Annotated in this window: 57 protein-coding genes, 2 pseudogenes and 2 riboswitches (2 of these 61 cut by a window edge); of the genes and pseudogenes, 6 read left to right on the forward strand and 53 right to left on the reverse strand. The window is 40.9% G+C overall.

Annotation, left to right across the window (positions count from 1 at the left end; all coding sequences use genetic code 11):
- On the reverse strand, positions 1-276 hold the 5' portion of the coding sequence (locus NON16_RS06190; RefSeq protein WP_257347790.1) for a segregation/condensation protein A. 483 nt of this gene lie to the left of the window's left edge; 276 of the gene's 759 nt are visible here — the first part of the coding sequence; the start codon lies at positions 274-276; its stop codon lies off the left edge, out of view.
- 193 nt (positions 277-469) lie between these two features.
- Here NON16_RS06190 and NON16_RS06195 point away from each other — a divergent pair, with 193 nt between their 5' ends.
- Positions 470-1000, forward strand: a complete 531-nt coding sequence (locus NON16_RS06195) for a DUF309 domain-containing protein (protein ID WP_257347791.1) — start codon at positions 470-472, stop codon at positions 998-1000.
- A 240-nt stretch (positions 1001-1240) separates the two neighbouring features.
- Here the strand turns inward: NON16_RS06195 and NON16_RS06200 are convergent, their stop codons facing one another.
- From NON16_RS06200 to NON16_RS06330, 27 genes are all read right to left on the reverse strand, one after another.
- Complete coding sequence (locus NON16_RS06200) at positions 1241-1612, reverse strand: GNAT family N-acetyltransferase (protein ID WP_257347793.1); 372 nt, start codon at positions 1610-1612, stop codon at positions 1241-1243.
- 179 nt (positions 1613-1791) lie between these two features.
- Positions 1792-2262: a 6,7-dimethyl-8-ribityllumazine synthase gene (gene ribH / locus NON16_RS06205; RefSeq protein WP_257348060.1), complete on the reverse strand. Its 471-nt coding sequence runs from the start codon at positions 2260-2262 to the stop codon at positions 1792-1794.
- Positions 2263-2326: 64 nt separating this feature from the next.
- Positions 2327-3520 (reverse strand): bifunctional 3,4-dihydroxy-2-butanone-4-phosphate synthase/GTP cyclohydrolase II, encoded by a 1194-nt coding sequence (locus NON16_RS06210; protein ID WP_257347801.1) that lies wholly within the window; start codon positions 3518-3520, stop codon positions 2327-2329.
- A gap of 21 nt (positions 3521-3541) precedes the next feature.
- Positions 3542-4189: a riboflavin synthase gene (ribE, locus tag NON16_RS06215; protein WP_257347804.1), complete on the reverse strand. Its 648-nt coding sequence runs from the start codon at positions 4187-4189 to the stop codon at positions 3542-3544.
- Entirely contained in the window at positions 4171-5280 is a 1110-nt protein-coding gene (gene ribD, locus NON16_RS06220; protein ID WP_257347806.1) for a bifunctional diaminohydroxyphosphoribosylaminopyrimidine deaminase/5-amino-6-(5-phosphoribosylamino)uracil reductase RibD, read from the reverse strand. The genes ribE and ribD overlap by 19 nt, the downstream gene beginning before the upstream one ends.
- 214 nt (positions 5281-5494) lie before the next feature.
- A riboswitch (FMN riboswitch) is annotated at positions 5495-5645 on the reverse strand.
- Between the two features lie 123 nt (positions 5646-5768).
- The gene (locus NON16_RS06225) at positions 5769-6203 is read right to left on the reverse strand and encodes a peptidylprolyl isomerase (protein WP_257347808.1); all 435 of its coding nucleotides are present in this window, start codon (positions 6201-6203) and stop codon (positions 5769-5771) included.
- Positions 6204-6287: 84 nt separating this feature from the next.
- Positions 6288-7613, reverse strand: coding sequence for a diaminopimelate decarboxylase (gene lysA / locus NON16_RS06230; protein ID WP_257347810.1), 1326 nt, complete (start codon positions 7611-7613; stop codon positions 6288-6290).
- A 123-nt stretch (positions 7614-7736) separates the two neighbouring features.
- Positions 7737-7906: riboswitch (Lysine riboswitch) on the reverse strand.
- Between the two features lie 77 nt (positions 7907-7983).
- Positions 7984-9462 carry a spore germination protein gene (locus tag NON16_RS06235; RefSeq protein WP_257347811.1) on the reverse strand — a complete coding sequence of 493 codons (1479 nt, stop codon included), beginning with the start codon at positions 9460-9462 and terminating at the stop codon, positions 7984-7986.
- A complete protein-coding gene (gene spoVAEA, locus NON16_RS06240) occupies positions 9431-10024 on the reverse strand; it encodes a stage V sporulation protein SpoVABEA (RefSeq protein WP_257347813.1) in 594 nt (197 codons plus the stop codon). Before spoVAEA ends, NON16_RS06235 begins: the two co-directional genes overlap by 32 nt.
- Before the next feature lie 5 nt (positions 10025-10029).
- Complete coding sequence (spoVAE, locus tag NON16_RS06245) at positions 10030-10380, reverse strand: stage V sporulation protein AE (protein WP_257347814.1); 351 nt, start codon at positions 10378-10380, stop codon at positions 10030-10032.
- Positions 10380-11402, reverse strand: coding sequence for a stage V sporulation protein AD (gene spoVAD / locus NON16_RS06250; RefSeq protein WP_257347815.1), 1023 nt, complete (start codon positions 11400-11402; stop codon positions 10380-10382). Before spoVAD ends, spoVAE begins: the two co-directional genes overlap by 1 nt.
- 20 nt (positions 11403-11422) lie before the next feature.
- Complete coding sequence (gene spoVAC, locus NON16_RS06255; RefSeq protein WP_257347816.1) at positions 11423-11887, reverse strand: stage V sporulation protein AC; 465 nt, start codon at positions 11885-11887, stop codon at positions 11423-11425.
- A gap of 17 nt (positions 11888-11904) precedes the next feature.
- A complete protein-coding gene (locus NON16_RS06260) occupies positions 11905-12327 on the reverse strand; it encodes a stage V sporulation protein AB (RefSeq protein WP_257347818.1) in 423 nt (140 codons plus the stop codon).
- Positions 12317-12967 carry a stage V sporulation protein AA gene (locus NON16_RS06265; protein ID WP_372508753.1) on the reverse strand — a complete coding sequence of 217 codons (651 nt, stop codon included), beginning with the start codon at positions 12965-12967 and terminating at the stop codon, positions 12317-12319. Before NON16_RS06265 ends, NON16_RS06260 begins: the two co-directional genes overlap by 11 nt.
- 194 nt (positions 12968-13161) lie before the next feature.
- The gene (gene sigF / locus NON16_RS06270; RefSeq protein ID WP_257347821.1) at positions 13162-13920 is read right to left on the reverse strand and encodes an RNA polymerase sporulation sigma factor SigF; all 759 of its coding nucleotides are present in this window, start codon (positions 13918-13920) and stop codon (positions 13162-13164) included.
- Positions 13921-13933: 13 nt separating this feature from the next.
- Complete coding sequence (spoIIAB, locus tag NON16_RS06275; protein ID WP_257347822.1) at positions 13934-14374, reverse strand: anti-sigma F factor; 441 nt, start codon at positions 14372-14374, stop codon at positions 13934-13936.
- The gene (gene spoIIAA / locus NON16_RS06280) at positions 14374-14724 is read right to left on the reverse strand and encodes an anti-sigma F factor antagonist (RefSeq protein ID WP_257347823.1); all 351 of its coding nucleotides are present in this window, start codon (positions 14722-14724) and stop codon (positions 14374-14376) included. Before spoIIAA ends, spoIIAB begins: the two co-directional genes overlap by 1 nt.
- Positions 14725-14841: 117 nt before the next feature.
- Positions 14842-16011 carry a D-alanyl-D-alanine carboxypeptidase family protein gene (locus NON16_RS06285; protein ID WP_257347827.1) on the reverse strand — a complete coding sequence of 390 codons (1170 nt, stop codon included), beginning with the start codon at positions 16009-16011 and terminating at the stop codon, positions 14842-14844.
- A gap of 211 nt (positions 16012-16222) precedes the next feature.
- Positions 16223-17524, reverse strand: coding sequence for a pyrimidine-nucleoside phosphorylase (locus NON16_RS06290; protein WP_257347829.1), 1302 nt, complete (start codon positions 17522-17524; stop codon positions 16223-16225).
- A gap of 69 nt (positions 17525-17593) precedes the next feature.
- Positions 17594-18406, reverse strand: a complete 813-nt coding sequence (locus NON16_RS06295; protein WP_257347830.1) for a purine-nucleoside phosphorylase — start codon at positions 18404-18406, stop codon at positions 17594-17596.
- A gap of 626 nt (positions 18407-19032) precedes the next feature.
- Complete coding sequence (gene deoB / locus NON16_RS06300; protein WP_257347831.1) at positions 19033-20214, reverse strand: phosphopentomutase; 1182 nt, start codon at positions 20212-20214, stop codon at positions 19033-19035.
- A 203-nt stretch (positions 20215-20417) separates the two neighbouring features.
- Positions 20418-21308, reverse strand: coding sequence for a site-specific tyrosine recombinase XerD (gene xerD, locus NON16_RS06305; RefSeq protein ID WP_257347832.1), 891 nt, complete (start codon positions 21306-21308; stop codon positions 20418-20420).
- Positions 21309-21322: 14 nt separating this feature from the next.
- The gene (locus NON16_RS06310; RefSeq protein ID WP_257347834.1) at positions 21323-21553 is read right to left on the reverse strand and encodes a YqzK family protein; all 231 of its coding nucleotides are present in this window, start codon (positions 21551-21553) and stop codon (positions 21323-21325) included.
- Between the two features lie 96 nt (positions 21554-21649).
- Positions 21650-22132, reverse strand: a complete 483-nt coding sequence (gene fur, locus NON16_RS06315; protein ID WP_257348061.1) for a ferric iron uptake transcriptional regulator — start codon at positions 22130-22132, stop codon at positions 21650-21652.
- A gap of 111 nt (positions 22133-22243) precedes the next feature.
- Complete coding sequence (gene spoIIM, locus NON16_RS06320) at positions 22244-22894, reverse strand: stage II sporulation protein M (RefSeq protein ID WP_257347842.1); 651 nt, start codon at positions 22892-22894, stop codon at positions 22244-22246.
- A 109-nt stretch (positions 22895-23003) separates the two neighbouring features.
- Positions 23004-24179: an endonuclease Q family protein gene (locus NON16_RS06325; protein ID WP_257347846.1), complete on the reverse strand. Its 1176-nt coding sequence runs from the start codon at positions 24177-24179 to the stop codon at positions 23004-23006.
- A 4-nt stretch (positions 24180-24183) separates the two neighbouring features.
- Entirely contained in the window at positions 24184-24726 is a 543-nt protein-coding gene (locus NON16_RS06330) for an NUDIX domain-containing protein (RefSeq protein WP_257347849.1), read from the reverse strand.
- A gap of 115 nt (positions 24727-24841) precedes the next feature.
- On the opposite strand from NON16_RS06330, the gene mciZ reads away from it, so the two are divergent.
- Both mciZ and NON16_RS06340 read left to right on the forward strand, forming a co-directional pair.
- On the forward strand, positions 24842-24973 hold the full coding sequence (gene mciZ, locus NON16_RS06335) for a Z-ring formation inhibitor MciZ (protein ID WP_257347851.1): 132 nt from the start codon (positions 24842-24844) through the stop codon (positions 24971-24973).
- A 351-nt stretch (positions 24974-25324) separates the two neighbouring features.
- Positions 25325-26230 (forward strand): aldo/keto reductase, encoded by a 906-nt coding sequence (locus tag NON16_RS06340; RefSeq protein ID WP_257348062.1) that lies wholly within the window; start codon positions 25325-25327, stop codon positions 26228-26230.
- 109 nt (positions 26231-26339) lie between these two features.
- On the opposite strand, the pseudogene NON16_RS25585 reads toward NON16_RS06340, so the two are convergent.
- The 5 genes and pseudogenes from NON16_RS25585 to NON16_RS06365 form a co-directional block, all read right to left on the reverse strand.
- Positions 26340-27517 (reverse strand): annotated as a pseudogene (locus NON16_RS25585) (thiolase family protein).
- A gap of 29 nt (positions 27518-27546) precedes the next feature.
- Positions 27547-28863 (reverse strand): short-chain fatty acid transporter, encoded by a 1317-nt coding sequence (locus NON16_RS06350; RefSeq protein ID WP_257348063.1) that lies wholly within the window; start codon positions 28861-28863, stop codon positions 27547-27549.
- 28 nt (positions 28864-28891) lie between these two features.
- Entirely contained in the window at positions 28892-29557 is a 666-nt protein-coding gene (locus NON16_RS06355) for a CoA transferase subunit B (RefSeq protein WP_257347855.1), read from the reverse strand.
- Between the two features lie 21 nt (positions 29558-29578).
- Positions 29579-30268 carry a CoA transferase subunit A gene (locus tag NON16_RS06360; protein ID WP_257347857.1) on the reverse strand — a complete coding sequence of 230 codons (690 nt, stop codon included), beginning with the start codon at positions 30266-30268 and terminating at the stop codon, positions 29579-29581.
- A gap of 18 nt (positions 30269-30286) precedes the next feature.
- Positions 30287-31468, reverse strand: a complete 1182-nt coding sequence (locus NON16_RS06365; protein WP_257347861.1) for an acetyl-CoA C-acetyltransferase — start codon at positions 31466-31468, stop codon at positions 30287-30289.
- A 197-nt stretch (positions 31469-31665) separates the two neighbouring features.
- Here NON16_RS06365 and NON16_RS06370 point away from each other — a divergent pair, with 197 nt between their 5' ends.
- Positions 31666-32550, forward strand: coding sequence for a hydroxymethylglutaryl-CoA lyase (locus tag NON16_RS06370; protein WP_257347864.1), 885 nt, complete (start codon positions 31666-31668; stop codon positions 32548-32550).
- A 206-nt stretch (positions 32551-32756) separates the two neighbouring features.
- Here the strand turns inward: NON16_RS06370 and NON16_RS06375 are convergent, their stop codons facing one another.
- The 8 genes from NON16_RS06375 to NON16_RS06405 form a co-directional block, all read right to left on the reverse strand.
- The gene (locus tag NON16_RS06375) at positions 32757-34331 is read right to left on the reverse strand and encodes a hypothetical protein (protein WP_257347867.1); all 1575 of its coding nucleotides are present in this window, start codon (positions 34329-34331) and stop codon (positions 32757-32759) included.
- 284 nt (positions 34332-34615) lie between these two features.
- Complete coding sequence (locus NON16_RS06380) at positions 34616-35698, reverse strand: NAD(P)/FAD-dependent oxidoreductase (RefSeq protein WP_257347868.1); 1083 nt, start codon at positions 35696-35698, stop codon at positions 34616-34618.
- Positions 35699-35725: 27 nt separating this feature from the next.
- Positions 35726-36388, reverse strand: a complete 663-nt coding sequence (locus NON16_RS06385; protein ID WP_257347869.1) for a TVP38/TMEM64 family protein — start codon at positions 36386-36388, stop codon at positions 35726-35728.
- A 344-nt stretch (positions 36389-36732) separates the two neighbouring features.
- Positions 36733-36846: a putative holin-like toxin gene (locus tag NON16_RS25590; RefSeq protein ID WP_372508754.1), complete on the reverse strand. Its 114-nt coding sequence runs from the start codon at positions 36844-36846 to the stop codon at positions 36733-36735.
- 400 nt (positions 36847-37246) lie between these two features.
- On the reverse strand, positions 37247-37813 hold the full coding sequence (locus tag NON16_RS06390; RefSeq protein ID WP_257347872.1) for an RNA polymerase sigma factor: 567 nt from the start codon (positions 37811-37813) through the stop codon (positions 37247-37249).
- 16 nt (positions 37814-37829) lie between these two features.
- The gene (locus NON16_RS06395; protein WP_257347874.1) at positions 37830-39869 is read right to left on the reverse strand and encodes an ABC transporter permease; all 2040 of its coding nucleotides are present in this window, start codon (positions 39867-39869) and stop codon (positions 37830-37832) included.
- The gene (locus NON16_RS06400; protein ID WP_257347876.1) at positions 39844-40743 is read right to left on the reverse strand and encodes an ABC transporter ATP-binding protein; all 900 of its coding nucleotides are present in this window, start codon (positions 40741-40743) and stop codon (positions 39844-39846) included. Before NON16_RS06400 ends, NON16_RS06395 begins: the two co-directional genes overlap by 26 nt.
- A 14-nt stretch (positions 40744-40757) precedes the next feature.
- Positions 40758-41123: a GntR family transcriptional regulator gene (locus NON16_RS06405; protein WP_257347877.1), complete on the reverse strand. Its 366-nt coding sequence runs from the start codon at positions 41121-41123 to the stop codon at positions 40758-40760.
- 347 nt (positions 41124-41470) lie between these two features.
- Here NON16_RS06405 and NON16_RS06410 point away from each other — a divergent pair.
- A pseudogene (locus NON16_RS06410) lies at positions 41471-41743 on the forward strand (DUF6241 domain-containing protein); the annotation flags it as partial.
- A gap of 411 nt (positions 41744-42154) precedes the next feature.
- Here NON16_RS06410 and NON16_RS06415 read toward each other — a convergent pair.
- The 10 genes from NON16_RS06415 to murQ all read right to left on the reverse strand — a co-directional run bounded on the left by NON16_RS06415 (position 42155) and on the right by murQ (position 53991).
- Positions 42155-42487: a YolD-like family protein gene (locus NON16_RS06415; protein ID WP_257347878.1), complete on the reverse strand. Its 333-nt coding sequence runs from the start codon at positions 42485-42487 to the stop codon at positions 42155-42157.
- Between the two features lie 16 nt (positions 42488-42503).
- Positions 42504-43766 carry a Y-family DNA polymerase gene (locus tag NON16_RS06420; protein WP_257347880.1) on the reverse strand — a complete coding sequence of 421 codons (1263 nt, stop codon included), beginning with the start codon at positions 43764-43766 and terminating at the stop codon, positions 42504-42506.
- Positions 43767-44071: 305 nt separating this feature from the next.
- Positions 44072-45817 carry a beta-N-acetylhexosaminidase gene (gene nagZ, locus NON16_RS06425; RefSeq protein WP_257347881.1) on the reverse strand — a complete coding sequence of 582 codons (1746 nt, stop codon included), beginning with the start codon at positions 45815-45817 and terminating at the stop codon, positions 44072-44074.
- 36 nt (positions 45818-45853) lie between these two features.
- Positions 45854-47029: an anhydro-N-acetylmuramic acid kinase gene (locus tag NON16_RS06430; protein WP_257347882.1), complete on the reverse strand. Its 1176-nt coding sequence runs from the start codon at positions 47027-47029 to the stop codon at positions 45854-45856.
- Between the two features lie 12 nt (positions 47030-47041).
- Positions 47042-47908, reverse strand: a complete 867-nt coding sequence (locus tag NON16_RS06435; RefSeq protein ID WP_257347883.1) for a MurR/RpiR family transcriptional regulator — start codon at positions 47906-47908, stop codon at positions 47042-47044.
- A gap of 33 nt (positions 47909-47941) precedes the next feature.
- Complete coding sequence (gene nagZ / locus NON16_RS06440; protein WP_257347889.1) at positions 47942-49525, reverse strand: beta-N-acetylhexosaminidase; 1584 nt, start codon at positions 49523-49525, stop codon at positions 47942-47944.
- Entirely contained in the window at positions 49522-50496 is a 975-nt protein-coding gene (locus tag NON16_RS06445; protein WP_257347890.1) for a carbohydrate ABC transporter permease, read from the reverse strand. The genes nagZ (NON16_RS06440) and NON16_RS06445 overlap by 4 nt, the downstream gene beginning before the upstream one ends.
- 13 nt (positions 50497-50509) lie before the next feature.
- Positions 50510-51451 carry a carbohydrate ABC transporter permease gene (locus NON16_RS06450; protein ID WP_257347892.1) on the reverse strand — a complete coding sequence of 314 codons (942 nt, stop codon included), beginning with the start codon at positions 51449-51451 and terminating at the stop codon, positions 50510-50512.
- Positions 51452-51709: 258 nt separating this feature from the next.
- Positions 51710-53032 (reverse strand): sugar ABC transporter substrate-binding protein, encoded by a 1323-nt coding sequence (locus NON16_RS06455; RefSeq protein ID WP_257348065.1) that lies wholly within the window; start codon positions 53030-53032, stop codon positions 51710-51712.
- Between the two features lie 44 nt (positions 53033-53076).
- Positions 53077-53991 carry an N-acetylmuramic acid 6-phosphate etherase gene (murQ, locus tag NON16_RS06460; protein ID WP_257347903.1) on the reverse strand — a complete coding sequence of 305 codons (915 nt, stop codon included), beginning with the start codon at positions 53989-53991 and terminating at the stop codon, positions 53077-53079.
- 225 nt (positions 53992-54216) lie between these two features.
- On the opposite strand from murQ, the gene NON16_RS06465 reads away from it, so the two are divergent.
- Positions 54217-55764 (forward strand): SpoIID/LytB domain-containing protein, encoded by a 1548-nt coding sequence (locus tag NON16_RS06465; protein WP_257347905.1) that lies wholly within the window; start codon positions 54217-54219, stop codon positions 55762-55764.
- Positions 55765-55832: 68 nt separating this feature from the next.
- Here the strand turns inward: NON16_RS06465 and NON16_RS06470 are convergent, their stop codons facing one another.
- Entirely contained in the window at positions 55833-56786 is a 954-nt protein-coding gene (locus NON16_RS06470) for a GNAT family N-acetyltransferase (protein WP_257347907.1), read from the reverse strand.
- Positions 56787-56988: 202 nt separating this feature from the next.
- Positions 56989-57671, reverse strand: the 3' portion of a protein-coding gene (locus NON16_RS06475; RefSeq protein WP_257347908.1) for an N-acetylglucosamine kinase. Its footprint extends 277 nt past the window's final position; only the last 683 of its 960 coding nucleotides appear in the window; its start codon lies beyond the right edge, outside the window — the gene reads right to left on this strand; it ends in the stop codon at positions 56989-56991.

Consider the following 57671-nt stretch of genomic DNA (forward strand, 5'->3'; position numbering starts at 1 on the left):
TTCTACTTCCATCTCAAGTTGCTGATCATAATCCTCCTCTTCCCGTTTCGGCAATAACGTCTTGCTTTTAATTACGAGTAGTGTTGCCGCCATGACTAAGTATTCGCTTGCAATATCTAGCTGAAGTTCCTGCATGGTATGTATGTAATCCATATATTGTTCAGTAATCGCTTTAACAGGAATATCATAAATATCAATCTCATATCGATTGATTAAATGCAATAGCAGGTCGAGTGGTCCCTCGAACGCATCGAGTCTAACGTTGTATTCGCTCATAAATTTTCACCATTCTCATAATCTACTACCTGTAGATAAAATCATCCTTTTTAAACAACTTCTCTTAATCAAATAAAACGAGGAAAATATGTCGATATTATAGCATATCACTAATAGGATCACAATTTCATCCTTTTCATTGTAAGTCATTCCTATGATAAACTATATATAGAAATGAAGTGGAGGAATCGTCATGTACCCAAAGCCATATATTGATTTTTTAGTACATTTTCATGGATTACGAGACTACTTCGAATGTCATGAAATACTCGAAGAACATTGGAAATCTGAACCGAGAGGCAGTCGGAAAGATTACTGGGTCGGTTTAATCCAGGTTGCCGTTGCACTATACCATCAGCGCCGATGCAACTTTTCAGGTGCATTGAGAATGATGGAAAGTGCTTTATCCATCATTGAACGAGAACAAGATGCAATCGATCATTTAGGGCTTGATTCTAGTAAGCTCAGAGCTCTATTAAGAGAAAGAACGAATGACCTCAGACAGAACAACCCTTACAAAAGTATTAATCTTCCAATCAATGATAACCATTTACTTTTACTGTGTGAACAAGAATGTAAACATGTAGGTTGTGTATATGGAATGCCTAGCGATTTAGGAAATGAATACTTAATTCATAAGCATACGAAGCGTGATCGATCTGATGTGATCGAAGAACGTATCGAACAAAAGCTACTCCGAGAAAAGGGAAGAACCGATTCTTAGAAATTCTTTAACGAAAAACCACAATAAGAAAAGCGCAAGCGCCCTGCTTAGCCACGAAGGTCACTGGAAGACCGACGAGGAGGCTGTTGCCGCCGCAGGAGGCCTGAAGTGATCCAAGTGGTTGGGCGCTGAAGCTGGACATTACATCCATGCCGCAAACTTTTATACTTTCTTAACATGAAAAAAAGGCTGACCCCAACATCAATGTTTATTGACGTTAAGGTCAGCCCCTCTTCTCACTTATTCTTGTTCACTATCCGTTTCAACCTGATCACATCGTTCAAAAAAAGAACGAGTCTCATCGTTTGCTTTTAGCATGTATTCTTCCTTTAAAATCCGCTTCAATGCCTCGACCATTATACGGCCGATCCCTTGATGTCGGTGAGAAGGATTAACACTTACATGCTGAAGCTCTGCAACACCATCGGACATTTTCAGACCTATAATTCCGATAATATCTTCCTCTTCTTTCCACAAAAACAATTGCTGGTCATCTTCAGTCTCATATTGCTTGATCGTTTGTTGCAACTTCTTCAAATCTTTTTCGTTTGGCATAAACGACAAAAGGCCCATTGCAATTTTTTCATAACTTCGCTTGTAACGAATTAACATAGATTCTCCCTCATTATCTAAATAACTTTCCGACTAGCGATAATAATAACAGGAAAGCAACAATTATACAGATGATGATCAAAACTTTTTCTTGTTTACGATTGTTTGGATTCGGCATTTAATTCAACCTTCTTTAGTAGTATAGCGGATTTAAATAGAAGTTGCGAATCCTACCGTACTTACTTTTGAAAAGAACGGCAAAGATTGCCCATCTCAATAGCAGAGACTGCAGCTTCCCAGCCCTTATTTCCCGCCTTCGTCCCGGCTCGTTCTACAGCCTGTTCGATCGAGTCAGTTGTAAGTACTCCAAAGATAACCGGCACCCCAGAATCGATCGCAAGACTTGAAACACCTTTTGAAACTTCCTTACACACATAGTCAAAGTGAGGAGTGGAACCACGGATTACAGTTCCGAGCGTAATGACTGCGTCGTATTTAGTTGAATCAACCATTTTTTTTGCGATTAGTGGGATTTCAAAAGCACCCGGAACCCAAGCGAGATCAACGTCCTCTTCATTCACACCATGGCGTTTTAATGCATCCTGAGCACCTGAAAGAAGTTTGCTCGTGATGAATTCATTAAATCTCCCGACAACAATTCCTACTTTTAAACCACTACCTACTAAATGTCCTTCATAAATTGTACCCATCATTCATTATCCTCCTGATTATATAAATTCGCAGTTTATCATTCGTTGACTTTTTTAACACCATCTAAAAATGGAGCATATGTCCGAGTTTAGCATGCTTAGTCCGCAAATAATGTTCATTTTCTTTACGGTGAGGCATTTGGATTGGGATGCGCTCAACTACTTCAAGGCCATAACCACTTAATCCTTTAATTTTTCTAGGATTATTCGTGAGTAGCTTCATTTTTGTTATCCCGAGATCTCTTAATATTTGTGCGCCGATCCCGTAATCACGCAGGTCTGGAGCAAAACCCAGCTTTTCGTTTGCTTCAACGGTATCGAGTCCTTCTTCTTGTAGCTTGTATGCTTTCATCTTGTTAATAAGACCAATACCTCGGCCTTCTTGACGCATATATAGCAGGACTCCATTACCTTCTTCCTCAATCTGTGCCAATGCAGCATGAAGTTGTGGTCCACAATCACAACGATACGAACCGAATACGTCACCCGTTAAGCATTCAGAATGGACTCGCACAAGTGTTGGTTCATCTGGTAAAATTTCGCCTTTTACAAGGGCTACATGTTCTTTTTGATCGAGAATATTTGAGTAAGCAACTGCTTTAAAGCCCCCAGTTTCAGTAGGGAGCTCTATTTCAATTTCCTTTTTGACGAGCTTGTCCTTCCGATTCCGGTATTGTATTAGATCCTTTATCGTAATCATCTTCAAGTCGAATTCTTCGGCAATTTTGCGTAGTTCAGGAACTCTTGCCATCGTTCCATCTTCATTCATAATTTCACAAATGACACCTGCTGGATCAGCCCCTGAAAGCCTTGCAAGATCGACGGCTGCTTCTGTATGACCTGCCCTACGTAATACACCACCCTTTTTTGCGATTAGTGGGAATACATGCCCAGGACGTTTAAAATCCGTTGCGATTGCTGTCGGGTCAAGAAGAGCCCTAATTGTAGCCGCTCGTTCCTGAGCAGAAATTCCCGTTGTTGATGTCTTATGGTCAATACTAACAGTAAAAGCAGTACCGTGTGGGTCTGTGTTATGCTGCACCATCGGTTGTAGTTCTAGCTTTGCTGCTAATTCTTCTGTAATCGGTGTACAGACCAGTCCCCGGCCGTGCGTGACCATTAAATTTACTGTATCGGAAGTTATGCGATCCGCTAATGCAATAAAATCACCTTCATTTTCACGATCCTCGTCATCACAAACAATGACTACATTCCCTTGTATCAACTCATAAATTGCATCTTCTATACGATCAAACATACCATTCACCACCTTCAGTTATTAAAATCCATTTTCTTCAAGAAACGTTTTCGAAAGACTCTGTTGTACGGGCTGGTGTTCACGATTGACAAGCAACTGCTCGAGATATTTCGCGAGCATATCACACTCAATATTGACTTGATCCCCCTCCATTTTCCCACCAATGACCGATTCTTGGACAGTGTGTGGGATAAGTGAAATAGTGAAGCCATCTTTATCAACTTCAAAAATGGTTAGACTTGTCCCATCGACTGCAATTGAACCTTTCACCAGTAAAAAACGTCGAAGCTCATCAGAAACTTTGATTTTATAATAAATTGCATTATGTTTCGGTGCTCGTTTAACGATCTGACCTACACCGTCAATATGACCTGATACAAAATGTCCGCCGAACCTTCCTCCCGCAGCCATCGCTCTTTCCAAATTGACAGGTTGATTGGTAGTCAAATGGTTTAGATTTGTTGAGGATAATGTTTCCGGCATCACATCAACGGTAAACGAGGTCGATGTGAAAGAGGTCACTGTAAGACATATCCCGTTTACTGAAATGCTATCGCCTAATTTTACATCCTCTAGCACTTTATTTGCATTGATTTTAACTTCATAGGAAGTACTTGAATGCCGAACTGAGTGGATTGTTCCTACCTCTTCTATGATCCCGGTAAACATGAAAAATCCCCCTTTGGAACTAAAATGATTTTCATATCCTTGCCGATCGTTTCATACGATTGAACCTCTAGTTGCAAGGCATCATCGATGAATTCTACACCTTGGCCACCAATAACTGATCGAGCATCTTCTCCACCGATTAACATAGGTGCAATGTATGACACCACTTGTTGTATGCATCTTTCTGCCATAAAACTTGCATGTACAGTTCCTCCCCCTTCGACAAACACGGAGGTGACCTTTTCATTCCCTAGAAGTTGCAAAACCGTTTTAACGTTAATTTTCTCTTCGTTTAGTTGAATAATACGGGCACCAGTGTTTTCAACTGCCCGAATGGCCGTTTCAGTGGCTAGTGTACTCGTTACAATCCACGTTCGGGCTTCCTCATCGGTCAAAAGCTTACTATTAAGAGGAATTCTTAAATGAGAATCAAGGACAATTCTTATTGGATTGTTCCCACCGATAGGCAGTCGGGTCGTTAATGATGGATCATCTGAAATGACTGTATTTACACCCACTAATATCGCATCGTGCTTATGGCGATAGTGATGCGCATCTTGCCGTGCCTCTTCGGAGGTAATCCACTTACTATGACCTGTTTTCGTAGCAATTTTACCATCAAGGCTGGAGGCAAACTTTAAAGTTACATAAGGGAGTCCGGACCTCATATAATGATTAAAAAATGGATTTAGTTCGAGTGCTTCTGTCTCCAATAAACCTACGTGGACATTGATACCAGCCTTTTGTAACTTTTCCATTCCTCTTCCAGCCACCAATGGATTCGGATCTAATGTAGCAATAAATACCGTTTCAATCCCTCGTTCAATGACAAGATCCGCACATGGGGGTGTTTTTCCATGGTGACTACAAGGCTCAAGTGTTACATAAACCGTAGCCCCTGATGCCTTTTCACCTGCCATCTGAAGTGCGTGAACCTCCGCGTGACCTTCTCCAGCTTTCAAATGAGCACCTAACCCTACAATTCGGCCGTTTTGAACGACAACTGCACCAACTGATGGGTTTGGGGACGTTTGCCCTTTTGTGTTCTTTGCCATCTCGATCGCGAGCCTCATATAATTTTCATGATCCATATTGACCCCCAGAATCTAAGACTTATTATACAAACAAAAAACCCGAAGATGCTTTAAAAGCACTTTCGGGGTATGTATGCATAGGGAACTAAACTAAACTCAACTGATTGATCTGAACAGATACTCAGAAATCGCCATTGAATTGATACGTATGGCAAAGACGCCGTGTATCACTGGTTAAAGTGTATACACAGATACTAAGCGTTATACGCGTTCTCTCCTTCTCCCATCCAGACTATACTGTCGGCTTCGGAATTACACCGAATCCACCGTTACGAATTTCGCGTATCGTACCGGGTCACGGACTGAAAAGCTTTCGCTTTATCACCGCCGGTTGGGAATTTCACCCGACCCCGAAGGACTTGTTATTGAATTGTTTGATTCTTTATCATGTTACTCTTTCTCAGGCTTTGACGCAAGGATAACGCGATTAACTGGTTTTTATCCTTGCCCAAAAAGGACTACGCGCAACTGCGTAGCCCTTTAACCTATTCTTCCCAGACTTTAACTTCTTTCATAACATCACCGTTTTGTGTTCGTAACGCAGAAGCCAAACCATCAGTTACTTGACCAAACACGGTATGTACACCGTCTAAGTGCGGTTGGTTTTCATGAACAATAAAGAATTGACTGCCACCCGTGTTCTTTCCAGCGTGTGCCATTGATAGAGCACCTGGAACGTGTTTATGTGGGTTTCCTTCTGTTTCGCAATCAATCGTGTACCCTGGACCACCTACCCCTGTTCCCTCTGGGCACCCTCCTTGAGATACAAACCCTGGAATTACACGGTGGAATGTTAAGCCATTATAGAAACCTTCATTGGCTAATTTCTCGAAATTCGCAACAGTATTTGGTGCTTCCTCAGGATAAAACTCAATCAATACTTTTTCGCCATTTTCAAACTCGATACTTCCTTTTTTCATGTGAACGCCTCCTCTTAACAAGTAGTTTCATTCTATTTCTTTTTTTTTGAATTGTAAAGTTGGAATGACTAGGATTCGTCGTTCCTAAACATTTGTCACCAATGCTTTCCGCAATGGCAGGTCCAACCGAGTAAGATCTTCATACCGCTCACGTTCTACAACAAGTTGAGCATCCCCATTTTCTACAAATACGACGGCAGGTCTTGGTAATCGATTGTAATTATTGGCCATTGAATAGCCATAAGCACCTGTACAAAACATCGCAAGGAGATCACCTTGTTGAGTCTTTGGAAGTTCAAGGTCCCAGATTAGCATATCACCAGATTCGCAACACTTACCTGCAATGGAGACTGTTTGATTCTTCTCTGCTTGAACACGATTTGCTAGAACTGCATTATATTTTGCCTGGTAAAGTGCTGGTCGTAAATTATCGTTCATCCCACCGTCAACGGACAGGTAATTTCTCACTCCTGGAATACGTTTCTCAGCTCCTATTGTATAGAGAGTAGTTCCCGCTTCGCCTACAATTGATCGTCCAGGTTCCACCCAGATTTCTGGCATTTTGAATCCATTGCTTGCTGTTTGTGCTTTCACTTCTGAAATGAGAGTTCCAATCATTTTTTCAATTGATAACGGTCGATCTTCTTCAGTATACGATATTCCAAAGCCCCCACCGAGATTGATAACTTGTGCCTCAAATCCGAACTCATCGATCCAATGATTGAATAAATCGAATACTTTCTTTACGGCCATTACAAACCCATCTGTTTCAAAGATTTGTGAACCGATATGACAGTGCACACCAAGTAATTTAAGATAAGGGGAAGACAATGCTTCGGATAACGCTTGATCCGCTTGACCGCTTACAAGGTCGAAGCCAAATTTAGAATCCTCCTGACCTGTCAGAATATATTCGTGTGTATGTGCATCTACACCCGGGGATATCCTCAATAAGATTGGAATTGTTTTATTCAATTGTCGACATAGTTCACTTAAACAGTCCAACTCATAAAAGTTGTCGACGACTATACAACCGATTTCCTCTCTTACTGCCATCCGGAGTTCTTCTAGACTTTTATTATTGCCGTGAAAATGAATCTTCTCAGTTGGAAAGTTTGCTTTCAAAGCCGTGTAAAGTTCTCCACCTGACACAACATCTAGCAACAACCCTTCTTCATCAGCCAACTGCAGCATCGCCATACAAGAAAAGGCTTTGCTTGCATAGGCAATCTTTGCTTCTACATGTTGTTCAATAAATGCTTGTTTGAAAGATCTTGCTTGCATCCTGATTTTACTGACATCGTAGACATAAAGTGGTGAGCCAAACTCCTTAACCAAATTGGTCGTATCGACTCCTCCAATTGCCAAATGTCCTTTCGCATTAACCGTTCCTGTACCTAAAAACGTCATAATTAATAGCTCCTCTCTCATCTCTAAAATGTTGGAGAGAACAAACAACCGATACTCCAATCAAAAAACCAGCCAACATATCTAAATAGGTACATTGACTGGTTTCAAACCGAGTACCTCATCAGTTGGAATAGCTCTCCACTACACATGTAGTGACAGTCCGTTGTTTGTTTAACAACGACCCAGCAAACGGATTCGGCTACCGTTCACTTCGGCAAATTGACCTTTCAGAGTTCGTCTTCGCATCCCTGCTCTTAACTCATACTCATTCGTTTTGCGCCTCTACCCCATTTTTTAAAATGAGGCATTTATAAAAATTAAATTAAATGTTAGCATAAATCATTTTTGAATGTCAATACTTTTTTAACCATTATCCCGCGTTGGATTGTTTTTTATTGTCTTTCGGTCTTACAATGCTTGGTCTAACTTTGCTTAATGGCACAGATACACGAATCAATACTTGGTACAACGCTTTTGGATTAAACGGGATAAAAGGCCATAAATAGGGTGTATTTAAATTCTTGATACTAGATAAAAACAGGAATACAAGTGTAACTCCTACCATAAATCCAGGTACACCGAACAAGGCTACAGCAGTTAGTAAAAACAAGCGAACCATTTTATTGGCAACACTTAATTCATAACTTGGTGTGGAAAAAGAACCGATTGCAGCTAGTGCTACATAAAGAATGACTTCGGAAACAAACAATCCAACGTCAATTGCTATTTGCCCTATCAATACTGCGGCAATAAGACCCATTGCGGTAGATAATGCAGAAGGAGTATGGATTGCAGCCATTCTTAACACATCTATCCCGAGTTCAGCAAACACAATTTGAAGAAAGATTGGGATATTTGAATCTTTATTCGGACCGATAAAGTCAATATTCTGTGGAAGTAGCTCTCCGTTTAAAACAAATAGCAACCAAAGCGGCAAAAGAAAGACGGATGCTAACATCCCACCAAATCGGATCCACCTTAGGAAAGCACCAATGCTTGGTGTTTGTCGATATTCCTCTGCATGTTGAACATGGTGAAAAAACGTCGTTGGAGTAATAATTACACTTGGTGAGGTATCTACATAAATAAGCACATGTCCTTCAAGTATGTGTACGGCAGCTACATCGGGACGCTCCGTATATCGCACAAGAGGAAATGGGTTCCAACCTTGCTTCACTAAAAACTCTTCAATTGTCTTATCAGCCATTGGAATTCCATCGATTCGAATTTCACTTAGTTCCTTACGTATGGTTTCGATTAAATCCGGATCTGCAACATCCTGCAAGTAGGCAATACATACATCTGTCTTTGACCGGTCCCCCACTTGCACAATTTCGTGTCGGAGCCGTTCATCTCGAACCCGTCTTCTCGTTAACGCAGTATTTTCTACAATATTTTCAGTATAACCATCCCGCGCCCCACGGACGACCTTTTCAACATCAGGTTCCTCTGGTGAGCGCCCGGGATAGCTCCTCACATCAACTACAAAAGCTTCATCACTTCCATCAATTAATACTCCAATTAATCCCGATAAGACTCTGTCCATGATCTCATCTAAATTTTTTACCGTTGAAACTTGTTGATGGGCGAGATGGTTCTTTATGACTTCCTTAGCATTGTTACTGGAGCCGTACTCATAATCCATATCCATCAATTCTCGGAGTAGTTGAATAATAAAACCACTGTCGCAAAGTCCCGTACAATAGTACACTTGAATTTCTTTGTTTACGATCTTTAACTTTCGTACGCCAACATCGAAGCTTTTTCCGATTCCCATCCTATCCTTTAAAATAGCTTCGTTTTTGGCGATTTTTTTATCAATCGGTGTTTTCTCTACTTTTGGATTCATATAAACCACTCCTTTCCAGGATAAGTTCTACAGCCTGTTTTGTAATTGGCGCACCTTTCTCCACAGTATCCCGACCAGCCATCTTTCCAATATCACCTACCCCAATAATGATGGGGATGTTCAGTTCATCTAAACTATAAACCGTATCCCCATCGATCCGACCAATTTCCATATCAGGGAGACCACCTTTATCCACACCATATTCCGACAGTTCTCCAAACCGATCGATACTGACATCTACTCGAGTCCATTCCGCGAGATGTGTTTTCGACGCAACAGCTATTGCTCCCAATACTTCAACTTCTGGATGGCCAGATACAATTCTCATCGCCTGTTCTCCAGCACCTTCGCCGCAATAACCGCAGTCATCGAACATTACGAGCACTGGATCGTATGGAGTGGAGAGTATCATTGAAGTCAAATCATCTCCTGTTAGTCTGGAAGGATTCCCCCATGACATGGAAATACATCTCGCTCCAATTTCTTTAGCAACGTACTCAACCGCCTTCAGAGCATATAAATCTCCATCTGTAATGATAATGACACGTTTCTTTTTTTTCACTTGGATCATCCTTTTGGTTTAAAAAGAACCGCTACGATAAAACCGAACAAAATTGCCGAGGATATACCAGCTGATGTTAATTGGAAAATCCCCATTGCAATTCCGATGAAGCCGTGCTGCTCGGCCTCCGCCATCGCACCATGCAATAGGGAGTGACCAAAGCTTGTAATTGGAACCGTTGCCCCTGCACCAGCGAACTGAATGAGTTGGTCGTATAAGCCAAATCCATCTAGGAGTGCACCTGCCACTACAAAGCTAGAAGTGACGTGAGCTGGTGTGAGTTTACAGAAGTCCATCAATAACTGACCGACGACACATATCAAACCACCAACAATGAATGCGAGTAAATACTCCATTACTCATGACCCCCTTTACTTGAAGCCTCAAGTACGACACCATGCGCAATCGTCGGAATCGTTTCCTTTTGTTGAATCATCATTGGATTCATCAGTGCCCCTGTCGCCACAACGAGTATTTTCTTTAATTTCCCATTCCGCAATTCTTCTAATAAATGACCATAGGTGACGACTGCCGAACACGCACAGCCACTTCCTCCTGCAAAAACAGGCTGATCTGGTCTATAGACAAGTAAACCGCAATCCTGATGGTTTGAAGAAATATCAAACTTTTTTTCTTGGAGTAATTGCTTCAAAATCGGTGTGCCAACGCTAGATAGGTCCCCCGTTATAATTAGGTCATAATCCGTTGGAGTCCGTCCTGTATCGTTGAAATGGGTTGCAATCGTGTCTGCAGCAGCAGGGGCCATTGCTGAGCCCATATCAAATGGATCTGAGATACCAAGATCCATTACCCTTCCGATCGTTGCACTTGTTATTTTGATTGGTGAGGGCTCTGTTCCAACTAGGGAAGCCCCTGCACCTGTCACAGTATAAGTAGCTGTATCAGGCTTTTGGCCGCCATATTCTGTAGGATAACGGAACTGTCTCTCTGCAGTCGCATTATGGCTGCTAACAGCTGTTAAAACATGATTAGCGAATCCACCATCAATTAGGGCTGCACCTAATGCGAGCGTTTCCATTGATGTAGAGCATGCACCGAACATACCCAAGAACGGTATTTTGTTCTGGCGAGCGGTATAATTGGCGATAACCGTTTGATTGATTAAGTCTCCGGACAGAAACAGATCGACATCTTCGGGTTGTTTTTCAGCTTTTTGCAGGCATATGTTGATCGATTGTTCAAGTAAATGTCGTTCTGCCAATTCCCAATTATCTTGACCACAGTGCAATTCCTTAAATGTTAAATCATACGTTTCACCCAATGGACCAGCCGCTTCCTCTGGACCAACAGCTGTGCCCGTCGAGGCGATATACAACTCTTTTGAAAATGTCCACGTTTGTTTTCCTGTCAGTTTCATGATGTTCTTGCCCTCCTACTTCAAAACCACATTTGAAATAAATACCGTAACATCCCTACAATATAAGCCGAAACAGCTCCAAAAACGATGACAGCTCCTGCAAGCTTAAATAAGTTTGTTGCGACTCCAAGTACTAATCCCTCGCTCTTATGCTCGAGTGCGGCACTGGTTACCGCATTCGCAAACCCTGTGACTGGGACGATTGAACCTGCTCCAGCAAATTGCCCTATCTTATCGTAAACCCCAAAACCAGTTAATAGTGCTGCGATTAAAATAAGTGTAGCAACAGTTGGGTTCCCGACGGTCTGCTCGTTAAAATTAAAAAAGGTAAGGTAGAAATTAGAAATACCTTGTCCTATAGCACATATCAACCCACCCACCAAAAAAGCTTTTGCAACATTTAGCAAATAAGGTGGTTTTGGCTGTAGTGGTTTTATTTTCTCCTTATACTCTTGTTGTTCTGGTGTTAACTTCTGTTTACTCACGGCTGATCACTCCTTACTCATAAGTGTACAAAATAGGTCCAGTGAAAAAGAGATCCTATTAATTTTCCAAACAAGATGGCCATTAATAGAATAAGCAGTTGCTCCTTAAAACCAACCCGTTTCATCAAAATCGGAAGAACATTTAATACTTCTGTTAAAGCGGCTGCCAGCATACCAACAAATGTTCCGCACGCGATTCCAATCGGAATTAATAAGAGCGGGGAACTGTGAATCGTCATATCCCTAAGACCGTACCAACTTGCAAATACTACTCCGGAGATAATCCCAATTTCATAACCCCGTAAATAGTTGTACGTCTTAGAGATTTGCATCAACCTCGGAATAATGCCAAAAACCGTTAATATTGCAACAAAGCCCGCCCCTACAGCCAGTCCGCCACCAATACCAATGAAGAAAATAATCAAAATTTTAATCGTCATTGGTTTTCTTCTCGTTTTCTTTGTTTTCATTCATAATGACGTATAGATCCAAATCTTGTTGATAATTAAACATCTCAACCTCTAAGGGGCTTGGTTCCTCATTAAATCTTTTCTTAAATATGTGATTAAAGAAAAGAACCATACCAAGACCTAGACCGAACGAATATGGAATCTGCAACAATAATGGATAGTCGTTTTGTTTACCGGTTATAAGGTAATAAATTTTTTGATGAACGGATTGCATACTAACATCTTCATGAAAATTCATGATTGCCAACGCTGAACCAATAAATAACAACATCCAAACAAGCACAAAATAAACACCAGTGATCTTTGTCTTCGGGTAGTTTACTTCAATAATCGTTTGTACCGGACCAACTGTTTGCACCTCTAAGCCGGGGTTGAAATTCCGGATTCGTTGTAATACTTTCATTAAGTCAATAACAACGATGGTTTTATCATGGACGGTGATCTTATGGATCGTAAGTTGACCGATAGTTGAGGTAGTGTCATCCGGACCTACAAGCTGAGCAATATCTTTAACCCTGACTGTTTGATCAGGAGATACGACCAGCCTATGTCGCATCCGCAAATAGAGAATTTCGACATCCAAATGAAACACCTCCTTATGCCAAATCATTACGAATAGTATGTTTCTCCCAATGATGTATCATTCTGTTCAAGCAGCCAATCCATTAATTACCTAATCCTTAATAGCACTAAAGAAAACTTGGATAGCGCCAAGCCTTAGCGCGGCGATCATCTTAGTTGCGCTTATACTATAGAAAGTATTTTTATACTTTCTTAACGTGTAAAAAACCAGATAAACGGTGGTTAACCGTCCATCTGGTTTTTCATTTCTTGCAATATTTTCTTTTCAAGTCTTGACACTTGAACTTGGGATATTCCGAGTCGCGATGCGACTTCTGACTGTGTTTGATCTTTGTAATACCTTAAGTAGACAATTAATCGTTCCCGTTCATCTAAGGTTTGAATCGCTTCCTTAAGGGCAATTTGATCAAACCATTTGGATTCTCCTTGGTCTGCTATTTGATCCAACAATGTAATTGGATCGCCGTCGTTTTCGTAAACCGTTTCATGAATGGAGGATGGTGCTCTCACAGCTTCTTGCGCCATAACCACTTCTTCTGGACTTATTTCAAGCCGATTGGCAATTTCAGTCACGGTTGGATTTCGACCGAACTCCTTCGACAATTCGTCCTTAGCTTTACGCACTTTATTTCCAAGTTCTTTTAAAGAACGGCTAACCTTTACCGTTCCATCATCTCGAATGAAACGTTGGATTTCGCCAATGATCATTGGCACTGCGTAAGTTGAAAACTTTACATCATAGCTTAAATCGAACTTATCCACAGATTTCAGTAATCCAATACTTCCAATTTGAAAAAGATCATCTGGTTCATAGCCCCTATTCAGAAAACGCTGAACCACAGACCATACTAATCGCATATTCTTTTCAACAATCGTATCTCTCGCTGCTTGGTCGCCATCTTGACTTTGTTTAATCAACTGTTTCAATTCACGGTCATTTAGATACGTATTTTTTTGGTTTTGTTTTACGTCCAAATCCATGGGCATGACTCCCTTAATTGCATAGCGCTTTATGATTCGTCAAATACTTCGTTAAGCGTATCGTGGTGCCAAAGGATTTTTCTGTTTCAATTTCAACACGGTCCATAAAGTTCTCCATAATGGTAAAGCCCATTCCGGAACGTTCTAACTCGGGCTTAGTTGTAAACAACGGCTGTCGTGCTTCATCCAAATCGTCTATTCCAATTCCATTGTCTCGGATGAGCAGCTCTACAAAACCGTCTTCCAAGCAACATTCGATATACACCATTCCATTTGGATTATTGTCGTATCCGTGAATGATCGAATTTGTCACAGCCTCAGATACAACGGTTTTGATTTCTGTTAGTTCGTCTACGGTTGGATCCAACTGAGCAATAAACGCAGCTACGGTAACCCGAGCAAACGATTCATTATCACTTCTTGCGGAAAACTCTAATTTCATTTCATTTTTCATTACGCCACCCCCAGCGTTTGCAATGCATCTTGTTCACTGTTTTCGAGACGGATGATCTTAAACATCCCTGACATTTCAAACAGTCTTTTTACAGAAGGGGAGATCGAGCATACAACCATTTCTCCTCCCTGACCTTTGATCAACTTATATCGTCCTAGGATCACTCCTAATCCTGAACTATCCATAAAAGACAGAGACTCTAAATTCAAAATAATATCATGGATTTGATGCTTCTCAATTGTTTGATCGACTTCTGTTCGCAGATGCTCCGCGGTATGGTGGTCTAAATCACCTGATAATCGAATACATAAAACACGATCTTTCACTTCTAGTTTTACGTTGAGACTCACTTACCTCTCCTCCTTCATCTCGGTAGTGAGTCATTTCGCTATCGGAATGCGTGATTCCTTCTGGATGACAAAACTAGTGTTGAATCGATACATAATCTAATAATTTGTCAGCAAAAATTATGGGGTATGAGAAAATTGTCCGATTGTGCGCTTAAACAATCCCCACCATGATGCTGCAGGTACCTTTTCAGATGCGATTAGAGGTGAATTGATAACGGTTTTCCCATTCTTTTTTACAACAAGAGTACCAAGTTTATCCCCTTTTTTAATAGGTGTGTTCATATCTTTTTTTACATTGATTTTTGTTGTTATCTTTGATTTTTCTTCCCCTTTTTTCATTAATACGGAAATTGGTTCGGATGTTGCGAGATGCACAGTCTTCGTCACCCCTTTTTGAACTGGAACCTCTTCAATAATCTGATGGCGCTCGTACAATTCGTTTGTTTTATAGTTGGCAAATGCATAATCAAGCATTTGAGAAACCTGTGAATTTCGTTCCTTTGTTGATGGCGCTCCCATCACTACTGCAATGACACGCATATCATTTTTTTCTGCTGTAGCTGTTAAGCAATATTTTGCCTCATGGGTGTATCCTGTCTTTAAACCATCTACACCAGGATAAAACTTTACAAGCTTATTTGTATTGACAAGCCAAAACTTATCATCTGTATTTTCTCGTAAATAATCTTCATATTTTCCGGTGTAATTTGTAATTTGTTCATACTTTAATAACTCTTTTGCCATAAGTGCCATATCACGTGCAGTACTATAATGATTTTCAGCAGGCAGTCCAGTGGCGTTCGCAAAATGTGTGTTTTTCAGTCCAAGCTCTTTCGCTTTCTCGTTCATCATTTTTACAAATGCTTCGTTCGTTCCTGCTATATGTTCTGCTAATGCTACGGATGCGTCGTTCCCTGATGCCATGGCGATACCTTTCAGCATATCTTCAACAGTCATCACTTCCCCAGCTTCTAAAAAGATCTGTGATCCTCCCATCGATGCTGCGTATTCACTCGTCCGAACTTTGTCTTTCAATGTTATTTTCTCTTTATTCAAGGCTTCCATAATCAGAGTCATTGTCATGATTTTGGTCATGCTAGCCGGAGGAAGCTTTTCATCAGCATTTTTATCAAACAATACCGATCCTGTATCGCGCTCCATCAAGATTGCGGAAGAAGAGTCACTTGCTAATGTTTCGATATGGTCGTTGCCCTTTGCAAATGTAGAAGGCGAAATAACTGAACATACAATTGCAACAATCATTACACAAGTTAAAAGGCGTTTCATACACAAAATCCCTCCATTCTTATTATTCATATATTTACCAATAGTGGTCAGATTATACTACTTCGCAAGAAAACTTCTGTACGAAGGATTATGTCAGAACAACCATGTATTCTCACATCAGATTACAAATCTTCAGTGATTATTCAAATAAAAGGGCTGGTTCAACATCTACTACAAAGATGTTGAACCAGCCCTTTACTGTAATTGTTATCTATTTAATTACTTTGTAAATCAATGTGTTTGGTTGTACTTTATCGTTAGAAATTGTATAGGCTTCTTTAACCTTTTTAATTGAATCAGTCGGGTTTTCTATGTCACTGTTCAATACAACGAGCGTTTCTCCAGCTTGAACCTGATCGCCAATTTTCTTTTTCAAGGAAATTCCTACACCGTAATTGATTTGATCATCCTTCGTGGCTCTTCCAGCCCCAAGATACATCGCTGCGATCCCAATAGATTCCGCGTCAATTTCTGAAATGTAGCCATCCGTTTCTGCTTTTACCTCGAAATGGTGTTTTGAATCAGGGAGTTTCGTTAAATCATCAATCATATCCACGTTGCCACCTTGAGCTTTCACTAAATTTCTGAAGCTTTCAAATGCTTTTCCATTCTCAAGGTTTTCTTCTAGCTGTTTGTAAGCATCTTCATAGGAATTAAAGGCGCCTGCTAAGGTCGTCATATGGGCTGCCAACTCCAGTGATAGCTTTCTTAAATCATTTACGTTCTTTCCTTTTAAAATTTCAACAGCTTCTTTAATCTCATTCGCATTTCCAACCTCAAACCCAAGTGGTTGATTCATATCACTGATGATAGCAACCGTGTTTTTTCCTAAGTTTTTACCGATATTAACCATTTCCGTAGCCAAGGCTTCTGAATCTTCTAGGGATTTCATAAATGCACCTGAACCCGTTTTCACATCCAACACAATACTATCTGCTCCTGAAGCTAGTTTTTTACTCATAACTGATGCCGCAATTAAGGGCATTGCATCTACAGTTGCCGTAACATCCCGAAGTGCATATAGCTTTTTATCAGCCGGTGCTAAGTTTCCTGTTTGACCGGCCACAGCAATTTTAAACGTATTCACGTTCTCAATAAATTGTTCCTTAGTCATTTCAATGTTGAATCCTTCAATAGATTCCAGTTTATCAAGGGTTCCCCCTGTATGTCCGAGGCCTCTTCCTGACATTTTGGCAAGTGGGACACCTGCTGAAGCGACTAATGGTCCAACAATGAATGTAACCTTATCACCGACTCCTCCTGTAGAATGTTTATCCACCTTGTGTCCTTCAATCGCTGATAAGTCAATGGTTTCACCAGAATTCACCATTGCCTGCGTTAATGTAGCCGTTTCACTTGGTGTCAGCCCTTGAAAGTAAATCGCCATCATTAATGCGGATAATTGATAGTCGGGTATTTCATCTTTCGTATATCCATTTATGAAAAAATTGATTTCCTCGTCGGTTAACTCTTTCCCATTTCTTTTCTTCTGAATAATGTCAACCATTCTCATTATGATATCAGTCCTTTGATTTAACGTTTATTCTCTTTGTTTATTAAAATGCATGTTCAAAACAACCTCTTAAAAGTTCTTTATTATGCTCGTTACAAGACCCATAAAGTCGGTCTTTACCTTTTCCGTCGTCTCGATTACTTCATCATGTGTAAGAGGTTGATCGAGGATACCCGCAGCCATATTAGAGATACAGGATATCCCTAGAACCTCCATACCTGAGTGACGAGCTACGATTACTTCAGGAACCGTTGACATTCCAACGGCATCCCCTCCTAATATCCGTAACATTCGGATTTCTGCAGGGGTTTCATAGGAAGGACCTGAATTTCCGACGTACACACCTTCGCGAATGGACATCTGAAAATCATTTGCAACTGTTTTCGCAACATCTTGTAAACGGGTTGAATAGGATTCAGACATATCCGGAAAACGGACACCTAAATCGTGGTCATTTGGTCCAATCAGTGGATTATCTCCAAAGTTGTTAATATGATCCGTAATAAGCATAAGATCGCCTGCATTGAATTTTTGATTAATACCACCTGCGGCATTTGTAACAATCAATGTCTCGACACCAATCTCCTTCATCACCCTTACTGGGAATGTCACGACCTGCAATGAATAGCCCTCATAGTAATGAAAGCGTCCTTTCATAGCAACTACTGATTTCCCTTCAAGTGTACCTATAACTAGTTCTCCAGCATGTCCTTCAACTGTTGAAACGGGAAAGGATGGAATTTCGTCATAAGGAATAATGACAGGGTTTTCAATCTTATCTGCCAAAACGCCAAGTCCTGACCCAAGAATTAATCCAATTGAAGGTTTATTATCTATTCTCTTATTAATATATTGTGCTGCATCATGAATGGATGTTGTCATTTAAAAATCCTCCTACAAATATGTGTGTTCAAAAAGTAGACGAATCAGAAAACCTAAAAGAAATTCGACTAAATACGTTACGTCCTGTAACAACGTCGAACTGACTCACATCGTGTGAGCCCAAGGCACAACAGTTTTGAGGACCGGAGCGACGAGCAGTACCTGCATAAAAGGCTACGAGTTGTACCGAGGAAGCTTACTCCAAAGGTGAACTAGTAGACGCAGGTACATATAGAACTTCGACTAAGTACTTCACGTCAATATAGGATCATCAACTAAGTGCGTTACATCCTGTAACAACGTTGATATGACTCACATCGTGTGAGCCTAACGTCGAAGTCAGCATAAGGAAAGCTTCTATGATTACGCATCGCAGACACAAAAATAATTATTTTTGTGTTGAGGTCCCTGTGCAAGTCCGGAAAAACCGAGTAACGCTCACTTGCTAAAAGCGTCACGTCCATGTGACAACGCAAGTACTAACACGTCCTGTGCGTCGGAAATTCGCCGTTTATCAACGAGCGGTACTTGCACGAAGACTACGAGTTGCACCGAGAAAGCCTTCCTCGTTAGCATAATCTAGTAGACGCAGGTGCATGGGCTCTTGGTTACTTTTTGAACATCCTCTATAAATACTTCAGGAAACTGGTCCCGTTTTCTGGTAACTTTATATTGAAATTATCTGCCAGTGTTGCTCCGATGTTTGCAAAGGATTTACCCAATGGAAGTTCTTTCCCTTCCGAAATCCCTTTATGATACGCAATCAACGGTACATATTCTCTTGTATGGTCGGTTCCATGGTGGATTGGATCATTACCATGGTCAGCAGTAATTAATACGAGGTCTCCCTCCTGCATCTTCTCGAGCATTTCGGGCAACCGTTTATCGTATTCTTCTAGGGCCTCTCCGTAACCAATCGGGTCTCTGCGATGACCAAATTTCGCATCAAAGTCAACTAAGTTTAAAAAGCTGATCCCTGTAAATGAACGGTCAAGTGTTTCAATCATACGGTCCATTCCATCCATATTTGAAGTCGTTCGAATGGAATCCGTAACACCTTCCCCATCGTATATATCAGAAATCTTACCAATCGCAATCACATCATAATTGGAATCTTTAAGCTCGTTCATCACCGTTCGTCCAAATGGCTTAAGTGCATAATCGTGACGATTTGATGTCCGTTCAAATTGTCCTGGTTTTCCTATAAAAGGCCTTGCAATTACTCTGCCAACCATATATTTCTCATCTAAGGTGAGTTCACGGGCAATTTTACAAATATCATATAATTCCTTAATCGGCACAATCTCTTCGTGGGCAGCAATTTGAAGAACAGAATCTGCCGATGTATATACGATCAAAGCACCTGTCTTCATATGTTCTTCTCCAAGTTCATCAAGAATGGCCGTTCCCGAAGCAGGTTTGTTTCCAATTATCTTTCGCCCGGTTTTTTCCTCTAGTTCTTGAATTAATTCCTCAGGGAACCCATCTGGAAATGTACGAAAGGGCTTTTCAATATGAAGGCCCATAATTTCCCAATGCCCGGTCATTGTATCCTTACCATTGGAGGCTTCTTGCATTTTTCCATAATGTGCTTTTGGATTCGTTACAGGTGCAATCCCTTCTATTTCTCGGATGTTACTCAGACCAAGTTCACCCATATTAGGCATAGAAAGACCATTCATTTTTTCAGCAATATGCCCAAGCGTGTCTGCACCTTTATCATTAAATTTAGCTGCATCTGGCGCTTCGCCGATCCCGACTGAATCCATTACAATTATAAAAACTCGGTTGAACCTTGGTTCTGTCATTTCTATCTCCTCCCAATACTCACATAATTTTACCATTTCCAGAGTATATGATTATCAAACAACATTTAAGAAAGGTCAGAAGTCTGACATCTCATTTAAAATAGGAAAAAAGGTACTGCTCATTTGTAAAAGTTCACAAAGTAATACAATCTTTTTAGAGTGTACCATTTTTCCATAAACTTCGCACGAATTATTGTAACCGTTTACGCACGAGGGTGATAGGTTGAGTATACATCTTTTAATCTAGTTTTTGTCACATGGGTATAAATCTGAGTCGTTGAAATATCCACATGGCCTAGTAGCTCTTGAACTGCTCGTAAATCAGCTCCATTTTCGAGCAAATGAGTCGCAAAAGAATGCCGTAGCGTGTGTGGAGTTAGTTCTTTATTAATATGAGCTGCACTTGCAAGTTTCTTGAGAATCTTCCAAAACCCTTGTCTCGTAAGCTGGTTTCCGTGATGATTTAGAAATAATGCCTGTGAGGCCTTTTTTTTAAGCAACCTGCCTCTTCCTTGGTCAAGATAATCTGATAATGCATTACTAGCCATCTTTCCAACCGGAATAATTCGCTCTTTATCACCCTTGCCGACACAGCGTACAAATCCCATCGTTAAATGGACATCCTCCAAGTTTAGCTGAATTAGCTCAGACACCCGAATTCCAGTTGCATACAGTAACTCTATCATTGCGCGATCTCTTAATCCAAATGGAGTATTTTTCTCTGGTGCTTCCATTAGGCTCTCTACCTCTGTTGAAGATAATACCTTTGGAAGCTTCCGTTCCGTCTTCGGTGTTTCTATATGTACCGCCGGGTCCTGGTTGGTTCGTTTCTCCCTTAACAAAAACTGATGAAATGAACGTATGGAAGCAATATTTCGTGCAATCGTAGTTGATGCTTTCCCCTCGTCCTTCAAAAAGTAAAGGTATTGGATAATATCATTTCGTCGAACATCATCTAGATCTTTTTGATTTCGTTCCTTAATCATGTGTGTTGTATATTGTTTAAGGTCTCGTTCATAAGATTGTAATGTGTTTGATGATAACCCTCGCTCAACCGTTAGATAATGTAAAAAATCTTGAACTTCATCTTTCATGAAATGGACGCTCCTTATTCTCCCGTCTCGTAAAATAACAATAGCCGCTGTACAAAATTCATCTCATCTTCTTCCTGGAACGTTTCAAATACTTTTACAGCGCGCCCTTCTGGTTCATCATAACGGTGGTAGTCCTGATATTCTGCGTTTAACCATGATAAGCCATAATAAAATAATAACGTGCATCCTATAAAAGCGATGAACACTTTTAATGTATTCCATATTAATTGAATGAAAGCTTTCATGGGATAACCTCCAGTTTGTCCTTTTTACAAGGTATGCCTGTTTCGTCGGAGATTATACTTCAAATAAAAGATCTCTCCTTTTTTATCAGGAAAGATCTATTTATGTGCTACTTCTTCTTGTTCTTTATTGGCTGCCTTATCGTGACATCGGTGGCAAATCCCATGAAATGTAAGACGGTGATCTTTTATCTTAAAGTTCCAATCTTTCTCAACGACCTTTTCTACATCTCCAAGTAGATCTTCCTGAATTTCATCCACTGCTCCACATTCAATACAAACTAGATGATGGTGGAAGTGTGCGGCCCCTTCTTTGCGGAGATCGTAGCGAGAAACACCGTCACCAAAGTTAATTTTGTCTACGATTTTCAGTTCTGTTAATAATTCCAAAGTTCGATACACTGTTGCCAAGCCAATTTCGGGTGCTTTATCTTTAACGAGGAGATAAACATCCTCAGCACTTAAATGATCTTCTTCACGTTCAAGTAATACGCGAACGGTCGCTTCACGCTGGGGAGTTAATTTATAGCTTTGTGAATGAAGCTGTTTCTTAATGCGGTCAATACGGCTTTCTAACAAGATGACCCCTCCCACGCTTTATGTATATTCTCATTATAATCACGTGGAAAAACGGTGTCAAATTATAATTATTTTAAAGTTAACTTTATAGTCATTATTATATAAAAATTAATTTCAGTTAAATAAACCGAGTGTAACCTTTATAAGTACTGGAGAAATAAAGGCTTCAATAAACGATGCACCTGCAACGATAACCATGATCACTATTACGGTTAATGTATACCTAACAAGCAAGGGCATTAAAGGAATGGTGATTCGATTGGAGAATTGCCCTTTAATTAATGTAAGGGAAATCGCGACTGCCAACGTTGTTACAAATACAAATGATGGAATAAGAATCAGATTCTGCGGTAGAACAGATACGAATGATAATAGGAACCCTTCCCAACCCATTTGGTTAACTAAGAATCCAACCGTGAACCCGACAACCATCCCCTTCAAAAAGAGCAAGACGAGGATAACCGGCAAGCCAATAATTGAAAGCCCTAAGATCCAAATCAAACCGATGTATTTTAAGTAATGGAAAAAGCTCTGGGTGAACATAGCTGGAGCACCAGCAACTTCTCCATCTGAAACCTGTCCGAAAAATCGGCCTAAATAATGAAATAGGTCCTCTTTTTGCATTAGACTTAAACTGTTTACTACAATTGCACCAAAAATGATCCCCATCATCATTAACACAATCGTAAATGTATATAAGGTTGAATGCTCCTGTAAATGCTGGGAAAATGTTCGTTTCATTGAATACGTCATCCGATGCTCCATCTCTTGTCCTCCCTCTTGAATCTCTTAATTCCAGTTTATGAGGATTTTCATAGAGTATGACAAGATTGACATTTAGAAGCGAAGAAAAAGCTAGAGCACTAATTGGTTTCTACTTATTGATCGTCCCGTATTTCCCACCACCTCCTGGTTGAACGGAGAGTTGTCCATTTCTTGATGAAAGAATGTGTCTTGCAATTTTTTCCGGAACGATGGTGACCAGATCTTTAAGCGACGTTCTATGAATTACTTGCATATCTGTTCCAAATGCAGTGCGTAACTTTTTTAACGTACCTGGACCTATGCCAGGGATAAATTCAAGGGGTACTTGGTGAATATACTCTGGACGATTCGGCGTTTTTGATTGCGGGTCTACATTGCCGATTTCCTGGATCCGGTCAAACACCCCTTTGATGATCTTCCCTTTACCGCATACCGAGCACCTTTTGCCAACATTCTCAAGTGTTCCGGGTTCACCACATTTTGCACAGCATGTGCTGTAATACTTTCCAAGAAGAGGGTTTAATCCGAAATTACTTTTAACCCTTCGCCCGCTTCTCCCGGCTAAAGCTAATTTGAGTTCAAGAAACGTAGGTTGTTCGAGTTCAAGGACCTGGTATTCACGAGCAATCTTTTCTAAAGAGTGTGCATCTGAATTAGTAAGGAAAGAATATGGATGAAGCTCCGAAATTTGGTCGGCCATCTTACTATCTGAGCTCAATCCAAGTTCAATTGCATCGATTAATTCTGGGTTGAATACTTCTATTAAGCTCGTCTTGACTCCTTTACCATACATACTTTTAAAAGGAGTGAACGCATGAGCAATGACAAAGATCCCACTAAGTTCCTTCGTTTTTTCCTGTAGTTCAAGTGCTGTACCATAAAAGCGTTGAGAAGAAAGGTTAACATTCGTCATACGAGAAGATAGCCAGTTACTAAACTGCTTTAAATGGTATAAATCAGGAAAGTAGACCAAAACGTGGATAGGTCCGTTACATGAACCATCATATATTTCGATTTCTGAACCTGGTAAGAGACAGCCATTCTTATAAATCAAGCCACCATCCTCATGTTCATAAAGTTCATTTCCCTTAATCATATGTTCAAGCTCATCAATTACAGCAGGTACATGACAGTCAATGATTCCGACAATCTGTAACCCTTTTACTAAAAAAGCAGTATCAAGAACGTTTGGGAGGGTCAAATTTGGTGAAGCTGAAATTTTCACAGGCTTACCTTGATAGGTACTACCAAGGTGGATATGAAGGTCTGCAAAGAGTTGATTCATAATTTTACTCTCCCATGTATTTCAATTGTAAATATTGGACCGCAAATGCAGTTTTCGCATCATAAATTTCGTTCGTCATCATAAGTTCGATCGCCTCATCTAACGTAACTTCCATTAACTCTACAAATTCATCCTCATCTAGCTGGACGTTTCCTTTTTCTAATGAATCAGTGAAATATAAATGTACAAGTTCATCGGCAAATCCTGGGGACGTATAGAAGGACTTCACGTGCGTCAAGCGATCACTTCGATACCCTGTTTCTTCCTCTAATTCTCTTCGCGCACATGACTCAGGTGCCTCTCCCTTTTCCAGTTTCCCCGCCGGAATTTCCACGATTGTACGGTTCAAAGGCTTACGATATTGTCGCACAAGCACCATTTTATTTTCCGGGGTCATAGCTATGACTGCAACCGCACCAGGATGTTTAACGACTTCACGTTGACTTTTATTTCCATCTGGGAGTTCTACATCTTCAAGCATGAGATCGATGATTTTTCCATTATATAAAATTTTTGAACCAATTGTTTTTTCCTCTAAGTTCTTCATAAAACAAATCTCCTTTTGAACATCCTTAGTACTATTTCTACTAATAATTACATAAAGTCTACCATACAAGCTTAACCTAATTCTAACTGTTCTAAAGATGAAGGAGGTCAATTTCATGAAAATCTATCTTCAACCAAATCGCATTACCCTAGTCGGGAAAGCCTGGCAAATTAAATATATGCTTAAAAAGTATCAAGACGAATACCGAACTGTTCAAGATTGGATCGACGGACAGCAAAAACGATAAAGAAAACTCGGCGATTATGGAGCCTTTAGGCGGGGTCAGAGCCGTAGTTGCCCTTATACTATAGGTGCGTGTTCAAAAGGAGGACAAAAAGAGCCGAGAAGTTCGAGGCGTGAAAATCTCGAGGACCAGAACGTATGCTATTAATACGTGAGAACCGGAGAGATCGAACAACGAAGAAATTCGACAGCTATTTTTACCGGACTTTTTGAACATCCTCTATAGAAAGTATTTTTATACTTTCTTAACGTGAAATGATAGAGATTGGCTCTAATCGAGTCAGTCTTTTTCTTTTACACCACGTTTCTTCTTACATCATTTCGTGGTATTGTACCTATATTGGAGGTGTTCATGTTGAAAGAAAACCAACTTGGATCATCGAATCTTTATGTTTCAGAAATCGGATTAGGATGTATGTCACTCGGTGAAGACGAACAAACATCGATCAATATCATTCATCGTGCTTTGGAGAAAGGAACTACGTTCGTTGACACAGCAGACCTTTATGAATTTGGAAAGAATGAAGAATTGGTTGGGAAAGCTTTAAAAGGAAAAAGAGATCAGTGTGTGTTAGCTACTAAAGTAGGAAATCGCTGGAGCCCTGATAAAGATGGATGGGAATGGGACCCGTCACGTAACTATATTAAACATGCAGTAAAAAACTCACTCCTTCGTCTGAAAACGGATTATATCGATCTCTATCAACTTCATGGAGGGACAATCGATGATCCGATTGAAGAGATTGTTGATGCATTCGAAGATTTAAAAAAGGAAGGCCTTATCCGAGAATACGGGATATCCTCAATTCGGCCTAATGTCATTAAAGAATACCTCTCAAGATCTAATATCGTCAGTATCATGATGCAGTATAGTTTATTGGATCGTCGACCAGAAGAATGGTTGAATCTTATACGAGAAAATGGCGTTTCTGTAATTGCAAGAGGTCCACTGGCTAAAGGAAACTTATCAGAAAGAATCTTCGCTTCTAGTCCCGATAAAGGGTTTCTTGATTACTCTCATATGGAAATAAAAGAGATCGTGTTGAAAATGAAAGATCTAGCAAATGGTCGTTCATTATCCCACATCGCCATCCGTTACCCGTTACACCACCCTACAGTCGCTTCAACTATTCCTGGTTCAAGTAAAATGGCTCAGGTAACCAGCAATGCCGCGGCGTCAACCATATCTCTATCAAACGATGAAATCCATTTGCTTCAAGAATGGACAAAAAACAGCCAATATAAAAACCATAGGGATTGAGCCTCAATTACGCTCAATCCCTATGGTTAATAACAGTATACCGAATATCCCGGTAAATAAAAAGAAGACTCACTCTTTAAGAGTAGCCTCCATAATTTGATTGTTCGTTTTATTGTTCGATTACCATCGCAATCCCCTGTCCACCACCTATACAAAGACTAGCGATTCCGTATCTTAAATCCCTTTCTCTTAGCTCATATGCTAGAGAAAGTAGTAGTCTTGCACCACTTGCTCCAACGGGATGTCCAAGCGCTATCGCACCACCGTTAACGTTTGTTTTCTCACGGTCGAGTTTTAATTCTTTCTCGACAGCTAGATATTGTGCTGCAAACGCTTCGTTTACCTCAAACAAATCAATCTCTCCAATTGATAATCCAGCTCGTTGAAGAGCGATCTGTATCGCAGGAACTGGACCTATCCCCATAATCGAAGGATCAACACCACATACGGCCCAAGAATGAATCTTTGCTAGTGGTTTCGTTTTAGTCTTAGAAACATAGGATTGGTTAGCAATAATAAGTGAAGCCGCTCCATCATTTATTCCGCTTGAATTTCCTGCTGTAACCGATCCGTCCCTTTTGAAGGTTGGCTTTAAGCCTGCTAATTTTTCTTGAGACGTTGTAGCACGTACATGTTCATCACGGGTAATTAATTTCGATTCTTTTCTATGTTTAACCTCAAACGGCACTATTTCCCTTTGAAACCGACCACTCTCGATTGCCCTTGCCGCTCTCTGGTGACTTAATACGGAATATGAATCCTGTTCTTCCCGAGTAATATGGTATTGTTGAGCAAGATTTTCTGCAGTTATTCCCATTCCATCCCCAATCGCCTCGTCGCGAAGCGTTAAGAGAAGCATATCTTCAAACTCTACATTCCCAAGTTTCGGAGGCTCGAACCGGTTCGTGAACGAAACACCGGACTCATTGACATGTTTTCAACTCCACCAACTAATGCAGTATCCCCTTCACCAAGCTGGATAGATTGTGCAGCAGATATAACAGATTGCAACCCGGAACCACACAACCGATTGACAAGCATTGCAGATGTTGTAATTGGTACCCCTGCTTGAGTTGCGACATGTCTTGCAACGTATGGAGCGTTCTTACTACTGTGTATAACGTTTCCATATACAACTTGATCTATATGGTCGGGTGATACATTTGCTCGTTTCAATGCTTCTTTGGCAGTAGCAACTCCAAGTTCAGTCGAAGAAACTCCGGCAAAAGATTGACCAAATGAAGTAAAAGCAGTCCTTGCTCCATCAAGTAAATAAACGGGTTCCATCCTCTAGCCTCCTTATAAAGACTTAACAATCAAATAAAGACAAGCCCAATCGAAATGAAAATGCCTCCTACAAGCATTGAGATCAAACAAAATCCCATAATATCCTTTGCAGATAATCCAGCAATCGCTAAGGCTGGAAGTGCCCAGAATGGTTGGATCATGTTTGTCCAAGCATCTCCCCATGCTACAGCCATTGCTGTTTTTGCAGGCGAAACACCAAGTTCTTCACCAGCTAGCAACATAATTGGTGCTTGAACTGCCCATTGGCCACCGCCAGATGGTACAAAGAAATTAACAATCCCTGCACTTATAAAGGTAAAGAACGGAAAAGTTACTTCATTAGAAATGTTCACAAACCAAACAGACATTTCCTCTGCGAGCCCCGACGCAACCATCATCCCCATAATTCCTGCATAAAAGGGAAACTGTATAATGATCCCACCCGCACCCTTTACTGCATCTCCTACGCTATTTATAAACCTTCTCGGAGTACCGTGCAAAAGAATACCTAAAAATAAGAATATGAAATTTACGATGTTTAAATTCAAACTAAAACCGTTATTCACAAAGTAATAAAGAATAAAGAAGAGTCCAAGTAATCCGATAATCATTGAAACAATCCAGCTATTTTCAAGACGCTCTGCAGGCGTAGCTGCTTCTACAGTCGCTGCTTCTACTTCTTGTTCATCGAGAACTGATCGATCAATGTAGTACTGATTTTCTTTCTGATTCATCATCAATCGGTTTACAATCGGGATAAAGACGAATAAACAAGCGACAATAAATAGGTTAAAAGGGGCAAAAATAGTTGCTGACGTCGGGATAATACCGATGATATCACTCGTAAAGTGCTCAGGTGTTGCGATTGTTAACGGGATCGAGCCCGATAAACCCCCGTGCCATACCATAAACCCACTATAGGCGCTCGCAATCAGAAGGCGATAATCCACTTTTTCAATCTGTCTTGCAAGCTCCTTAGCAAATAAGGCGCCAATTACGAGGCCAAATCCCCAGTTGATTAGACTAGCAGCAAGAGAGACAAGGGTAACAACAACAATGGCTTGCCCAGGTGTTGACACGAAAGAGGCAAGCGCCCGCAGCCCTTTTTTAAACAAAGGACTGCTTGCAAGAACATACCCCGTTACTAGGATTAACACCATTTGCATCGAAAAGGTTAGCAAACTCCAAAATCCATCGCCCCAAAAACCAACCATTTCAACAGGGGTACTGCCAGTAATAATTAGCCCCATAAGAAAGACAACAAGTGTCAGTATGACTACGAACAAAAAAGGATCCGGAAGATAGCGTTGCATAACCCTATTTGAAACCGATGTCAACCCTTTAATCATTCATATTTCTCCTTTCAACTAACGATCAAAATACGTTTACATCTTCATCAATGATGAGCTTTGGTTCAGTTACATTTTGAATGTCATCCGCCGTGAAACCTTCTGCTACCTCTACAAGCTTTAATCCTTTTTCTGTTACATCAATCACTGCACGATCGGTAATAATTCGATCAACGACCCCACTACCCGTTAATGGAAGAGAACAGCTATTCAGAATTTTGGGTTCACCATTTTTGTTGACATGATCCATAATGACGATAATCCGTTTAGCACCATGTACAAGATCCATCGCACCACCCATTCCTTTAATCATCTTTCCAGGAATCATCCAGTTTGCAAGGTCGCCCTCTTCCGAAACTTCCATACCGCCAAGAATCGCGATATCGATATGTCCGCCCCGAATCATTGCAAACGATTCAGAGCTATCAAAATAGGCTGCCCCTTTCATAGCGGTTACTGTTTCTTTTCCTGCATTGATTAAATCAGGATCGACTTCACTCTCTGTTGGATACCTGCCAATTCCTAATAAGCCATTTTCAGATTGGAGTACAACCTGTTTGTTATCGGAAATGTAGTTTGCGACGAGTGTTGGCATTCCGATTCCAAGATTGACGTAAAATCCATCTTCAATTTCCTTCTCAGCTCTACGTGCGATTCGTTCCCGTACTTGTGCCTTATCTTCTTTAGTCATCGTATTTTCCTCCCCTGACGTTTATTTCGTAACGGTTAAGCGTTCAATTTTTTTCTGTTGTTTACCAACGATTAACTTTTGCACATAAATACTAGGTGTATGAATGAAATCTGGATCCAACTCGCCAATTTCATAAAGTTCTTCAACTTCGGCGATCGTTACCTTACCTGCAGCAGCAATCATCGGACTAAAGTTCCGTGCGGTCTTGTTGTAAATGAGATTCCCCATCTTATCAGCTTTCATTGCACGAACGAGGCTGAAATCCGCCGTCATTCCTCTTTCAAGCATGTAATCCTTACCATTAAAATTTCGAATCTCCCGCCCTTCTGCGAGCGGTGTTCCAACTCCAGCAGGTGTATAAAAAGCTGGAATTCCTGCACCACCCGCACGAATACGCTCAGCAAGCGTTCCTTGTGGAGTAAGCTCAACTTCTAATTCCCCGGATAGAACTTGACGTTCGAATTCTTTGTTTTCTCCAACATAGGAGCCGATCATCTTCTTGATTTGCTTATTTTTCAATAGAAGACCCAGACCCCATTCATCAACACCACAGTTATTAGAAATAACAGTCAAGTCTTTGACACCACTTTCAACTAATGCCAAAATTAAATTTTCCGGGATTCCTACTAAACCGAATCCCCCAACCATAATTGTTGCTCCATCATGTATATTTTTTATTGCTTCCAAAAATGAGGTTTCTACCGGTTTCATTATTGATTCAGCTCCTTTTTACGATTCATTTTCGATAATTGTTGCAACACCCTGGCCGCCACCGATACATAATGTAGCTAGACCATATCGGCCATTTCTACGCTTAAGTTCATGAATAAGAGTAACGAATATTCGTGTACCGCTCGCACCAATTGGATGCCCAAGTGCAATTGCACCACCATTTACATTCAATCGATCACGGTTAAATTCTAATTCTTTGCCTACTGCAATTGATTGTGCAGCAAACGCTTCGTTTGCTTCGATTAAATCGATATTATCTAATGTCAAATCTATTTTCTCGAGTGCCTTTTTCGTCGCTGGTACCGGGCCGATTCCCATGATACTTGGATCCACTCCAGCAGACGCATTCGCACGAATCACGGCTAGCGGCTTTAATCCTAATTCCTCTGCTTTCTTTCGACTCATGACCAGTACTGCAGCTGCTCCATCATTTATCCCAGATGCGTTTCCAGCCGTCACCATACCATCCTTTTTAAACGCTGGTCTTAACTTGGATAACTTATCCGCCGTTGTTCCTTTCTTCGGATATTCATCCGTATCAAATACGACAGGATCCCCTTTGCGCTGTGGAATCGTCACTGGAACAATTTCGTCTTTAAACTTTCCCGATTCAATTGCCGCAGATGCCTTTTCCTGACTCCATGATGAAAATTCATCGAGTTCTTCGCGTGACAATCCATGAGCTTCACATAAATTTTCCGCGGTTACTCCCATGTGATAGTCATTAAATGCACACCAGAGTCCGTCATGAACCATCGAATCGACAACTTTTTGATCACCCATCTTATACCCATCTCGAGCTCCCTGTAAAAGATAAGGAGCTTGACTCATGTTCTCCATGCCTCCTGCAATAACAACATCTGCATCCCCAAGCATGATTGATTGTGCAGCAAGATGGACGGTCTTAAGTCCAGATCCACAAACTTTATTTATAGTCATTGAGGAAACCGATTCAGGCAAGCCCGCTTCCATCGCAGCTTGACGAGCTGGGTTTTGACCGAGCCCAGCCTGAAGCACATTCCCCATGATCACTTCATCAACCTCTTTTACTCCAGCTCGTTCAAGCACCTCTTTTATCACGATTCCACCTAGTTTTGGTGCAGATATCGCCTTTAAACTTCCGCCAAAACCACCAATAGGGGTTCGGACAGCGCTAACTATTACAGCTTCTCTCTCCATCTCTTTCTATGCCTCCTTGAAATATGTAGTTCTATGTCCTACCTTGTCTACTTCTCACTTATTCTGAATTCTCCTTCTTATCAGCCAATTTTTCTTCAAAAGAGAGAAAATACTTGCTTCACTTAATTTTAACACGATACAATAAAAGATAACGTTATTTGAAGCGCTTACATTTTCTTTTACAAATGGAGGTTAGAATGAACATACCTGAAGAAGTGACGATTATTGAAGTTGGACCGAGAGACGGATTACAAAACGAAAAAAATCAAGTTCCTACTGAAGCCAAAGTTGCCTTTATAAAAGCGTTGAAAAATGCCGGTATAAAAGAAATGGAGTTAACGTCCTTTGTATCTCCTAAATGGGTTCCGCAAATGAGTGATGCTAAAGACGTCATTGAGGCGGGTCTTGATAGCGACCGAAATTTTGTTCTTGCACCGAACCGGAAAGGGATCGATCGGATCTACGATACGGATGTAAAACATGTTGCTGTGTTCGTAGGTGTAAGTTCATCCTTTAACAAAAAGAACATTAATAAAACAACGGAAGAGAGCATGAACGAATTACAACCGATAATTAAGGAATTGAAGGAAAAGGGTTATTTTGTCCGAGCTTGCATTTCCACTTCCTTTTACTGTCCATACGAAGGAAAAATTGATCCGGTCGATACGGTAGCATTATGTTCTCAATTTGTCGAATTTGGAGTTGATGAACTAAGCGTAGCTGATACAGTTGGCATGGCAAATCCACTTGAAAGCTATGAATTGTTTGATCGTTTACATAATAATCTCGGAGATAAAGTGCTGCTAACCGGACATTTTCACGATACGCGTGGTATGGCCCTCGCAAATATTTATGCCTGTTTACAAGCCGGCATTACTAGATTCGATAGTTCTAGTGGCGGACTCGGAGGCTGTCCGTTCTCCCCTGGAGCAACCGGAAATGTTGCGACAGAGGATGTTGTATTTATGCTCGAACAAATGGGGATTCGAACAGGGATTTCGTTAACGGGGATTGCTGAGGCAGTTGATATTATTAACCCTCACATTTCACGTCCAATCGGTACTGAATCCTCCCACGACTAAAGCCGTGGGGTTCGAATACGTAAGACCTTCTTCTAAACCGGCAGCCACAGTCCACCCCTTACAGGATGCTCAGCATTTAAGGACTTAGACACTGAATCTCACTTCTATCCGAACGTTCGCAGTCCAAGCAACCTCTGCTGCCATCGCGACTACTTCTTTCTGCTCTCACGAGCTCGGTGGGATCACACCGCTTATTTGATCCTTGACTATGGATGGACTAGAATCCCTGAATTCAAAATCATCTTGTTTTGTATCAGAATCTGACCCACGGCCTCATCATGGTTTCGTTTAAAGAGGGGATAGGTTTCCTGGCATCGTTTTTGAACCGGTCGTGTGCCAGCTTGATTAGAATTCATCAAAAGAAAGGCGGAATACAAATCCCGTTGAACGCGGGAGCCATCTTCGAACGGATGCCAACGTTGAGCTAATGGCTTTTTTATGTAGGTACGACGCTGATGGCAATATTGACTGGCTTTGAAGGTTTGGGTTTGGACATGGATGAACATCCCCCCAAGTCGTTTGACTTTTTGCTCGACGATCTGGACCAACATGGCAGGTGCCCGGTGACCGATACTTTTTCCGAATCGTTTCTTCCGTTTCAGTTTACCGGTCTTCTCCGAAACTTCCGTGTCCTTTTTTCGTTTTTGGAGGGCTTTAAAATGCATCGTCTCGATGTAGAAACAATGACCAAGGCTTACTAAGCGATTGGACAACTGGTTATGGGACTGTTTTCGAACGACCCTTTGTTTTCGATAACATTCTTGTAACCGTGACCGAAGAGTTTGATACCGTTTAGAGTAGCTCCAGGTTTTCTTTCCTGTCTTGATCCTTCCATTTTCGTAATAGTTTTCCGGGTTGGATGACCATTTGGATCGGTCCATCCTGCGTTGAAGCAGACGAATCTCACGAGAGAGGGGTTGAACCTGATCTGCTAAATTCCATAAGCCGGCCTGGGTGATGGAGGAAACGGCAAGGGTTGAGGTTCCAATATCTAACCCCACGGGTCCCTTTCCGAGTGTTTTGGTTTTTGTCGGTGGATACCCACCTATGACGAGATCGGCAAAATAACGGATGTTTCCACGGATCACTCTTTTCACTAGACGTACGTATTTCACACGATACCTTTCGAGAACCGTGATCGATTTGCCTTTTTCCGTTTTCGTGTAGGAGAAGGAGGTTTTGTTTTCAAGTTGAGACAGAATGGTCAAGGCATAATCGTCGTTGGGTTTGATGCGTAAAGGCGTGGATAGCTCCCGGTAGACGAGGTGACGATCGACATATCGCCAGCCTGTCTTGTTCGTTTTTCCTTCTAGGCTCACCATCTCACCTTTTCGAATGAATCGGACCTTGGTTGCTTTCCCGAATAGCTTCTGACGAAAAGCGAGCCACGCACGGGAAGCCATTTTTTGGGCAACCGCCGCATTGATTTGATTCCCAACGTGTTGTCGGATGGGTTTGATCCATTGATGGGCAGCATATTCCGTGAGTTCGTACTTTTCGCGAAGTTGGTTCAACTGAATGGATACGTTCTTTCGTTCTTCTTTTAGCGTAGGATTGTGCTGATCCGAGCAAAGCTTATGACGGATCCCTTTTAATTGACGTATGCATCGTTTATACGCTCTTTCACGTTTGTATTGGTGTTCTCGCTTGAGATACATTCCGAGTACCGTATTATAGATGACACGGCCAACTTCGAGTTCCCTTTCAAGGATGGAAAATAACCGTGGGTTCCGTTTTAATTCAAGGGTGAAAACAAAGCTTGGAGATTTCTCTTTTGCCATTTTTACCCCTCCTGGCGAACAAATGTTCTATATCCATCATACTACAAGAGGGGGATATTAACAATAGTTGGAAGACAATTTATATTTAAAGAGATCGAATTCATCCCATTGCTAAAGCGAATGGGCTTTCTGCGATCAACTTCTGTAATTGGAATAATCCTGGCACCCCCCTTCGATCTGGGGTTGTCTGGCTCTATTATTCTTTCAATATCCGCGGTAAATTTAAAAGCGGAAACTTCCAATGAGATGATGCGGAATAAGTTCTTATAAAATTAATTTAATAATTAATTGAATGATGACATAAACTTTCGGTCGGCATGGTCCTTCATTCTCCATAGAAGATGTCCGGTTATGCAATTAGATCCAAAGCATAATAAAAGTTTCTTGTCCCCTATCGATAACATCGATAAATGACGCTTTGGCGGGGTTAAACGATACCCTTCACCATTTTGCATAAAGCCTTTTATATTATCAAAAAGTACATTACCTTGTTTCATAAGTATTGCTTTGTTCAGAGTCATTTCGGGAAAGTTTCGAACTGTAACGCTTTCCCCTGCCCCGAAAATAAACGGGAACTGTTTTACCTGCAAGGTATCTTCGACGAGGAGATGCCCTTTTTCATCGGTTGGAAGCTTCGAACTCTTATAAAGGTCAGGAGACTTTGAATCTGTCATCCACCACAATGAATCGAAGGTAAGGTTAGAAGATTGCGTAATGATTTTGTTTTCTTCCACACGTTCCACCTTTTCGTCCTCAACACGATGAATACCCGCTTTATCTACCATTCGTTTTAGTCTAGATTGATTCGCTTGATTCATATTATGTAGTGAAGAAGGATTCATAATGATTACCCCACCACTATCTTGATTCTTTGTCTTCCAAGCTTTTATCGAAAAGCTTAATTCAACTCCTGCTATGCCTCCACCCACAATAACAACCCGTCCAGTTTTCCCTTTCTGATCACTTATAGTTTGAATTTCCTTATAATGATCAGGACAAATTATCCTACTAGTATCCTCTATGAATAATAGATCCTTCGAAGCTGATTCCATATCAAAGGAAATAACATCAAATGATAATATCTCCCCTTCATCCGTTAATACTTTCTTTTGTTTTGCATCGATCGATAGTGGCTTCCCTTTAACAACTGTTACTCCTGCATCTGACGCTAACGTAACCAGGTTAACACCCACCTGATCCAATTCGTAGTAGCCTTCTACTAGCCCCGGCAACATATCGCGATTGAAATACGTATTATCTGGAACGAGCAACGTAACATCACTGTCCATCGTTGCCCCTTCTTTTAACCGCTTCAAGAAATAAAGGTGGGCAAATCCACCTCCAATAAGTACAAGTTTATTCGTCATAAAATCTCCTTCAGCCCCTTACTTTGACTAACCCTTATCTACCCTAATTGAGAACATCGATGAAAGTTGTTTTCGAAATAGCAATGGCAAAGTTGTTAATGCAACCAAAAGCACAATCGATAAAATCATAATCTCATTTCCGCCTGAATACGCACTACTTCCAAGTCCGCAATAAATGAACGCACCCGGTACAACACCAAGGAATGTCGCCCATAAATAGGGGGAAAATCGTATATTGGACACGGCACTTAAATATGTGACAATTTCAAAATGCAAAAAAGGAAGCAGGCGCAGTACAAGTAAAATGTAGAAACCTCTTTTGTCGATTTGTTCCCGAATTTTATCATATTTCGGTTTTGAAGGAACCCTCCCTACTTGAATACCCAATTTTCGAATTGCTAAAAACGAGACAATCGCCCCTAGACATGTCCCAACCATTGTTAACACAAAACCATACCAAAACCCAAATGCAAGACCCCCGACAAGGGCTAACAAAGATGATGGAAACAAAACAAACGGTCTAATTGTAAAAATTAATAAATAAACTCCTGGTGCAGTCCATCCGAACGAAAGGACCCAATTGCGAATTTTCTCTGGTGGAATCTTTAAGAAAGCATGATTTAACCAAAGAAATAAAATCAATAAGACTACGGTTATTATTAAATTTCTTATCAGCTTTTTCTTATTCATTGGTTATCCTCTTTTTCTCACTGTGTGTATTCATATGTTTTATACTTACCCCAGTAGTCGAGCTCATTCCCTTTTTCATTTATCACTCAAACATATAGATTTCCATTCACCTTATAAGCTCTACGTTTCTATACTAACAGTGAGAGAAATCCAAACGTGCCTGTTTCGTAAAAATATGGTATTCTACAAATAGGACAACATATACTTTAAAAAAGGGGGAGACCCTAGAGCAAGAACAAGACACTCTTGCAGGTCTTCCCCAAATATAGCACAATAGATTTCCCTCAATGGGGAAGGCTATTCTGATGGATAACCACCCTACTCAGCCGGTAAGCTAAGGGTGGTTATTTCCTTTTGTTCTGAACCGCTAACAACGTGATGATCAACAGCCCAAACGTTAGCATGATACTGATCGATTCATACGCTGTCATGACAACACTCCCTTTCTGTCTCGACATAAATACCGAAACGGGGAATGCCTTCCACCCTAAAGTGTCGTCTATTGTACTGTTTTAATTATAACACAATTCCATGTTTTCCCACATCCTACCTAAGAGACATTTATTATATTCTTCTGGCAGAACGATCATTCCATTTCTGGATTGTAACTTTATCGACAAATTTCAAATAATTTTTTATTAAACACCCCCAAATTGAAATCGATAATACCGAAAAATGTAAGCACAACCCCCTTAAAAGTTATAAATGGAAGGACACTTTTGATATAGTACCCCCTGTATCACTAGTGTCCTTTTTGCGTCATAAATCTTTCCCTTTCTAACACATTAAGAAAGAAAACTTGGTTACATAGATATAAAACACCCCATCAAGATCAAAATCTTGATGGGGGATATCCCGTTACGCACTTATCGTTTCATCATTTGCCTTGTTAATTCCAGTTTTTAATTGTTGTCTTGCCCTATATAGGCGTGATTTAACTGTTCCTTTTGGGAGATGCAGACGTTCGGCAATTTCCTCTTCTTTATAGCCATTTTTATACTTTAGTAGAAATACGGCTTGTAAGTCAGGCTTCAGATGGTTAATTTCTTGTTGAAGCTCTTCCTCGAACCAATGCTGCTCTGCTTCTTTTTCAACATCACAATAGTTTTCCATAGTCGTTTCATCTTGGACATACATAACTTCTTCAACTGGTATAATACCCGATCTTTTCTCTTTTCTGATTAGATCAATCGCTGTACGTGATGCGATGGTCGATAACCAGGCTCCCATTTTATCTAGGTCCATGATCGTATCGATTTTATTGAAGGCTTTCAGAAACGTTTCCTGCATGATGTCTTCAGCAAGGTGGGCATCACGAGTGATTCTTACCGCAACCCTATAAACCTTATCACAAAATTTTTCGTATATGAATGCAAAATCAATTTCAGGAATGTCTAAATTTATACTTGGAACGACGGCTGACACGGTTTCCACCTCACTTTTATTTAAAATGTTGTTTTACGAAGTCTGGAAGGTCTTCTGAATTAAAGCTTCGCACTTCTACTTCATAGAATTTTTGGTTCTTAAATTGTAATCCTACGAGATACTCATCCCTAGGGTTTCGATAGGTGGAACTTTCCCACACTCTTTGAATCTGTTCTTCTGATGTCACTTTCAACGCATTTTCATTTTTGAGCATACTTTCCATTATCCTGTGAGGTGGGCCGTTTCTTATTCCATCGTCTATATCCTCCCGCTTCACAATAACTGCATAATCGATGTCCTTAGCGCTGATTCGCGATTCTTCGAGCTTACCTTGATCCTTCAGGACACTTTCAAACTCTGTATAGGATGGTTTGAATTTCATATGAATCCGTAACCTGCGTTCGTCATCAAGCAATATCGTAATCTCAGATAAATTTTCATCGTATTTATCGGAGAGGCTATACGTGTCATTCTTGATGTCTTCCCTTAATGCCTCGAGTGCATCGGTAATTTCTTTTGGATCGGCAATCACTGCTCGTTTATCAACAGGTCCACTCGGTGAGATCGTGATTTGATCGATCTCATCTGGTACTACATGTAATACTTCATACTCTGCTTCTTTAAATTCTTTGGAATCATAGATCTGTTTTAAATCGTCTTCAAATGGTTTTACATCAGACAGTTGGTATTGGCGTACTACTTTCCCGCCATTTTTCAACTCATATGCGATAAATACACTTTGATCGGAGCGCGCCGGGTCTTCTAGCATGTCTTGATGTTCAATGATTTTATGATGAAGCTCCTGAATCGCATTTATGGTTTCTGGCTTCTTAAAAAATGGTTTATGCTCATCCATCGGTTCGTCGACCATATAGTAATCCGTTGTGTTTTCTTCTTCCATATATCCAAATGAGCTATCTGCAAAATACACGCGTTCAATCTCATCAAGCTCAGGTACTCTCTGCTGGTAACCTGTTATATCGAAATTGATGAGTAATCCGACAAACACCATGACCACTGAATAAATGAGTAATCCTTTTACATGGGTAAAGACACGCCACGTTTTTTGCAGAAGCATCTCAGCGACGAAATAACCGATCAATGAGCCGACAACATAACCGAATATCGCCCATCCGATGCTGTTTTCAGTCTCACCGAAGTACAGACCTCCAAGCAACATCGTACAAAAGGTCACTCCATATTTGAATAAAGGCCTTAGCTGACGGAAAACAATTGCCTGCGAAACGGTTTCGAGGCTACGTCTCTTATACAACCACATCCCTAAACCATAAAAGATTACAGCGATCGCAAGATAAATCAGTATTTCAATCAGACTAAATATATCGTTGGCTCTGGTACGCCCATAGTCAACAAAATTGACGACATTTGTAACTGGCGATAACTTTAAAATATTATACTCAAGGTAGAAGTTGGGTAAAAATCCAAATAGAAACAATTCTAAATTGTATAAAACAAGTGCGGTTATTCCTGCAGGGAACAAAAGCAGAATAAAGGTCAAAACTCCTTGTACTGCAGAAAGTCCCGTCACAGTCCCGACGAACACACCCGCTAGAAAAACAAGTAAGGTTATGACAAATGTCATGCCTGCCCAGGAGAAAATTTCACGAATCGTAAAAAAGTCTTCCAACTCTATGAAACCTTGCATTAACAGTAACGTTATTACAGTAAACAAGATTGGTATTACTAAGTACCAAATACCTAAACTTACATACTGGTTAAAAATAGTTGCTCGTGTAACTGGTAAGCTATGCATAAAATCCGAAGCACTTTTCACTTGTAAAAAACGAAATAAAAAGATCGCAAGCAATAATGGCACCGCAAACATTAGTACGAGTTGGACCGGGAACATAATCGTGAATATGTTCTGATATCCTTCATAAGTATGTCCCATTTCCTGCCAATTCGACCATTCCATCAAGATCCGCAATGGAAGCGCAAATAGCAGCCCCACTAAATAAATAATTCCAACCCAACCTACGTTACGGAAGCTTTGGATCATGATTTCTTTATTAAACAAGGATGTTTTTGATTGCATACCCAACGTCCCCCATTTCGTAAATAAAGATTTCTTCTAGCGTCAGCGGCAGCATATCGAAAATTACCGGATGATATTTTTCGAACTGGGACGTGATTTCTGATGACTGTCCACGAACGATACAGAGCAGGACACTACCACGCTCTTCCTTGTACAACACCCTTACATCCTCAAATAATTTTGCAGGTATGCCTTCTTTAAAAGCGACTTGAACCTTATGAATGTCTGACTTGAGGTCATCGAGATCTTTTTCCAAAAGGAGCTTCCCTTTATGTAAGATTCCGATATGATCGCAAATGTCCTCGATTTCTCTAAGATTGTGTGAAGAGATCAGAACGGTCATTTCTCTCTCTGCTACATCTTGTAAAATTAAATTTTTCACCTTTTTACGTATGACCGGATCAAGTCCGTCAAACGGTTCATCCAATACCAAAATCTCCGGCATCACTGAAAGCGTTAACCAGAACGCTACTTGTCTTTGCATCCCTTTCGAGAACTTTTGGATCTTTTTATTAAGATCAATCTCAAAAACCTCATGAAGCTTTTGAAAACGGTCCTCATTCCAATTCGAATAAATGCTTTTATAGTAACTGGCCATTTGCTTCACCGTATATTGAGAAAAGAAGTAAAGTGTATCTGGTAGAAAAATCATTCTGCTTTTAATTGAGATATTTTCAAACACTGGCTGCTGATCAATAGTAACAGAACCTTTCCCCTCTCTATAAATACCTGTTACATTTTTCAGCAACGTTGTTTTCCCTGCTCCATTTGACCCGAGCAGTCCATAGATAGATCCTTTATTAACTGTAAAAGATACATCTGATAACACGTTTATATCATCGAAGTTTTTGTTTACATTCCGTACTTCAATCATCGTTTCCCCTCCCCCTAACGTTGTTCTATTTCTCTAACTATTCCGCATAGCTCATCGCCTGTCATACCAAGGTATAATGCTTCAGAAATGAGTCTGGTCAATTCGTCTTCTATTTTTACGCGCTTTTCAGAGTGAATCGTGCTTGTCGTTTCACTCACAAAATTTCCTTTGCCCTTAATGGAATAAATATATCCCTGTACCTCTAGTTCCCTGTATGCTTTTTGGATTGTATTCGGGTTGATCGTCAATTGCTGAGCAAGCACCCTTACAGAAGGGAGTTGTTCATCTTTTTTCAGTAGATCATTGATGATTAATTCTTTAATTTTTTCGACCAGTTGTTCGTAGATTGGTTTCCTACTTCTTACATCGAGGTCAAACATAGTCACCCTCCCAACTTTCTCGAGCTGTACTAAGTGTATGAACCGTACTAACTGTACTATTATTATTAATACAGTTGTTATTATATACGAACTTTCTATCGTATGGAAGAATTTTTTTATTTTCCACTGAAATTTTTGGCATGAAGGCGAAGAGCATTTTCTCGGGCCGGAAGCAAAAAGCTATGAATTCATTAGCTCGAAGTGTATATAGTACGTTTTGAGGCAGAATTTGGTCATCCGAAGGTGGAGATTTGCACAGGATTTATTACCTGCATAACCTTTTATTCACTTTAAAAATACTGTAAATTAAAAGTACTGATTATTAGGAGGATTAAAAGCGGGGGTTCTTTGAAATCACTCCAGATCGAATTAATTTTATCTTCAATGCATTACATGAAAATGAATATGATCATGAGGAGTTGTACCGAGATATTATGAACCGTTGGAATAACGGAGATTTTTCTAAAGCTGTTGATGCCCATAACAACATGCGTAATTTCATGAATTTCGAAACGGACATAGATGTGGCGGCGAATAGGTTATTGTCTGCTGAAGAAGAAAATCAATACCTTTTAAAAGTGTTAAGCTCCTCGATTGTCAAATCGGTTGATAAAAAATAAAAATGCCAGGTGTTTCCTGGTACACAAATTAACAATAATTATATCTATGGTACAACGCTATAGCGACGGAACCACTTGATATAGTGAATTTCTTTTCACTTCATGATCTAATTCTGAAAAATACAGGTCTAACTCCGAAAATACAGTCCTAACTCTAAGAATACGAGCGTAACTTCAAATATACGGGCGTAACTTCAAAAATACGAGCGTAACCTCAAAAATACGGGCGTAACTTCAAGAATACGAGCGTAACTTCAAAAATACGGGCATAACTTCAAAAATACGAGCGTAACCTGAAAAATCCGATCTCATCCTGGCAGATTCATCCCTAACTCCACGCATCACTTTTTTGAACTACATCTTTAAAGCTAAAAAACCGCCTCCTTATTCAGAGCGCGGTTAGAATTATTTTTATAGGTATCGGACATCGAGTATGTCTTGGAGCCTCAGGTCGTGTCGGTCGCCGAACTCACTGACGATACGCAATATACTTTGGACAGGATCGGCGTAGTGGATGTTTCCAATGAGAATTTTATATTCGGTATTTTCGAAGTGGATGAATGAAAGGGGGCGGTTCGACGCCATGGCTTCATAAATAATTTCATTCATTTCTTCTAACTTCTGTTCATCGAGTTCAGGCTTTTGCTGGATTCGGTCTTCTTCCTTCCAATCACGAAGAAGTTTGACATGCTCCGGGAGCATCATCGCCGTCCATTTGATATTTCCGCGGTCTCGGATACCCATGATTCACCCTCCTTCCCTAAGCTTTGTGTCCGCCGACAAGACGGCTGCGATGCCGAGCTGTTCCCGCTGGTGTATACGATACCGCACGTAAGAGAGCATCCCCGCCATACCTTTCGCGAATTTGATCCATCGTATAGGCGAGCGTCCGCTTTTTCGGGCGATCCATATCAAACAGAGACAGCTGCATTTCCTCATCGGCACAAACGTTGGAAAGGGTAATTGAGAGCTTTCGAACGGTTTCTCCGGTATAAAATTCGTCAAACAGCTGAAGGCAGACCCGGTAAAGATCCATCGTAATATTCGTTGGTTCCGGAATCGTCCGGGAACGATGAAATCCCCCACTGGCTTCATCTTTACTGTATCCGACACCGAGGCTGATCGTCCGTCCAGCTTTTTGTGCGTTACGGGCTCGGCGTCCAACCTCTTCGCACATTTCGAGAATGACGTACTGGATTTCTTTTCGATCCTTATAATCCCGGAGTAAAATCTGTCCTTTTCCATAGCTGATTTGTCCCTGCATAATCGGGGCACCAATCTCAGACAAATCAACACCGTTCGCATGATAATAGAGCTGATTCCCCATGACACCGAACGTTTTTTCAAGCAACTTCAAAGGATAATTAGCGAGCTGGCCGACAGACATGATCCCCATCCGATTCAAGGTTTTCTCCAGACGCGGTCCGATTCCCCACATGTTACTGAGCGGCGATACCTTCCAGAGCTTTTTCTCGACGTCGTCGTAGGTCCACTCCTTGATGTCGTCCTTTTTCGCTTCAAGATCGAGACAAATTTTTGAAAGAAGCATGTTTGGACCGATACCAATTGCACAGGTAAGACCATACTTTGCAAGGATTTCCTCCCTAATTCGGCGCGCAACTTCCCATCCATCTCCCCATAGTTTTTCTGTTCCATCAACCTGTAGAAAGCTTTCATCGACACTGTACGTGTGGATAGAATCCTTGGGCACATAACGGTTGAACAAACGGGTAATATCCGTCGATCGTCTTAAATAAAGGCGCATTTCAGCGTTAACAACATGGATGCGCGGGTCATTGGGCACCTCGAATAGTCGGCTACCTGTTCGAATTTTAAATTCCTTTTTCATCATTGGTGAAGCTGCGAGTACAACACTTCCTTGACGGTCGGTGTCTCCGACGACGACAAGATAACAGGTAAGTGGATCAAGTCCCATTTCAACCGCACTACAGCTCGCAAAAAAACTTTTCATATCAATACAAAGAATCGTTCGTTTTTCAAAGGTTGAATAATCAATTTCCATCCTCGTCACTCCTGAAAGGAACGTTTGTTCTATATCTTATGTCTCATTATATGAGAATATACGTTCGTTTTCCACTGGTAATTTTCACCGTGATCGATGTTAACTAGGAAAAAGGACCGAGTTGAAGAGAATTAAAGGGGAAAATCCGAGGTGCTTTTTATGATCAAGGATTTGCATCGACATCTCCTGTCATGCCCTTCCTCCTTAAACTGTATGTATAGTAACAAAATACGATTTCATGTAATAATTCTCCGTAATGAAACGAATTGTGTTCAAGGTAAAATCTCGGCTAATAAAAGTTGGAATTATTCATCCCAAGGTAATTTAACAGGCAACGTTCCCAAAGCCTCCTGTTTACCAAAAATCACATCTGCGGTAACTTGAAACGATGCTGTTGCAGCTGAATATTGTGCAATTGCCGCATCAATCTCAGGAAGGACAGTGAGATCATATGGATTCCGAGCCATGACTAAAATCGTTTGCTGTGAATCGTTCATCGCCTTCTTTAAACTAATAAGCTCCCAGGCATTTTTACTATCTCCAACGATAGTGGCAGAATCGGTCACAAAAATGGTCAAATTGGATCGTTTGAGTTTCCGAGTTTGTTCTTCGACGAGCTCTCCATTCTGATTTTTAAATGAATCAATATGAATGAGTTCAAACTGATAATGATGCTCCCACAGAGCGTTTTTCATAGAATCAAGAAGCTTTTTGGAAGAAGAAATGATGGCTATTGAACCTTCGAAGTCTTCTTCTAGCGGAAGAACTTGTTCATTTTTCAACAGGGTAACAGATTGTTCGGCAACCGTTTTTTCAAGTTGAATCGCTTTTTCAATTGTTGTGCTTTTCTGTCCATCCTCGGTCTCAACAGAAACAAATTGCTGCTTTGCTTTTAAAATGCGTACAACTGACTCGTTCAAGCGTTCTTCCGTAATCCGCTCTGATTTGACCGCTTCAAGCAGTGCATCATAAGCTACCTTTAACTGGTCAGGCATCACAATTACATCAGCACCGGCGAGTATTGCACGAACTGCAGCTTCACCTGAGCCAAAATGCTCAGAAATAGCCTTCATGTTCATCGCATCTGTAAATACAAGACCTTTATAGTTCATCTCATCCCGTAAAATATCATTGATCATTCGAGGGGATAACGTTGCGGGAAGATGAACAGGTAAGCCATCTTTTTGGGAGTCCAGCTGAGTCGTTTCAATTTCCGGGAACGTAATATGTGCAGTCATGATCCCTTGTACACCTTCATTAATCATCGTCTGAAATGGCTTTAATTCTGAATTTCGCAACTCTTCAAGCGATTTTGGATGAACCGGCAAAACATAATGGGAATCCGAATCGACACCGCCATGCCCCGGAAAATGCTTGGCTACTGCGATAACACCAGCTTCATTTAATCCTTTCATGAATGCTGTTCCCATCTCGCCAACTTGTTTTGGATCATCGCCAAACGATCGGATACCAATGACAGGGTTGAGCGGATTTATATTCATATCAACGGAAGGAGCAAAATCAATATGAATGCCGAGATTCCGGAGTTCTTCCCCAAGGATCTCACCTGTTTTACTTGCTAGATTGTTATTTCCAGTTGCTCCAAGCGCCATGTTTCCTTGTAAATCCGGAAAATAGGGGAGTCTCGTCACAAGACCCCCTTCTTGATCAATCGATATCATCAATGGAAGCTTGCTCTGTTCCTGTAATTTGGAATTCAAAAGCTTTACTTGCTGTCTTGACTCGACATTCTCACGAAATAAAATGATTCCACCAGGGGTAAAATCATCAATCATCTTTTTAATTTCCGGCTGCATGGTCGTTACCGGTTTGTTATCCACCTTACGAATGGCTGGCATAAGCAATTGGCCGACTTTTTCATTTATCGTCATCCGTTCAACAAATGCTTCAACCTTTGCCCCATTCTCTTGAACGTCATCCCAGGTTACTGTTACTGGTTCCTTATCATTCAACAAAGAAACAACAATACCCACACCCAAAATCAAACACGTGATCAAAAAACCGATTATTAAATTCCTAGACCACCTCATGGAGCACCCCTTTATTCCATTGTGACAAACAATCGATCACGGTAAGACGAGTTTTCCCATTATTGTTTCACGGTTTGCACCGGTTGCGGAAGGCAAGTTATTCGATTTGCCATGAAGAAATTGATTGGCAAGAACAACAAAAGCAATCGCTTCCTTGGCGTCACTTGAAAAAGTTAGATCATCTAATTTCATTACATTACAGGAAAGCTCATTCTGTAAACCTTCCATAATGGAACGATTATGAACACCGCCACCGGAAACGATAACCTCATCGACATCGATTATTGGAGAAACAAACGTGTGAATGCTTCGGACAATGGATTTGATCGTGTAGTGTGTAACTGTTGTAACAAGAGTATCAAAGGGTAAATCTAACTCATCTGCTCGTGTTAAGATTTTCTGTAAAAGTGCGTCGTTATAATGCTCTCGCCCAGTACTTTTCGGTGGTGACCGTGCTAAGAATGCATCGTTTTGCAGAAGTTCATCTAGTAACCTACCATCGACTTGACCCTTTGCTGCAATCAATCCGTCCATATCAAAACTTTGACGATCCTTGGTTACCGTTCGAACGACGCCATCAATCAGTACATTTCCTGGTCCGATATCAAATGCAGTGCAGGCAACAGCATGTGCTCCTCTTTTTGGTACAATCGTTAAATTACTTATCCCACCAATGTTCATAAGGACTCTGTTTCGTTGATCATCAGAAAAAAGCAGTGAATCGACAAATGGGACGAGCGGAGCACCTTGACCTCCATGAGCCATATCATTAGGTCGAAAGTCTCCGACAGTTACGATCCCAGTCCGTGCAGCGATAACTGCTAGTTCACCGATTTGAAAGGTTGCTTCTTTTTCTGGCCAATGAAAGATCGTTTGTCCGTGTGAGCTAATAAAATCAATTTGACCGGGTTTCATTCCGGCCTTTTCTATCACGGTCAACGCAGCTTCTGCAAAATGTTCACCAAGCTCAACATTCATCTGACAGATCTTTTCAACAGTAGAGTTTTCTGGGTTACACAATTCAATGATTCGGTTTCGATCCTCTGCTTGATAAGGAATAGATTCGAATTCAATGAGTCGCACCTGAGTTTCATCGTCAACCCCTTCTATTTCAACTAAGGCGGCATCGATTCCATCAAGCGAGGTTCCAGACATTAGTCCAACCGCAACCTTTTTTTTCTTTTCCAAAATCGAGGAAATAATCCGAAGCATGACTAGCCCTCCTTATTTTCGCTGTTTCTGCTGAATAAATTCGATGGCTTTGCGAGTTTCATCTAAATATTCAATGGACTCATCATACTGGTTTGTTGCAACGCACATAAATAAAATGTCTAGAACGTGTAACTGAGCAAGTCTAGATGAAGTTGCGCCGCTACGGAACGTCGCTTCTTTCGATGCCGATGTAAACAGCTTAATTAACGAACGGTCAGAAATACGAGACGATCCGTACTTTGTTAAACTGATTGTTTTCGCACCTTTTTTATTTGCTAGCTCTACAATATTGGCTACTTCGATTGTTTCCCCTGAAAAAGAGATACCGACAACGACATCATTTGGTTGTACATTTCCGATTAAGGTAGCAACCATATGAACATCTGGAAAGGCCATTGCTTTTTTGTTGATCCTTAAGAACTTTTGTTGGGCATCCTGTGCAATAATTCCCGAGGCACCTACACCAAAGAAGTGAATCGTATCAGCTTCGATTAATGCTTGGACAGCACTTGATAATTCCTCAAGGTTGAGTACTTCGGACGTTTCTTTTAAAGATTGTATGCTGTTGTTTGTCATTTTTTCTAAAACCGATGCATGTGTTTCATTCGGTTGAATATCCCGGTAACCTTCCGTTTTATTCTTCTGCAAATCCCCTGCAACCTTTAACTTTAAATCTTGAAAGCCTTTTAAGCCCAGTGATTTGCAGAGGCGAATAACTGCTGCGCTGCTCGTTTGACTTTGCTGAGCCAGCTCATTTGTCGTCGCTGTTACTGAAGCTTGCGGGTTAGTAAGGATATAAGAAGCTATTTTTTTCTCCGATGGTGGAAGCTTTTCTAACATTTCCTTGATCATGACGATTCCACCTGTTGTAGAAGTCATTGATTTTCACCTTCTCTTTCTTTACTCTAGATCTTATAGAATTGTGACGGGAAACTTTCCGGCAACTTTTACTTTTCCATACAAACATTGTACCGCAATGCGTAATGCCGGTGTTGTAAACTCATAGGTTGCAATGGCTACCGCTGCCTCTGGAAAATGGCCAAGATCATAAGGACTTCTCATCGCGATTACTGCAACGGGTATGTTCAGGTGAAGTAACGCTTCAACAAGTCTTTGCTGAGATTCCGAGCGTGATGCTGTTAACGTTCCAACAATAATCGTGTCTGCCTTATCTGCTTCATGGATAACGTGATCAATTTCTTCTTGGGTTGGGTGTTGGGAAACCGTTAATACCTTTGCTTCAGGATGGATTTCTTGCACGACCGAACCAAGGGCATGAGAGGAAAACCGCTCATCCTCGACCTGAGTTAAATACGTATTTTCCGGATAGACAACAAGTACCTGGTGAGATGCAGCATTTGAAAGGGGTAAAAATCCTTCCTTTTTTTCAACTAATGTAATCCCTTTTTTCATCACATCGTGTACAAGGGTCTCGTAATAGGCATCGCGTAAAAATGTAGTTGAGTTAGGATGCCAGTTTAATGTCTTCTTTTTTAAATTGCTTACTCTCTTGTAGGCAGCATCAATCGTTTCCTCATCCAATTCACCGGTCTGAACAGCAGAGTATACACGTTCAATCGCCTCATATTGTAGTTCAGGAAGATGGGAAATCATGATTAGATCTACACCTGCCTTTATTGCTTCTACCGCACCTTGAGCTGTACCAATCCCGTCAGCAATGGCTTTCATTTCCATACAGTCCGTTGTAATGACTCCGTCGTATCCAAGCTCTTCCCGAAGCAATCCAGTGATCACCGCCTCCGACATAGTAGCCGGTCGGTCAACCTCTGGCTCAATAGATGGGAAATAAACATGGGCAGTCATTACCGTGTCTGCACCGTTTGCGATCCCTGTTTTGAAAGGAACGAGTTCGATTTCATGGAGCCGTGTGAGATCGTGCGAGATAACGGGCAACTCCAAATGAGAATCCAGATTCGTATCCCCATGTCCAGGGAAATGCTTCAGGGTTGTAATCATACCTGCTTCCTTCATCCCCGTTATAAGCTGTGACCCAAATTCCGCTACACTATTAGGATTTTCACCAAATGAGCGGACATCAATAACCGGATTAGTAGGATTGTTATTTACATCAACAACAGGAGAGAGGTTCCAATTGATTCCGAGCTTAAGCAGTTCTGTTCCTGTTGCATATCCAATTTTACGGGCTAGTTCCGGGTCACCGGTAGCGCCAAGCAGCATTGCTCCTGGAAAGACGGTTGTCCCCTCCCCAAGTCTTCGCACAACGCCATTTTCTTGATCAATGCAAATAAATAACGGCTGTTCATGACCCGCTTTCTTTGCACACGTTTGAAGAGATGCTGTCAGTTCCTGTATTTCATCAGGAGTCCCAATGTTGCGACCAAAAAGAATAATCCCTCCTACATGATGGCCATCAATTAACTCTTGAATATCCTTCGACAACTTCGATGGAGATTCTGCTTTAAATCCAAACACCATTAATTGCCCAATCTTTTTCCGTAATGAATCTGTCATCATTGTTTCACCCCACCCATTGATAACCCTTTAACAAAATACCTTTGGAATAGTAAGAAGAAAACGATCATTGGGATCGCTGCTACCGTCGCTCCCGTCATTAACAGCTTAAAGCTTGCTAAATTCGCATCCTGTAATGTTTTCAAGCCGGCTGGAAGTGTCAGCAAGTTCTCATCATTTAAGACAATGATCGGCCATAGAAATGAATTCCACATTAGAACAAACGTAAAGATTCCAAGAACAGCCATCGCTGGTTTCGCCAAAGGAACGATAATTGTCCAAAAGATTTTCCATTCAGAAGCGCCGTCTATTTTCGCTGCTTCAATCAGCTCATTCGGAATCGCTAGTAAGAACTGGCGCATTAAGAAAACGCCAAAAGCTAAAGCGAGACTCGGAAAAATCAATGCCCAATGTGTATTAAATAGCTGGAGTTCTTGCACCATCATAAAGGTCGGTACAAGTGTGACTTGTTCTGGAATCATCATTGTAGAGATAATCGCCCAAAAAATGATCTTTTTTCCAGGGAAATTCTTTTTTGCTAAGACGTATCCGGACATCGTATCAATCAGAACAATCGCTAAGGTTGTAAGAATCGAGATATACAAGCTATTAAACAGCCATTTTAATATTTTTGTTCGTTCAAATAAGACTACGAACCCTTCAAATGTCTTTGTGATGACCTCGTCCATCTTTTCGTCATGGTAGGCAGCATCTTCTTTATCCCCTGAATCTTCTGCTGCTTCTCGCTCCTGCCACTGGTGAATGTATTCTTTAATGCCTACTGGGTAGAGTTTTGGAGGGGCAGATTCTACATAGTTAATCGGTTCCTCCATGGTTTCATTTTGATAGCTTGGTAGTTGAAGTGAAGTTGAAAATACCCAATACAGGGGTAACAGAGATACGAATGCCATAAAGATTAATGTTACATAGATCAAAAGCTTTCCTATTTTTTGATTAACATCATTACTGTTCACTTTTTTCACCTGCCTAATGATGATCGGATCGTAGTGTTCTATATTGGAAAATGGCGAAGATCATAATGATAAAGAATAAAATCACAGATTGCGCAGATGCCAATCCGAATTTAAAATCTCGGAACGCAGTTTTATAAATGACATGTACAATGGTTTCAGTAGCGTTTCCAGGCCCTCCACCGGTCATCATAATAATTTGTGTAAAGACTTGGAACGACCCAATTGTACTTAAAATGAACAGGTATAACGTTGTCGGCTTCAGCATCGGCACAGTGATTCTCCACCAACGCTGAAACGTATTCGCACCATCAATTTTTGCCGCTTCATATAACGTTTGATCAATCTCGTTCATCGCTGCCAAATAAATAATGATTCCAGAACCGGGCGGGATAAGGATTGACATGATCATAAGAGACAATAACGCCGTATCACTCTGCCCAAGCCAATTAACGGGATCCATCCCAAGCAGTCCTACAATATAATTAAAAAGTCCGAACTTATAATTATACATCCAGCGCCATACCATCGCGATAATAACCATCGATGTAACGGTCGGGAGATAGAATGCTGCTCTGAAAAAAGATTGTGAAAGCTTCCCTAGTGGTTGGACGAGGGTAGCGATCAACAAAGCCGTTAAGACAAATGCAGGTACAGTTATAATCGTGTATAAGAGTGTATTCCATAATGAAATACGGAACACTTTACTTTGAAACGCGTCGACATAGTTTTCAATCCCTACCCACGTCGATCCCATAATATTAAACTCCTGAAACGATAGAACAAATGACCAGACGATTGGTATTAACATAAATAGTGCGAAAAAAATAAGTTTGGGCATTAAAAATAAATAAGCCACTTTATTTTTGTTTATCTGGATTAAAAGTACTTTCATTCGGGACTGCTTCTTAACAGGTTTTGGATCGAAATCTGTTTTCAATGCTGGTTTAATCCCCAATGCTGGTTCACTCCCTTTTAGAAAACATCTATGTAGTAAAAGTCGTGAGTTACAGGCAGGAAAGCTCTCTTGTATTGAAAAGCGCAAGCGCCCTGGGGTTAGCCCCGAGGGTCACTGGAAGGCCAACGAGGAGGCTGTCACCGCCGCAGGAGGACTGAAGTGATCCAAGGGGCTGGGTGCTGGAGCTAGACATTGCATCTATCCAACTAAGTTTTTACCCTGCTAGAAAAAGGGAAGAGAGCCCCCTTGAAAAAATGATTATTCGTTTAAGATTGCCTCTACCGTTTCACCGGCTGATTTCAATGCTTCTTTCGGAGTCTTTTCCCCGTTAAGGGCGAGCTGTAATTGCTTTTGAATTGCTTCATCAATTCGAGCCCAACTTGGATGACGTGGAACCATTACTGCATGTTTTGATAGCTCTTGTGCTTTTGCCATTTGCGGATTGTCAGCAAATGGTTCTTGTTCTGCTGCTGATTTACGTGCAGGGAAGATTCCATAGTTTTTCGCCATCGTAACTTGTTCATCTGTACTAGAAATGTGCTTTACAAACTCCGCTGCAACACGCTTCTTCGTTTCATCTTCTGAATTAAACATAACCCATCCACCTACACCACCGATTGTTACCGGCTCTCCTGTTTTACCAGTTGGATATTGAGCTACCATAAAGTTCGTTTTGAATTCTTCACCTTGTGCAGATGCGATTGCCCATGTTGCCCAAGGCTCAACAGCGACTGTACGCTGATCGTTAGCAGCCCATGCTTTCCAAGTTCCGCCGACGTCTTGACCACCCATGCTTTCTGGAGTGACTTCATATTTAAACTTCAGGTCCACCAGCTTCTGCAAGCCACTGATCGCTTCTTCAGAATCAAATGTGTATTCTGATAGGTCTTCGCTCAATGGATATCCACCATCCATTAATAGGAATGGCCATGCTTCATAGTAACCAGGTAAGATATAGGTTGAGAATCCGTCAACCTTATCCCCAGTTAAGGCCTCCATTTTTTCCACGAATTCATCATACGTCCATTTTCCATCCTTTGGAGGCTCTACACCTTTTTCCTCGAAAATATCCAGGTTTAACAGCATTGCATGAACACTGATTGAATTCGGAATTCCATAAAGCTTGCTGTCATACGTGTAGGCTTCTACTGCGTTATCGTAGAAATCAGCTTTCTCATCCTCTGTTAAATATGGATCAAACGGTGCAACAACCCCTTGTTTAATGTGATTGATGTTGACTGATCCACCACTAATATCAACAGGGGCGATATCTGGCCACGCACGTCCAGCGATGGCTACGCTCAGTTTGTCGTTCATTTCAGCCCAAGGGGTTTTAACTAAATCAATTTTCACACCAGGGTATTCTTCTTGGAACTCTGCAATTTTATCTTCAATCCAGTGATACTTGTTGTCTTTTTTATCGGCCCAACGAGGTCCGTCCCACATCGTTATCGTACCTTCCCACTTTTTCCATGCATCCGGATCATCATTTTTGTCATTCGACGCGTCTTTATTCGAACAACCCGCAAAAATCCCCAAAACAAGCACCAATGATAAAATTGTCATCAACCACTTTTTCATTTTCAAGGTAAATCCCCCTCGTATTGTTTTGTAAACGCTTACAATCATTTGTAGCCTTTTGCTCGAAGAAGAGCTTTTCGGACAGATCCTTCTGCTTTTTGGATACATTCCTTTGCGACAACAAGCGGTACTGCAGCCTTTAACATCACGATGGCTGTTTTGACTTCATAATTCGTTTGCTTAAGTATCGTTTCTGCATCCTTGTAAGAAATACCTGTTAGTGTCATAACAATATATTTAGAACGCTCTATTAACTTCTGATTAGATGGATACACATCCACCATCAAATTTTCATAGATCTTTCCGAGCTTGATCATTGTCGCTGTAGTCAGCATATTAAGTACCATTTTCTGAGCAGTTGCTGCCTTTAAACGGGTAGATCCAGTTAGAATTTCAGGACCAACAGTAACCTCTATACTGTTATCTACTCGTGTTGATATTTGTGAATTCGGATTGCAGCTTAGGCTGACTGTAGCTGCACCTGCACCCTTTGCTGCATCGATCGCACCCATAACATAAGGCGTTCTCCCACTGGCGGTAATTCCAACGACGACGTCCATTGAGGTTATGTTCTTTCTTAGTAGGTCAGTACTACCTTGAGCATGGTTGTCTTCAGCGCCTTCAACTGCCTCGAACATCGCCTCTGAACCACCTGCAATAATCGCTTGAACCATCTCTGAGGATGTACTGAAGGTTGGTGGGCATTCAGCAGCATCGATTACCCCGAGACGACCACTTGTTCCAGCACCAATGTAAAATAATCTTCCGTCTTTTTTGAAAGCTCTATAGACCGTGTCTACAGCCGCTGAAATTTGAGGTAATGCCCTCTGAACAGCAAGAGCGACACTCTGATCCTCCTGATTAATAATCCTTAGAATCTCAAGAGTTTCAAAAGTATCGATGCTGTTCGTCTTTATATTTCGTTGCTCGGTCATTAATGACGTTAAATCTAGCTCCATAGCACACCCCAATCAGTCAAATTTGAAATGAAGAACATTCCATCCCCCGTTGGTATGAACATTCAGTTTTATTAATTGTTTTATAAAATTATATTTCGTTAATTTCAGAAGAATTCCTGCTTAAATAAAATAACTTTTCAGAATATTTATTTAATTATTAAAAGGAAATTTTATATTTGTATCGAATTGAAACCGGGTAGTAACTATTTTGAAGGAGGAAAATGAATGAGTAAGCGAATTCTTATTTTCATGCTCACGGTAATTCTTGTAGGCACCTTCACCCTTTCTAGTTTTCAAATTACAGAGGCTTCAGATGGACAAATGATTCGAATTGGAGTTGTTCCCCAAGCAGAAACGATTGACATAGGAAGTGAAGAATCGTTTGTAATCAAGGATAAGGTAACAGATGAGATTTTAGCAGAAGGAATCAACGATTTTGCAACTATTTCACTAGAAAGCTCCGGAACAATCGAAACCAACTACCGACTTCAAGTGGCTTGGACGACAAGCGAGCCGTATATGAATGATTGGCTCGATCGTGCAAGTAACGCTGGATATGAAACCTATATAGAGCCGTACAATAACGGTTATAGACTTTATATTGGTGAATTTCCGGCCGATGCGAGCTGGAGTGTACGAAATGCCTTTCGTGATGAAGTGATTGCTCTCGGCCTAGCTGCTAATGATTCATTCTGGAAACTAATTACGATTTCAACAGGAACATCTTCGATGAAAGTGAGCTACAACGGTGAACACACAGTGACTGAAAACCCTGTTGTGATCTCTTCTGAGGATGGTTTAATTGAGATCAATGGTAAGAAGTACCGTGGGAATGGTGAAGTTGCCTATAATAGTAAAGGAACGTTAGCTGGAATTAATGAACTTCCCGTTGAACAATACTTATATGGTGTCGTTCCAAGAGAACTTCCCCCAGTTCCTTACGGCGAAATGGAAGCACAAAAGGCTCAGGCTGTTGCTGCAAGAACCTATACATTAGCGAATCTTGGGAAACGCAGCAACGATGGTTATGATTTGTTACCAACAACATCTGATCAGGTCTATGCTGGTTATGAAGCAGAGCATCCTATTTCCACACAGGCTATTAAGGAAACGGAAGGAACCGTTGCAACCCATAACGGTAAGCTAATAACAGCCGTTTATCATTCTACTAGTGGCGGGGTTACCGCAAACAATGAAGACGTCTGGGATTCTGAACCTGTTGATTACCTAAGAGGTGTACCTGTGTTTGATCTTGATGGTAAGTCACGAAAGAAAGCCCCTTCGATGGACAGTTTTATTAATGATAAAAATGCTACATCTTTACGCAAAATGGATGGATACGAGGAGGATTGGTCTAAGTACTATCGCTGGCAGTTTGAGTGGACTGCCGAAGAGATTTCAGAAGTATTAAGCGAATACTATAAAACGGATGTAGGAGAAGTTTACGAGATTAATGTGTTAGAGCGAGCGAATTATGGTAGGATTCTTGAAATTGAATATGTCACTGAAAATGGAATATTCTATGAACAAAAAGACCGGGTTAGATGGTCGTTAAAATATATTAACGCAAAAGGTGAACATAGTGTCCTTCTAAGTACCCTTTTCTTTATCTTACCTACACACTCTGGTGGTTTTAAAGCGTATGGGGGAGGATGGGGGCATGGTGTAGGAATGTCTCAAACAGGCGCTGTTGGAATGGCTTATGATGGAGATACATTTGACGAGATTCTTAAACACTTCTATCAAGGAATTGAACTGGAAGTTAGGTATTAATAAGGAAAATAATTCAACCGCCTAGACGAAAGGGGCTGATCATTATGGTCAACCCCTTTCATTTGCATTCAGTTAAGGATTTTTTCATATTGGTGGTATTCCTTCCAAACTTCAAAGCCGAATGACTTATAAAAAGTATCCAATTCGGTCCAATCGATAACCAGGTGTTTGGCTTTTCTTTCAACCGCTAATTGAATCGCAGCCTCGACAATCGCTTTCCCATATCCATTTTTCCGATAGTATCGATCAATACCAAGCGGTCCAATCCCAACCATCTTTTCTGGAAAGACCGCATCCCAGTATACATTTGGGCCGAGAATTGGACTCTCAGTATCATTTACTCGAACAAACCCAATGATCTTTCCTTCTTTTTTTGCCACCAAAAAATGCCTTCCATCTCCTCCTGCACGGAAATAATCGATTGCTTCATACTCCCATCTTCCCGGAAAGGATTGGTGGAGAAATGCAAGCAACGCCCCTTGCTCCACTTCTTTTAACACAGAAATGACAAGGTCCGTTTTTAGCAGCTTTATACCACTTGATACGGAACGATAGTAGTCCTGGACCTTGTTCACGTATTGGTAATCTTGTTTCTCAAACCAAATCAATGTGTCGCTGCAACAACTTGGAATTCCTGGAAAGTAGTGATGAATATCACGGCCGAGTACAATTTTAGAAACACCACAATTACGTAATGATTTTTCTGCCATTTGAAGAAGCTTCATAACGATGCCTTTCCTGCGATGCTCCTTTGCTACCAGAATTACCTGAATCCAGCCGACTTTATTCGGCAGCAAGTCTACTTGTTCTCTTGTTACCTTCGAAATGATGAGTCCCACTACTTTTTCATCGCAGTGAACAATAAAAGATCCTTCTTCTAAAAGATGCAGACATTTGAAGCTGTTTTGGATAAAAAGCCGCTCCGAAATCGGAAACTCGTTACCAAGTTCCTGATTCCATAACGAACAGACATCTCTTATTACTTCTATAGTAGCCTCATTCCAACGGCTAAACTGTATCATATGGACCACCTCCCATTTTAATAGAGAAGGTACGTACTTCTGACTTTATGAATCTTGTTTAACTAGCGCTTTTCTTTAGCGCGCCAGAAATAAGCCCTTTGGAAACGATTGGAGTGTGAAAATGATCGGACACCCTGATTAGTTCAATCTTGAATCATGAACCTTGTAACTTTATGTACTGAAAATTATCCATCGTATCTTCCTATTGATACGTCCTTTGCAATGTTTCAATAAACGTATTCGAAGGATGTACAACGGTCCTTCTATATCCTGCAATAACCGCTCCTGCCACAGGTGGTAGTTTCGGATAAATGAATGCTACATTTGAAGGTAGATGAGCTTCAAGTAGGGGTTGGATCCGATCAAAGTGCTTAAAGACACTCCCCGCTAGTACAACTTTCACTTCATCATCATTCCGAAAATATTGGGTGATCATTCCATTTATACAACGACATATATCATTGAATGCGAGCTTAATAATAGACTCAGCTACTTGATCGCCTGTGAGCCACTCCTCAAAAACATCCTCACAAATGGAAGCAATACGCGCTCGAGAATCTTTCCCATCATAAATACAAGATATGAGCTGTGGTGGTGTATTAATCGAAAAGCGCTCAAGAATTCGTTTCGTTAATGTAGTTTCCATCCTCAAACCATCATGCGCTTCAAACATTTTTTGGATAGCCAGTCGACCAATTCCATAACCGCTGCCATGATGTTCGGTTAGATAACCCCATCCGCCCACACGAACCTCTTTACCTTCATTTGTAATACCAAATGTAATTGAACCAGTCCCAGCGATGTTGACAATTCCAGGATCTCCATTAGTCCCAGAATAAAGTGCGGTTAGCGCATCAGTGTACAGGAGGACATCAACTGCTGAAC

This window comes from Pseudalkalibacillus decolorationis (assembly GCF_024609785.1).
Lineage (GTDB): Bacteria > Bacillota > Bacilli > Bacillales > Fictibacillaceae > Pseudalkalibacillus > Pseudalkalibacillus decolorationis.

What these genes read in the sequence shown, in the direction of transcription:
- NON16_RS06355 (WP_257347855.1), bottom strand. Translation starts at nt 29,557, where the DNA reads ATGACTAAAGAAGATAAGGCACAAGTACGGGAACGAATCGCACGTAGA.
- NON16_RS25590 (WP_372508754.1), bottom strand. Translation starts at nt 36,846, where the DNA reads ATGTCGAGACAGAAAGGGAGTGTTGTCATGACAGCGTATGAATCGATC.
- lysA (WP_257347810.1), bottom strand. Translation starts at nt 7,613, where the DNA reads ATGACGTTTTTAGGTACAGGAACGGTTAATGCGAAAGGACATTTGGCA.
- spoVAD (WP_257347815.1), bottom strand. Translation starts at nt 11,402, where the DNA reads ATGAAACTGACAGGAAAACAAACGTGGACATTTTCAAAAGAGTTGTAT.
- ribH (WP_257348060.1), bottom strand. Translation starts at nt 2,262, where the DNA reads ATGGGTACAATTTATGAAGGACATTTAGTAGGTAGTGGTTTAAAAGTA.
- NON16_RS06360 (WP_257347857.1), bottom strand. Translation starts at nt 30,268, where the DNA reads ATGAAACCGGTAGAAACCTCATTTTTGGAAGCAATAAAAAATATACAT.
- NON16_RS06405 (WP_257347877.1), bottom strand. Translation starts at nt 41,123, where the DNA reads ATGTTTGACCTCGATGTAAGAAGTAGGAAACCAATCTACGAACAACTG.
- spoVAE (WP_257347814.1), bottom strand. Translation starts at nt 10,380, where the DNA reads ATGGAGTATTTACTCGCATTCATTGTTGGTGGTTTGATATGTGTCGTC.
- ribD (WP_257347806.1), bottom strand. Translation starts at nt 5,280, where the DNA reads ATGGATCATGAAAATTATATGAGGCTCGCGATCGAGATGGCAAAGAAC.
- NON16_RS06435 (WP_257347883.1), bottom strand. Translation starts at nt 47,908, where the DNA reads ATGACTTCTACAACAGGTGGAATCGTCATGATCAAGGAAATGTTAGAA.
- NON16_RS06285 (WP_257347827.1), bottom strand. Translation starts at nt 16,011, where the DNA reads ATGAAACGCCTTTTAACTTGTGTAATGATTGTTGCAATTGTATGTTCA.
- mciZ (WP_257347851.1), top strand. Translation starts at nt 24,842, where the DNA reads ATGAAAATCTATCTTCAACCAAATCGCATTACCCTAGTCGGGAAAGCC.
- nagZ (WP_257347889.1), bottom strand. Translation starts at nt 49,525, where the DNA reads ATGATGACAGATTCATTACGGAAAAAGATTGGGCAATTAATGGTGTTT.
- NON16_RS06375 (WP_257347867.1), bottom strand. Translation starts at nt 34,331, where the DNA reads ATGGCAAAAGAGAAATCTCCAAGCTTTGTTTTCACCCTTGAATTAAAA.
- NON16_RS06415 (WP_257347878.1), bottom strand. Translation starts at nt 42,487, where the DNA reads ATGGGTATCCGAGACCGCGGAAATATCAAATGGACGGCGATGATGCTC.
- NON16_RS06210 (WP_257347801.1), bottom strand. Translation starts at nt 3,520, where the DNA reads ATGTTTGATCGTATAGAAGATGCAATTTATGAGTTGATACAAGGGAAT.
- NON16_RS06195 (WP_257347791.1), top strand. Translation starts at nt 470, where the DNA reads ATGTACCCAAAGCCATATATTGATTTTTTAGTACATTTTCATGGATTA.
- NON16_RS06310 (WP_257347834.1), bottom strand. Translation starts at nt 21,553, where the DNA reads ATGAAAGCTTTCATTCAATTAATATGGAATACATTAAAAGTGTTCATC.
- NON16_RS06225 (WP_257347808.1), bottom strand. Translation starts at nt 6,203, where the DNA reads ATGAAAAAAGGAAGTATCGAGTTTGAAAATGGCGAAAAAGTATTGATT.
- NON16_RS06365 (WP_257347861.1), bottom strand. Translation starts at nt 31,468, where the DNA reads ATGGAGAGAGAAGCTGTAATAGTTAGCGCTGTCCGAACCCCTATTGGT.
- spoIIAB (WP_257347822.1), bottom strand. Translation starts at nt 14,374, where the DNA reads ATGAAAAATGAAATGAAATTAGAGTTTTCCGCAAGAAGTGATAATGAA.
- NON16_RS06370 (WP_257347864.1), top strand. Translation starts at nt 31,666, where the DNA reads ATGAACATACCTGAAGAAGTGACGATTATTGAAGTTGGACCGAGAGAC.
- NON16_RS06290 (WP_257347829.1), bottom strand. Translation starts at nt 17,524, where the DNA reads ATGAGAATGGTTGACATTATTCAGAAGAAAAGAAATGGGAAAGAGTTA.
- xerD (WP_257347832.1), bottom strand. Translation starts at nt 21,308, where the DNA reads ATGAAAGATGAAGTTCAAGATTTTTTACATTATCTAACGGTTGAGCGA.
- NON16_RS06430 (WP_257347882.1), bottom strand. Translation starts at nt 47,029, where the DNA reads ATGCTTCGGATTATTTCCTCGATTTTGGAAAAGAAAAAAAAGGTTGCG.
- sigF (WP_257347821.1), bottom strand. Translation starts at nt 13,920, where the DNA reads ATGGATTTGGACGTAAAACAAAACCAAAAAAATACGTATCTAAATGAC.
- NON16_RS06420 (WP_257347880.1), bottom strand. Translation starts at nt 43,766, where the DNA reads ATGGAAATTGATTATTCAACCTTTGAAAAACGAACGATTCTTTGTATT.
- NON16_RS06260 (WP_257347818.1), bottom strand. Translation starts at nt 12,327, where the DNA reads ATGACGATTAAAATTTTGATTATTTTCTTCATTGGTATTGGTGGCGGA.
- NON16_RS06465 (WP_257347905.1), top strand. Translation starts at nt 54,217, where the DNA reads ATGAGTAAGCGAATTCTTATTTTCATGCTCACGGTAATTCTTGTAGGC.
- NON16_RS06380 (WP_257347868.1), bottom strand. Translation starts at nt 35,698, where the DNA reads ATGACGAATAAACTTGTACTTATTGGAGGTGGATTTGCCCACCTTTAT.
- NON16_RS06400 (WP_257347876.1), bottom strand. Translation starts at nt 40,743, where the DNA reads ATGATTGAAGTACGGAATGTAAACAAAAACTTCGATGATATAAACGTG.
- NON16_RS06385 (WP_257347869.1), bottom strand. Translation starts at nt 36,388, where the DNA reads ATGAATAAGAAAAAGCTGATAAGAAATTTAATAATAACCGTAGTCTTA.
- NON16_RS06395 (WP_257347874.1), bottom strand. Translation starts at nt 39,869, where the DNA reads ATGCAATCAAAAACATCCTTGTTTAATAAAGAAATCATGATCCAAAGC.
- murQ (WP_257347903.1), bottom strand. Translation starts at nt 53,991, where the DNA reads ATGGAGCTAGATTTAACGTCATTAATGACCGAGCAACGAAATATAAAG.
- deoB (WP_257347831.1), bottom strand. Translation starts at nt 20,214, where the DNA reads ATGACAGAACCAAGGTTCAACCGAGTTTTTATAATTGTAATGGATTCA.
- spoIIM (WP_257347842.1), bottom strand. Translation starts at nt 22,894, where the DNA reads ATGGAGCATCGGATGACGTATTCAATGAAACGAACATTTTCCCAGCAT.
- NON16_RS06470 (WP_257347907.1), bottom strand. Translation starts at nt 56,786, where the DNA reads ATGATACAGTTTAGCCGTTGGAATGAGGCTACTATAGAAGTAATAAGA.
- NON16_RS06265 (WP_372508753.1), bottom strand. Translation starts at nt 12,967, where the DNA reads ATGATTTGGCATAAGGAGGTGTTTCATTTGGATGTCGAAATTCTCTAT.
- NON16_RS06200 (WP_257347793.1), bottom strand. Translation starts at nt 1,612, where the DNA reads ATGTTAATTCGTTACAAGCGAAGTTATGAAAAAATTGCAATGGGCCTT.
- NON16_RS06325 (WP_257347846.1), bottom strand. Translation starts at nt 24,179, where the DNA reads ATGAATCAACTCTTTGCAGACCTTCATATCCACCTTGGTAGTACCTAT.
- NON16_RS06295 (WP_257347830.1), bottom strand. Translation starts at nt 18,406, where the DNA reads ATGACAACATCCATTCATGATGCAGCACAATATATTAATAAGAGAATA.
- NON16_RS06455 (WP_257348065.1), bottom strand. Translation starts at nt 53,032, where the DNA reads ATGAAAAAGTGGTTGATGACAATTTTATCATTGGTGCTTGTTTTGGGG.
- nagZ (WP_257347881.1), bottom strand. Translation starts at nt 45,817, where the DNA reads ATGAGGTGGTCTAGGAATTTAATAATCGGTTTTTTGATCACGTGTTTG.
- ribE (WP_257347804.1), bottom strand. Translation starts at nt 4,189, where the DNA reads ATGTTTACCGGGATCATAGAAGAGGTAGGAACAATCCACTCAGTTCGG.
- NON16_RS06235 (WP_257347811.1), bottom strand. Translation starts at nt 9,462, where the DNA reads ATGAATCCAAAAGTAGAGAAAACACCGATTGATAAAAAAATCGCCAAA.
- NON16_RS06330 (WP_257347849.1), bottom strand. Translation starts at nt 24,726, where the DNA reads ATGAAGAACTTAGAGGAAAAAACAATTGGTTCAAAAATTTTATATAAT.